We start from the raw sequence: 57,113 nt of genomic DNA, 5'->3' as shown, positions 1-57,113 counted from the left end.
GCGATCGATGTCGGTTCGATGCACGTTTCCGTTTGGGACGGGATCGTGTTCCTCGCCGTTGCAATGGGCATGATCGCCTTCGCGTGGTTCGGCAGCAAGGCAAGCCACGCATTGCTCGCGCGCGTAACTCGCGTCGACCAGACCCGGCGGCTACTGCTGGAAAAGATCCTGACGATTGCCGTCTGGGGCATTGCCGCACTGGTCGGCATGGACCTGCTGGGCATCAACCTGACGGCGTTTACCGTCTTCTCCGGCGCGTTCGGCCTCGCCATCGGTTTCGGTTTGCAGAAGACCTTCGGCAACCTGATCGCGGGGATCATCCTGCTGATGGACAAGTCTATCAAGCCGGGCGACGTGATCGCGATCGCCGACCAGGCGGGCGTTTCCACCTTCGGGCAAATCCGCAAGATCGGCATCCGCGCAGTCTCGATCACCACCCGCGACCAGAAGGAATACCTGATCCCGAACGAGAACCTGATGATCAATCAGGTCGAAAACTGGTCCTACTCGTCACGCAACGTGCGGATGCAGGTGCCCGTCGGGGTCAGCTACAAGGCGGATATCGTCAAGGCGGAAGAGCTGATGCTGGAGGCCGCCAAATCGTGCAGCCGCGTGCTGCAATCCCCCCCGCCGACCGTCTGGCTCGACGGGTATGGCGACAGCAGCGTCAATTTCATCATTCATGTATGGATCACCGATCCCGAGGCGGGCATCGGCAACGTGAAGAGCGAGGTGCTGAAGAAGCTTTGGCATCTGTTCAAGGAGCATGAGGTGGAGATCCCCTTCCCCCAGCGCGACCTCAACCTGCGCAGCGCCGAAGGGCTCGACCAGCTGATCGCCGCGCTGGAACAGAAGCGCAGCCAGACGAAGAAGGCTGCAAAGCCCGCCTCCGAGTAGGGGCTAGAGCATACCCGCTTCGCGATACCACTGCGCAGTGTCGCGCAGGCCCTCGCGGGTCAGGATCTCGGGCTGCCAGATCGCCTTGGGCACCGCCCGGTGGGGAGACACGGCCCAGTCCGGGTGCGCGAGATAACCCGCCCGGTCCCGCGTTAGCCGCGCGTTACGGCCCCGCACCTTCTCATCCACCATCGCCGCTGCCTTCAGGGCGAAGGCCGGTAGCGGGATCGTCCGCACCCTGGTGCCGACCGCCGAGCCGATACCGCGCGCAAGATCGCCGTGGGTCCAGCCACCATCTCGGGCATCGTCGGGTTCGAAGATCTCGTGGGTGATCCCTTCCCCGCCCTCGCGCAGCGCCAGCAGAAGGCGGGCGAGATCGCGCACGTGGATCAGCGAACTGCGCCCACCCATCGGCACAGGCAGAAAGCCGCTCTTTGCAGCGCGGAACATCTCTAGATAATCGGTGTCGCGCGGGCCGTAGACGCCCGGTGGGCGGACGATCGTCCAGTCCAGCCCGCTCGCCGCGACGATCGTTTCCGCGCGCCGCTTGGACGCGCCATAGGCGGACAGTTCGGGTTCGCGCGCCGCGAGCGAGGAGACGAACACAAGGCGCTTCGCCCCTGCACGCACCGCGGCTTCGACCACGTTGAGCGTGCCGGTGACGTTGACGATCTCGAAGTGGTCGGGGTTCACCGCGCGGGTCAGCCCGGCAATGTGGATGACGCATTCAGCGTCGGCGACCAAATGGGCGAGCGCGAAAGGTTCGTTCAGGCTGCCTTCGACCCAGCGGAAGCCGCGCTTGTCCTGCGGGACCTTGCGCGCGAGCACCCGGACGCGCTCTTTGCGTCCTTCGAGCAGGTCGAGCACCGCCTGCCCGACAAAACCCGTACCGCCGGTCAGTGCCAGCGTCATGCCCGGCAGGAGGAGCAGGCGATCAGATCGGCGACCACGAGCTTTCCCCCTCCCCACCATCATCCTCGATCACACCGCCACTGCTCTCGGTTTCGAGCGGGGTGACATCGGGCAGGTAGCCGAGCACCGCGTCGAGCAATTGCTCGACACCCGCACCGGTTGCCCCCGAAACGGTATAGACCGCGTCGGCCCCGGCCGCCTTCAGTTCCTCGGCAAAGGCCTGGCCCAGTTCGCCGTCGGCAAGATCGAGCTTGTTGAGCGCGATCAGCCGGGGCTTGTCCACCAGCCCCTCGCCATACGCCTCCAGCTCTTCCTCGACCGTCCGCAGTGCCACTGCGGGATCTTCGCCCGCGATGTCGATCAGGTGGATCAGCACCTTGCAGCGTTCGATATGGCCGAGGAAGCGGTCGCCGATCCCGGCGCCTTCCGCCGCGCCTTCGATCAGGCCGGGGATATCGGCCAGCACGAAGTCGCGGCCCTTGTGCCGGACCACGCCCAGCTTCGGCACCAGCGTGGTGAACGCATAGTCGCCCACCTTCGCCTGGGCATTGGAAACCTGATTGATGAAGGTCGACTTGCCCGCATTGGGAAGCCCGACAAGGCCGACATCGGCGAGCAGCTTCAGTCGCAGCCACACCCACATCTCTTCGCCCGGTTCGCCCGGCTGATGCTGGCGTGGCGCGCGATTGGTGCTGGTCTTGTAGCTCGCATTGCCGCGCCCGCCCATGCCGCCTTCAAGCAGCGTGATGCGCTGGCCGACCTCGGTGAAATCGGCGAGGATTTCTTCCTTGTCTTCGGACAGGACCTGCGTGCCGACCGGCACCTTCACCACCAGATCGTCGGCGCCCTTGCCCGTGCGGTCGCGGCCCATGCCGTGCCCCCCGCGCGAAGCCTTGAAGTGCTGTGCGTAGCGGAAGTCGATCAGCGTGTTGAGGCCGGCGACGGCTTCGAAGATGATATCGCCGCCACGCCCGCCATTGCCGCCGTCGGGGCCACCATATTCGATGTATTTTTCACGCCGGAAGCTGACGGCGCCAGGGCCGCCCGCACCGGATTTGAGGAATATCTTGGCTTGATCGAGAAAATGCATTGCGCGGCAGGTAAGCTCAAACGGAGGGGATTGCTAGACGCTCACCCGAGCATCGCCGCAAGTCGGGCTGGTATGCCCGCCACGAAAGAAGCCCGGCGGGCGTTCGCGGTAAGGGGAAAAGGAGAGACCTGGTGGAGCCGAGCGGGATCGAACCGCTGACCTCGTCATTGCGAACGACGCGCTCTCCCAACTGAGCTACGGCCCCGTTCAGGTCTCAAATCGCGCAGGCGGCAGTGCCGTATGCCTGCGCAGGAGCGGGCCCAAATAGCGAACCTTGCGCCAGACGCAAGGTCTTTCGGTGCCCGCCTGCCCTCAGCGCGAAGGATCGGGCGCAGCGGGGCCCTGCACCTCGTCGGGCGTGTCGGTTGCAGCGGTTTCGGGAATGACGATCTCGATTTCGCCACCCTCGGCCGCGTCCTGCGACTGAACGCCGGCACCAGGGGTCAGAAGCACGCTTTGCGCGCCGAGTTCGACCGTTCCCGAAGTCCCGTCGGTCATTCCGGCTGCGGGCGCATCGAGCAGGATCGCACCACCGCTGGCCTGCGGCAGGTCGTTGTCCGCCACCTGCGTCGCCGGGCCATAGCTGGGATAGAGGCCAGCCGGTTGGCCATAGAGCCGGTCCCACGTCGCGAGGTTGGTCTGGTAGCGCTCGAACGAGCGGAAGAAGTCTTCGAACACGCCTTCGAACCGGGCCATCGCGCGCGCGCTGAAGCTGTCGAGGTCGGCGGGTGCGACCGCGACCGATTCATTGCTCAGCGCCAGTGCGGCATCGCAGAAGGCCGTCTTTGCCGGCGGCAGGGTGAAGTAGTTGTAGACCTTGGTCATGTACGAATCGAGTTCCGTACGACCCGTCTTGCGATCGCCATATTGCGCGCGGAATTCGGCTTCGATCTTGTCGTTCGCCTTGTCCAGCTGCTTGTCGAAATTGGTCAGGAACAGCTTGTAATTGTCGAGAATGGCCGCGTGCCGGGGCTCCATGCAGTTCAGCGCCGCCACATTGAACGCGCTGCGGATGTTCCAGGTCGTCTGCGCCGGGGTGATGTAGGCGTTCACCGTCTGGCGAACGCCATCGGCCGCGATCATCGGCACGATCATCGACGCGCTCGCGCCCATGGGCGGGGTCGGACGTATCGGCATCGCAGGCGGCGGAGGGGGCGGCGGAGGCGGAGGTGGCGGCGGGGGCGGCACCGGGGCCGTGGCGCAGGCGGCGAGCAGGCTCAGCGCACCGGCGAGGATGGTAATGCGCAGCGGCGACTTGAAGTCGGCGGACATAATCGAAAGGCTCCCATCGCGGGTCGGCTCGCGCGCTCCAGAGGGGAAACGCAGCGGCGACCAATCGCTTGAGACCCGTCTAACGCATTAGACCTTAACTGAAAATGCCCGGAACGGTAATTTCCGTCCCGGGCATCTCATTTTGCAGGCCTGTTGCGTGCCAGCTACGTGGCGAGCCGCTTAGTTGCGGGTTGCTCCGACCAGGCGCAGCAGGAACAGGAACATGTTGATGAAGTCGAGGTAGAGGCTGAGCGCCCCGAGGATGATCGACTTGCGTTCCCAGTTGGTGCCACGCAGGTGCTGATAGTCGTTCTTGAGCCGCTGCGTATCGTAAGCCGTCAGGCCCGCGAAGATGAGCACGCCGAGGATGCTGATCGCAAGGTCCAGGCCCTGAATGGGGGCACCGGTGAAGAAGGCCCAGCCCACGTTAAGCAGCGAAGCCAGGATGAGGCCGATCACGCCCATGAAAAGGAAGCTGCCCCAACCGGAGATATCCTTCTTGGTCGTGTAGCCCCACAGGCTGAGGCCCGCGAATGCACCAGCAGTGGCGAAGAAGGCGATTGCGATCGACGGGCCGGTGTAGACGACGAAAATGTAGGAAATCGCCATCCCCATCAGAACCGCATAGCCCCAGAACATCGCCTGAAGCGTCCCGGCGCTAAACTTCTGTGCGCCGAAACTCATCGCAAAAACGATACCAAGAGAACCCAGCGCACCGATCATCAGCACCGCGCCGTTCACCATGCCATTCATGGCAAGGAGCAGCGCCACGATGCCGGTCAGCATCACCGCGGAACCCATGTAGTTGTAAATCGAGAGCATGTACTTGCGCAGACCCGCGTCGAAGGTCGTACGCGAGGCGACATCGCCCCCGGCGCGCGGCACAGAGCCGAAACTCTGCCGTGTGCGGTCGTCCCAATCAGCCATTTTCTAGCTACTCCGTTTGCCGGCAACCAACATGTGCCGGTTCAGGGATGAATATCGCGACAAATCGGCAGAAATTCAAGGGCCGTCGGTCGATTTTAGATTAACGCGCGTTCAGGTTCGGGCACGCATTTCCGCGGTTTTCTCACGCCTCGCCCGCAGCGTCGATCATCGCCGCCTCCAGCGCGTCCGCCGGGCTCTTGTTGCCCCACAGCACGAATTGGAAGGCCGGGTAGAACCGGTCGCATTCGTCCACCGCATTCTCTATCAGCGCCTGCGCCTGCGCGACGCTGAGCATACCGTCATCGGCCAGCAGCGCGCCGTGGCGATAGACCAGCACCCGTCCCTGGCTCCAGATATCGAAATGGCCGAGCCACACCTGCTCGTTCACCAGGCTCAGCAGCTCGTAGGCGGGCATCAGGCTTTCCTTGCTGACGCGGATGTCGGGCAGGCAGATCAGCTGCAGCACTCCGTCCTGCGGGCGCATCACCGCGCGTAGCTGGTATTTCACCCAGGCGCCCTGAACCTCGCCGCCCAGCTCGTCCTCCGCGTGCGTGTCGAGCGCCCAGCCGCGCGCATCGAACAGCGCGGCGAGCACGTCCATCGGCGCGCCGTAATCGCTGCCGATATTGTCGTTCAAAGCGGTTTCCATCTGCGATCCCTATACCCGTCCGTCTTTCCCGGGCCTTGTGGGGGAACGGTGGGGCGCGACGCAAACCCGCCGGAGCAGCGAGCGGTGCAAAAGCATTAACCCTGTTCACGCCTTGTGGGAAAAGCCTTTTTCCCACAACTTAGTAGGCGCTCCGGGCATCCCGGCAATCAGCGCAAGTCTTCGACTTCCTGGCCTTCGGGGCTGGTCCACACGAAGGATTCGATACCGTCCGCGGCGAGTGCGTTCAAGGCAGTGCGCGCAGCACTGACGCTGTCGAATGGCCCGGCAAGCAGCCGGTTGGTCTGGCCGAGCGGGGTGACGAAGGGCCCCTTCCCTTTCAGCACGTCGAACTTGCGATATTTCAGCCGCCAGTCGCCGCGCAGCAGATTCCGGTTCTGGCCGATGCCCAGCTGCAGCCATATGCGTTTGGGTGCAGGCGGCGGAGGCGGTGCTGCCTCTTCCTTCACTTCACGCTTGGGCTTGATCGTGCTGATATCGACGACGTTGCCGCCCACCGGCGCAACCTGGGTCGGAGTGCTGAAATCGGCAAACGCAGTGGCGAGATCGAGCGCGCCTGACGCAGGCACATTCTCGGCAACCTTCGTCGACGCAGGAGTTTGCGCCACCGCAGGCCCGGCACCAGCATCTGCCGCGGCGAGCGAAGCCCCTTGCGTGGTCCGGCTTTCTGGCTGGCCGAGGTTTGCCGACGCGATCAGCACCGGCTCGCGGGAGGCTGGCGGGCCCATCGTCCCACCATTACCTGAATCGACGGCGGCAACGCGCGGTTCGCTCTTGCCAGCAACAACGGCATCTGTGGGCGAAACTGCGGCAGGCGGCGGTGTAGCCTTGGCGACCTCGGGCATGTTTGCGGGTGTCTCCTGCACCGTCGCGGTCGTCTGGCCGCTCGTCGCCCGCGCATTCTCGACCGGCTGCTGCACGATCGGGGCGGCGGCAAGCTGTGCCCCTGCAGGCGCAAGCGGAGCATCGGCCGCGCCGGGTGTAACCACGGTGCCTGCCGCGCTGGCGATACGCGGATCGTCGCGCCCGATGCGCGAAGCGGACGGGTAAATACCGAGGTTCGCCGCAGCTGCCTGCTGCGATTTGGTAAGGCGCGGCATGAAGCGCAGGTACGGCTCCAGCTTGCCAGCCATATCTTGCGGCATCACGGTGCGGGCGAGCGCGATCGCATCATCCGCATCGCCCAGCACCGCCAGCCCGAAAGCGCGCGTGCGGATCGCAGCCACGTCCTGTTTGGCGATCAGCGGCCTCAGCGTCTCCTCGAACGGCTGGCGGCTGCCCTCTATCGCGTAGCTGAGCGCCAGACGCTGGCGAACGCTGTTTTCGTCCTTGAGAGAAAGCGCCCTGCGATAGGCATCCTGCGCGGTGGCATTCTGCCCCACCAGATCGTAGGCGAGGCCACGATCCGCCCAGAGCGAGCTATTGCTGATCCCGGACTTGTCGGCTTGTTCGAAAAACCGGATCGCGTCGACCGGGCGCCCACTGCGGACATAGGCTGCGCCCATCCCTTCCGCGATCCGTGGATTTTGCGGCGACAATTCCTGCGCGCGACCGAGAAAGCCGATCGCGGCATCGATGTCATCGAGGTCGAGCGAAGCGAGCCCGGCGGCAATCAGCGCGTCGACATCATGCCGGTCGGCCGCAAGCCGCATCAACGCATCGTTGAGATCGTCGGCAGCAGCCGGCGGGAGCGGCTGAACGACCGCACGAGAGACCGTATCGCCGGTCTGTGCGTGGGCGGGAAACGCAATGCCCGGAAATACGAAGGCGAACGCCGGAAGAGCGGCGCGCAAAGACTTGAAGCGACCCGTCATGATGCGGGTTCTAGTCTTGCGCCGCCGCCCTGAACAGCCCCTTGCACAGCAAGGCAGTGCAGTCCGTCCCGCTTACTGGTTGTTCTGTCGCCCAAGGAAACGCGGGATATTCAACGACGAACCGTCGTCATCATCCTCGTCTTCATCGTCGTCGGGTGCCCCGGAGCGGGACAGCTTCGCCATCCGTTCGAACAGCGTACCGCCCCCACCGCCTTGCGGAAGCGGCGGAGCCGGCTTCTTTTCGCCCGCATCGTCGCCGGAAACGAGACCGCGACGCCGGCCACGCGGGGCCGACCCCTCGTCATCGCCCATCGGCTCGGGCGATCTTGCCGCAGCGTCTGCATTCGCTTCCTCGCCAAGCAGGAGTTCGTCCGAGGAATCGTCCGGCTGCCCTTCCGCGACTTCACCGAGGTCGAGCGTGTCGTCATCGTCCCACTCGCTCGACGGTGCATTCTGGTCGCCTTGCGGGCGCGCGAAAGGCGCGTCGGGCGAAGGCGCGGCCGCACGCGGGCCACCCAGGTCGTCATCGCCGTCAGCATCGTTACGAAGCCCGGCGAGCGGATCGACGATATCGTCGACATCCTCGCCATCGTCCTCGTCGTCGTAGTATGTCGGCGGAGCCGGGGCGCGATCGGCAGCACCCGCATCGAAGGCACCTGCCCCGCCCTGCGGTTGCGCGGGTTCGGGTGCAGCAGCCTGCTGGTCGGACACCTCCTGACTGTCGTCCGAGAAATCAAGAACGGGGCGCTTGGGCGCCCGCGTCTCGACGGGGCGCGGTTCGGGAGCGGCAGCGCGCGGCATCGGCTGCCTGCCTTCGCCACCATCTTCGATGCCGGTCGCGACCACCGACACGCGGATCTTGCCTTCGAGGTTCGGGTTGAACGCCGACCCCCAGATGATGTTCGCGTTCTCGTCGACGAGTTCGCGAATATGGTTCGCGGCTTCGTCCACTTCGAGCAGCTTCATGTCCTCGCCGCCGATGATCGAGATGATCACGCCCTTGGCTCCGGCCATGGATACGCCTTCGAGCAGCGGGTTGGCGATCGCCTGTTCGGCAGCTTCGCGGGCGCGGCTTTCGCCCTCGGCCTCGCCGGTGCCCATCATCGCCTTGCCCATCTCTTCCATCACCGATTTCACGTCGGCGAAGTCGAGGTTGATGAGGCCCGGCATGGTCATCAGGTCGGTGATCGAGCGAACGCCCTGCTGCAGCACTTCGTCTGCCAGGCGGAAAGCTTCCTTGAAGGTCGTGTCGCGGTTGGCGATCAGGAACAGGTTCTGGTTCGGGATCACGATCAGCGTATCGACATGCCGCTGAAGCTCTTCGATCCCGGCCTCGGCGGCGCGCATCCGGCGCGTGCCTTCGAACAGGAACGGCTTGGTCACGACGCCCACGGTCAGCACGCCCTTGCGGCGCGCGGCTTCGGCGATCACCGGCGCTGCACCGGTACCCGTACCGCCGCCCATCCCCGCAGCGATGAAGCACATGTTCACCCCGTCGAGCGCATCCTCGATTGCTTCGACGGTTTCTTCTGCCGCAGCCTTGCCCAGTTCGGGCCGCGCACCGGCGCCCAGCCCACCGGTACTCTCCGGCCCGAGCTGTATGCGGTTTTCCGCAGGCGAGCTGCTGAGCGACTGCGCGTCGGTATTGGCGACGATGAAGTCGACACCCTCGATCTCGGCGTCGATCATGTTGGCGATGGCGTTGCCGCCCGCTCCACCCACGCCGATGACAGTGATCCGGGGGCGCAGATCGTCCGCGGGGTCGGGGCCGATGTTGATGCTCATTGCGTCTTCACTCCGTGAAACCGGCGAGTGATGGGCCGATTTCTCAATGCTTTCGTGTGGCAGATATCGCGGTCACATTTAATCGTTATCCCCGATCTTTTCCACATAACTCGCAGCTTAGTGCGCGTTCGGCATGTCTGTCAGAAATAGTCGCGCGCGGCACGCCACACGCGTTGTACGAGGCCAAGCCCGGTCAGGCGGGTCTGCGTCTGATACTTGGCCTTGACCGTGCGGATGTCGACCGGGTCCTTCGCAGCGTAGAGGCACAGGCCCACGAGCGTGGAAAAGCCCGGGGCAGCGTGCGCAGGCGGGAGCCCGCGCAGGGTCTGCGGCTTGCCGATCCGCACCGGGCGCCCAAGCGCGTTCTGAACGAACTCCGCACACCCGGCCAGTTCAGCACCGCCCCCGGTAAGCACGGCGGGGCCACCCTTGGCCCCTGCGAAATCCATCGCTTTCAGCGATTTGCCGATTTCGTGGGTCAGGCGGCCGAGTTGTTCGGTGATGACTGCGACCAGATCGGCCCGGTTGATCGACCCTGCGCGCGGATCGCCATCGGGATCGACCGGCACCTGCTCGCGGTGGTCAGACGGGCTGGCCAGTGCCGAGCCCGAAACGCACTTGAGGCGCTGCGCATGCTGCCGGCGAATGCCGAAGGTGCTTGCGATGGCATCGGTTATGTCGCCCGAGCCCAGCGGGATCGCCCGCATCGCCTGCACCATTCCGTTGCGCAACACCGCCACGTTGGTCACGTCGCCGCCGATCTCGATCAGCGCGGTGCCCAGCTCGCGTTCTTCCGGGGTCAGCGCGGCATGTGCCGACGCGATCGGCGCAGCGACCACGCCTTCCACGGTCAGATGCGCGCTCTGCACCGCGGTGATGATGTTGCGGATCGGCGCGCCGTCCGCGAGCAGGACGTGGATATCCACGCCCAGCTGCTCCGCATAGAGACCGACCGGGTTGGCAACCCCGTGCGGACCATCGACCGAGTAATGCGCAGGTTGCGCGTGCAGCACCATGCGCCCGTCGGGCTGCAGCGTATCGCGTGCGGTCACCAGCAGGTGATCGACGTCCTCTTCTTCGATCCGGCGGCCGTTGATCGGAATTTCAACGCGCGAGATGCTGCTGGCGAGGCCAGCGCCTGCGCAACCGACCCACACGCTCTGGATACCCGTTCCCGCGTCCTTCTCCGCACGCTCCACCGCCTCGCGGATCGCGTGGGTCGCCGCCTTGCTGTCGGTCACGTAGCCGCGCCTGAGCCCGGCGCTGGCCCGGTGCGAAGAGCCGAGGACGATCAGTTCGCCGCCTTCGGTCAACCCCATGATCATCGCCGAGACTCTGAAAGACCCCAGGTTTACCGCGCCGAAAACGCGCGCAATGCGTGCTGCCGCCATTACTCCGCACTCTCCTTCATGCTCGCGAAACGATCGGCCCTGCCGGGCTCGCGGAAGACGTAGCGATCGGGCACCCGCAGATCGATCACCGTCGCCTTGCCGCCAAGCAGGCGATAAAGCCCATCGAGCTTGGCAAAGTCGATGAAGGCCTCGGCCGCTTCGTCCTCGCCCTGTGGCAACGCGAGGATCTGGCCCGTCTTGAACACGATATTCCAGCGCCGTTCCCCAATCCGGTGCGCGCTGGCAATCTGCGGCTGCAATGCAGGCGCGGCGGCAAGGATATGGTCGAGCGAGTCGATCTGCTTCGCAGCGCCCGCGCCGGAAATGCGCAGCATCCCCTCTGCATCCTTCTCCGCAATCGGATCGAGTTCGACGCCGTTGCGGTCGATCAGCACCAGCCTGTCGGGCTTGACCAGCACCGCGTGCGGCGTGCGCTCCTGAATGTCGATCACCAGCTTGTCGGGCAGCTGCCGCGAGACGCGCGCCTCTGCAACCCACGGCATCCGTTTGAGCTCGGTACGGATCGCCGCCAGATCGAGCATCGGCATCGGCGTGCCGCGATGCTCCATGACTTCTTCATAAACCTTGAGGCGGTTCATCCGCTCGACGCCCGTCAGGTCGATATTGCGCATCTGGAACCCGGCAGAGCCTGCACTGGCCGCGATCTGCTGCTCCATCAGCGCAGGCACACCAGCGGCACGTGCGACAAACCACGCTGCGGCGAGCGCGCCTGCAAGGATCAGGACGAGGAAGGTGCCCTGCAACTGCTGCTGGCTGATCGGCAATGCCGAGAGCGCGGAATTGACCACGCCCTTGCCCTGCCGCGTCGCTGCCCGCGCCTTCGAGGCCCGCGAGCGCGAATTGGCGGCGCGGCGAACGCCGGTTGCCTTACGCTTGACCTTGCGCGCCATCGGTTCCTCCCCTGTCTTCGAGCGCGTCGGCGATAATCGTTTCGACCAGATCCTCGTAGCTCATCCCGCAATAGCGCGCCTGTTCGGGCACCAGGCTGAGCGGAGTCATGCCCGGCTGGGTGTTGGTCTCCAGCACGAACAGCCCGTCGAGCCCCTGCTGGTCGTCCCAGCGAAAATCGGTGCGGCTGGTGCCCTTGCAGCCCAGGATACGGTGCGCCTCCAGCGCGTAGCGCATGCAGGCTGCCGCCACATCCTCGGGAATTTCGGCCGGGCACACATGAAGCGTGCGCCCGTCGGTGTACTTGTTCTCGAAATCGTAGAAGCCGCTTTCGACGATCAGCTCGGTCACGCCCAGCGCCTTGCCACCGACCACCGCCGTGGTCAGCTCGCGCCCGCGAATATAGGGTTCTGCGAGCAATTCGGGGAATTCCTGCCACGGACCCTTCGCATCGCGCGCGATCGGGTTGCCGTAATTGCTCTCGTCGGTGACGATCGCCACCCCGACCGAAGAGCCTTCGTTGACCGGCTTGAGCACATAGGGCCGCGGCAACGGGTCGCCTTCGTACAGATCGTCGGTCTTGACGATCCGCCCCCCGGGCATGGGAATGCCGCGCGGCACGAGCGCCTGCTTGGTCAGCTGCTTGTCGATCGCGATGACCGAGGTCGCGAGCCCGCTGTGCGTGTAGGGCACGCCCATCAGGTCGAGCATGCCCTGCACCGTGCCGTCTTCGCCGGGCACACCATGGAGCGCGTTGAACACGATATCGGGCTTCGCCTCGGCAATCCGGGCGGCAACCTGCCGGTCCATATCGATCCGCGTGACGCGATGCCCGCGCGCCTCGAGCGCCTTGGCCACGCCCTCCCCGCTCATCAGCGAGACGGGCCGCTCGTTCGCCCAGCCGCCCATCAGCACGGCAACGTGGAGTTTCTTCGACAAGATCATTTGCGCCCCACCCGCTGGATTTCCCATTCGAGTTCGATCCCAGAATTATCGCGCACCTTCGCGCGGACATCTTCGCCCAGCTGCTCGATATCCTCGCTGGTCGCGGTGCCGGTGTTGATGAGGAAATTGGTGTGCTTCTCGCTGACCTGAGCGCCGCCGCGCATCATTCCGCGACATCCTGCCGCGTCGACCAGCTGCCATGCCTTTTCGCCTTCAGGGTTCTTGAAGGTCGACCCGCCGGTCTTGGTGCGCACGGGCTGGCTGTCTTCGCGCGCCTGCGCGATCCGCTCCATCTCCGCGCCGATCTGGGCCGGGTCGCCTGCTTCGCCCTTCAGCCGAGCACCAACGACCACCGCGCCCTCGGGCAATTCGGAGTGGCGGTAGGTGTAACCAAGCTCTGCGACCGGCAGCGTCTTGAGCGATCCATCGCGCAGCACGACATCGCAATCGACCAGCACATCGGCGGTTTCGCGCCCATAGGCTCCGCCGTTCATGCGGACGAAACCGCCGAGCGTGCCGGGGATACCGCGCAGGAATTCGAGACCCGCAATCGCGTTGTCGCGCGCGGTCGAGGCGATCAGCACGCCGTGCGCGCCTGCACCGCAGCGCAGCGTATGGTCCTGTTCCACCGCGATTTTCGCGAAGGGCTTACCCAGCCTGACGACCACGCCGGGCACGCCCCCGTCACGCACGATCAGGTTCGATCCGAGGCCAAGCGCCATTACGGGCACAGACGTATCTAGCTGACGCACAAACGCACACAGATCGTCCACATCGGCCGGTTCGAACAGCCAATCGGCCGTTCCGCCCGCCTTGAACCACACGAGCGGCGCGAGCGGCGCGTTCTGCGTCAGCTTGCCGCGCACTTTGGGGAGGGACAGAGCCTCGCTCATGCCGACACCTTGCTGCGTTCGGCCTGCAACTCGTCGGGCAGTTTCGCCGCCCACTTGGTAATGTCGCCCGCGCCGAGGCACAGCACGAGATCGCCCGCCTCCAGCTCGGGCGCGAGGATGCGCACCAGATGCTCGCGGTCCTCGATCGTCTGCGCGTGGCGGTGGCCGAGCGACTTGATCCCGTCGACCAGAGTGCCGCCGTCGACACCCTCGATCGGGTCTTCGCCCGCGGCATAGACCGGCGCGACATAGACCTGGTCGGCTTCGTTGAAGCACGCCTGAAATTCGCCCATCAGCTCGCCGAGGCGTGTGTAACGGTGCGGTTGCATCACCGCGATCACGCGCGCCGGGGTTTCGCGCGCATCGGCGCTTTCGCGTGCGGCAGAGAGCACCGCGCGGATTTCCACCGGGTGATGCGCGTAATCGTCGATCACGGTCGCGTTGCCGCCGTCGAGCGCCACGGTGCCGACCTTAGTGAAACGCCGCCGCACACCGCCGAAGCGGGCGAAACCTTCGCGGATCACGTCGTCCGAGCAGTTCATCTCGAGCGACACGGCAATCGCCGCAAGCGCGTTCTGCACATTATGCCGCCCGGGCATCGGCAGGAACACGTTCTCGATCCGGCGATCTTCCTGCCCGCGCTGACGCACCATCACGTCGAAGCGGTTGCCGCCCGCTTCCGGCTTCACGTTGACCGCGCAGATGTCGGCCTGAAGCGAGAAGCCGTAAGTGATGACGCGGCGATCGCGCACCTGCCCGATAACCGCCTGCACCTCGGGGTGATCGACGCACAGGATCGCAGCGCCGTAGAAGGGCACATTGTGAATGAACTCCACGAATGCGCGCTTCACCCCGTCGAAATCCCCATAGTGGTCGAGATGTTCGGGGTCGATATTGGTGACGACCGCGATGGTCCCGTCGAGGCGCAGGAAGCTGCCGTCGCTCTCGTCCGCCTCCACCACCATCCAGTCGCTATCGCCCAGCCGCGCGTTCGAGCCGAACTGTTCGATCACACCGCCGTTGATCACGGTCGGGTCGATCTCCCCACAATCGAGCAGTCCGGCGATCATGCTGGTGGTGGTCGTCTTGCCGTGCGTGCCCGCAATCGCGATGGTCGACTTGAGGCGCATGAGCTCGGCAAGCATTTCCGCGCGGCGCACCACGGGGATGCGATTTTCCAGCGCGGCTTCGACCTCTGGATTGGTGCGCTTCACCGCAGTGGAGGTGACCACCACTGCCACGCCTTCGACGTTCTCACGCGCGTGGCCGATGGAGACATCGATCCCGCGCTGGCGCAGCCGCTCTACCGCAGGGCTTTCCGCCATGTCGGAGCCTTGCACCTGATAGCCGAGGTTATGCATCACCTCGGCAATGCCGGACATGCCGATCCCGCCGATGCCGACGAAGTGGATAATGCCGATATCGGTAGCGACGCCCTTCAAGGATCGGTCCTCCCCGTTTTGTGCGTAGCACCAAATGGGGAGGTGGCAGTCGCGGAGCGACTGACGGAGGGGCCGAGCGGTTCCGTTCCCCTCCACCCCGACACCTGCGGTGTCGCGGTCCCCCTCCCCCCTTGGCCTTCGGCAAAGCGGGGAGGATTGAAGGCCGCGCCCTGCCCCACGGCCGCGCCCTGGGACGCGCCGCGCGCGTTGTTCTTGCCCACCCGGATCACGTCCATCAGTTCGGCCCCGCCGAAGCTTTCGACAAGGTCGGCCAGTTCCTTCACCGCATCGGGGCGGCCGCAATTCCATGCCTTGTGCGCTGCCGTGCTCAGCGTACCCGCCCGCTGGCTGAGCACCTGAATCTGGCGCGCCAGTTCCTTGGGCGTGAACGAGCTTTGGCGGATCATCCGCGCCCCGCCCGCTTCCACGATCTCGCGGGTATTGGCCGCCTGATGATCGTCGGTCGCGATGGGCAGCGGCACCAGGATTGCGGGGCGACCCACGGCAGTCAACTCGGCAATGGTCGAAGCGCCGGCACGCCCGATGAATAGGTGCGCGTCGGCAAGCCGCTCTGCCATATTCTCGAAATAGGTGGCCAGTTCGGCCGGGATGTCGTGGTTGCGATAACGTTCGCGCACCGCTCCGACATCCTCTGGGCGGCACTGCTGAACCACCTGCAACCGCTGGCGCAGTGCGGGCGGAAGCATCGCAAGGCCATCGGGCACCACCTGCGCGAGGATGCTGGCACCCTGACTGCCGCCGGTCACCAGCACCTTCAGCAGGCTGTCTTCGGTAAAGGTCGGGAACGGTTCTTCGCGCAGAGCCAGCACTTCGGGGCGCACCGGATTGCCGACCAGATGGACCTTGGAAGACCAACCCGACTTGAGTCGCTGGACCTTTGGATAGGAGGTCGCGATCGCATGGACGCGAGGGGCGAGCAGACGGTTGACCCGGCCCAGCACCGCGTTCTGTTCGTGAATGACACTCGGGATCTTGGCACTGCGCGCGGCGAGCAATGCGGGCAGCGTGGGATAGCCGCCGAAGCCGACCACTGCGCTCGGTTCGAAACTCTCGAACAGCTGCCTGGCCATCTGGCGGCCTTCCATCACCTTGGCAGCGCCTTTGATCCAGCGGATCGGATTCTTGCCGAACCGGCCAACGGGCATGATGTGCGCGGGCATGAAATCGGGCTTGCCGGGAATATTCGCCCCACGCTCGTCTGTGATCAGCGCAACGTGATGGCCACGCCGGTCCAGTTCCTGCGCCAGCGCGAAGGCGGGCAGCATGTGCCCGCCCGTACCGCCCGCGGCGAGCACGTAATGTCGATTGGCCCCGCTCATTTGTCCCTTTCCTTGTCGAAGAGCATGTTGCGAAGGCCCGCAGTCTCCCGCGTCAGGAACGGGTTGCGGCGCGTGAGCGCGAGCAGCAGGCCAAGGCTCATGCATACCGCGATCGTCGACGAGCCGCCATAGCTGACCAGCGGCAAGGTCATGCCTTTCGACGGAAACAGCGAGAGGTTGACGAGAATGTTGATGAACGCCTGCGCACCCAGCTGCGCGGTGAGCCCGGCGGCAGCGAGCAGCGCGAAATAGTTTTCCTCGCTGGCCAAGCGTACCAGCACGCGGAGCACGATGGCGAAGAACAGCAGCACGATGGCACCGCAGGCGAGCAAGCCGAATTCCTCGCCGACGACGGAAAAGATGTAGTCGGTCTGCGCTTCGGGCAGGCGGAACTTCTTCACCCCGACCCAGAATCCCACGCCATCCCAGCCCCCTGCCAGCAGCGTACGCTGGGCAAGGTCGACCTGGTCGAAATCGGTGCCGCCGAACAGCCAGGAATCGATCCGGTGGCGAGCATTGTCGTAAAACGCGTAGGCCAAGGTGAGGCCCATGAGGCCGACGGCGAACAGCCCGGCAATGTGGCGGAACGATACGCCGCCCAGCAGGACCAGCACGAACCAGACGCCGCTGAACAGGATCGCATCACCCAGGTTGGGCTGCGCCATCAGCAGGACTACGACCACACCCAGCGCACCCGTGACGAGAGCGAAGGACGGGATTTCGGGGTCCTTCAGCCGCCAGCTCATGATCCAGGCCAGCGTAATCGCGAAGCCGGGCTTGAGGAATTCGGACGGCTGGAAGGAGAAGCCGAGGTTCAGCCAGCGCCGTGCGCCGTTTACCTCGCTGCCGATGAAGGGCACCAGCAGCATCGCCGCTACCATTGCTGCGGAAAGCAGGATTGCAAAGCGGCGTGCGCTGTCGCGACTGAGCATCGACAGGCCGATCATCGCGGGCACACCCACCGCCAGCCAGCGCAAGTGAAGGAACAGGAAGCGCAGCGGATTGAGCGTTACTTCGTCGCTCGAGAGACGCGCCGCACCGGCAGGGCTTGCCGCAGAGATCGCCGCGCAGCCGACCGCGATCAGGATCACGATTAGCCCAAGGAGGACATGGTCCAGCTCGCGCCACCAGATTTTCAGCCTGGCGCGGATCGTCTCACGCCGGTTGGTGCGACCGGGCAGTTCCGAAGCGATGGCTGTTGCAGGCGCGATATTCATGCGGTCAGATCCCGGTCGAGCGAATTGACGAGGATGCGGAAAGTCTCACCGCGATCCTCGAAATCGCGGAACTGGTCGAAGCTGGCGCAAGCGGGGCTGAGCAGCACGGTCTCGCCTGCGCGCGCAACCTGAGATGCCAGCTCCACCGCCTTGTCGAGCGTGCCGCACCGGCTCACCGCGCAGTGCGGTGTCAGCGCCTCGGCAAAATCCTCGCCCGCCTCGCCGATGGTGTAGGCTGCGGTGACGTGGCCCATATGCTGCTCGCATTCGCCCAGGCCCGGTTCCTTGGCTTGCCCGCCGACGATCCAGTGGATCTTGTCGAACGCTGCCAGTGCAGGCGCGGCGGCGGCGGTGTTGGTCGCTTTGCTGTCGTTGACGTAGAGCACCCCGCCCCGCTCTCCGACGCGCTCCATCCGGTGCGGCAGGCCGGGGAAGGTGCGGAGGGCCTTTGCTACTGCCTCTTCTGGCAGGTCGAGCTGAAACGCCACTTCGATGGCGGCAAACGCGTTTTGCCCGTTATGAGGCCCCTGCAATGCAGGCCAATTCCGCTGTGATCCCAGCGGTCTAGCATCACGTTCCTGATCATTCCTATTCCAAGGTCCCCATACGTCAGTCGGGTCATCAGGATGGCCATGAATATTCTCTTGAACGGCTGCATGCTCTTCCGACTGCATCGCGAATAGGCGCGATTTGCTCGCCGCATAGGCGGCGAAGTCGCCATCATAGCGGTCCAGATGGTCGGGCGTGATGTTGAGCAGCACCGCGACGTCGCAATCGAGGCTGTAGGTTAGGTCGATCTGGTAGCTCGACAGCTCCAGCACGTAGACGCCACCTTCGGGCAGCGGCTGCTGCTCGAGGATCGGCAGACCGATATTGCCGCCCATCGTGGTCGGCACGCCCGCGGTCTTCAGGATATGGTGCGTCAGCGCGGTAGTGGTGCTCTTGCCGTTGGTCCCGGTGATCCCGACGACTTTGTGCGGTGGGAGACCGCCGCGCGCCTGCGCGAACAGCTCGATATCTCCGATCACAGGCACGCCATACTTGTCGGCATGCGGCTTGATGGGATGGCGGTTCAGCGGAACGCCCGGCGACACAACGACGCCATCGAAGCCGGTCAGGTCCGTTTCGACCGGATCGGCCAGCGTCACACGACCGGCAAAGGCCACGCGCGTTTCCTCGCGCTCGTCCCACGCGGTCACATCGGCACCCGCAGCCAACAAGGCGTTCACCGTCGCCCGGCCCGACCTCGCAAGGCCGAGGACCGCATATTTGCGGCCCTTCCAGGCGGGCGAGGTAATCACCGCAGCTTCAAGGTGCTGAGCCCGATCAGCGCGAGCACGATGGCGATGATCCAGAAACGGATCACGACCTTGGTTTCGCTCCAGCCGAGCTGTTCGAAATGGTGGTGGACGGGCGCCATGCGGAAGATGCGCTTGCCCGTGCGCTTGAACCAGAACACCTGGATGATGACAGAAAGCGCCTCGAACACGAACAGTCCGCCGACGATGGCGAGCACGATTTCGTGGTGGCTGGCAACGGCAATCGCGCCCAGCGCTCCACCCAGCGCCAGCGATCCGGTGTCGCCCATGAAGACATTGGCAGGCGGCGCGTTGAACCACAGGAAGGCAAGCCCTGCGCCCATGATGCACGCGCAGAAGATCGCCAATTCACCCGCGCCTTCGACATAGGGAATGCCGAGATATTCGGAAAAGTCGGCGCGCCCGGCGAGGTAGGCGATGATCGCAAAGGTGCCCGCCGCGATGACGACCGGCATGATCGCCAGCCCGTCGAGCCCGTCGGTCAGGTTCACCGCATTGCCCGCCCCAACGATCACGATCGCGGCGAAGACGTAATACAGCGGGCCGAGCGGGATGGCTCGGTCGGACACGAAGGGCACGTAAAGCCAGGTGTTGATCTGGCTGACGATGATGTAGGCGGCGATGCCTGCGACGATGAACTCCAGCGCAAGCCGCACCTTGCCCGAAACGCCCGCGTGGCTGTTCTTCGTGACCTTGTCGTAATCGTCCATGAACCCGATCGCGCCGAACCCGATGGTCACGGCGAGGCACGCCCAGACGAAGGGATTGGTAAGGTCCATCCATAAAAGCAGGCTGAGCACCATCGCGATCAGAATCATCAGCCCGCCCATGGTCGGCGTGCCCCGCTTGGCGAGGTGTGTCTGCGGCCCGTCTTCGCGGATCGGCTGGCCCTTCCCCTGGCGCACGCGGAGGACGTCGATCAGCTTCGGCCCAATCAGCAGGCCGATGAACAATGCGGTGAGGATGGCAGCGCCCGCACGAAAGGTCTGGTAGCGGAAGAGATTGAAAATCCCTTCGAATTCAAGCCACTTCGCGATTAGATAGAACATTCTCGGCCGTCCCCGATCCCTTGCTTAGCCTCGGCTGACGAAGTGATCGACCAGGCGGCCCAGACCCACGGCGTTCGATCCTTTAACAAGGATCGCATCCCCGGCGTTGAGACCGAATTCTTCAAGCGCGGCAATCGCTTCGGCAGGCCCAGCGCAATGGGCGAAGGCCAGCGGATTGCCAAGGGCATTGGCGGGAGCCGTCCCCAATTTGCGCACCAGCGGCTCCATTGCTTCCCCGACGAGAACTGCGAAGTCGACCCGCGCGTCTTCGATCGGATCGCTAAGCTGTTCGTGGAACTGCCGGCTGAATTCGCCCAGCTCGCCCATCGCGCCGAGCACCGCGATCCGGCGGCTTGCGGGCGTCTGGCCAAGCTGGGTCAGCGTCGCACGCATGGACGCAGGGTTGGCGTTGTAGCTTTCGTCGATCAGCGTCGCACGCCCACCCGTTGCGGTGATCGTGTGGCGTGCACCGCGCCCCTTGAGGCCGCCCATCTCGCCCAGTGCGATTCCGGCAGCGCCCAGATCGCCGCCCACGGCGTAGACGGTCGCCATTACCGCGAGCGAATTGTCGATCCAGTGCTCGCCCGGTTCGGCGACCGAGTAGCACAGGCGCGTATCGTCGATCTGCGCGGTGACCAGCGATGCGCCGCCATTCGCCGCCGGAATCGCATCGAGCAGGCGCACGCGCGCATCCTTCGAGCGACCGAAGGAGTAAATCTGCGCACCAGCAGCCTCGGCATGGGCGCGCAGCCGCTCATATTGCGGGCTGTCCGCGGGAATGATCGCCGCCCCGCCCTTGCTCAGGCCGCCGAAGATCTGCGCCTTCTCGTCCGCAATCGCTTCGATGCTGCCGAGGTTCTCGATATGCGCGGGCGCGATGGTGGTGATGACCGCGACATCGGGGCGAACGTGATCCACCAGCGGAGCGATCTCGCCCGCGTGGTTCATCCCCATCTCGAACACGCCGTAGCGCGCACGAGCATTCATCCGCGCGAGGCTGAGCGGGACGCCGACATGATTGTTGTAGCTGCGGATGGAACGGTGCGCCTGCCCCCGGCTGGAGCGGTCCAGCGCGGTGAAGATCGCTTCCTTGACCCCGGTCTTGCCGACCGACCCCGTAACCGCAATGCGCTTTGCAGGAGAACGCATGCGTGCGGCAGCAGCGAGCGCGTGGAGCGCCGCCGTTGTATCTTCCACCAGCACATGCGGCCAGTCGACCGGCCGGTCGACCAGCGCACCGGCGGCACCGGCAGCGATCGCCTTGTCCACGAAGCGATGGCCGTCCATCGCCTCGCCCTTCAACGCGACGAACAGATCGCCGACCCGCACGTCGCGGCTGTCCATCTCGACACCCGAGCACTGGAAATCACCCGAGGCGACACCGCCGGTGGCCTCGGCGATCTCGGCTGCGGTCCACAGCGCGATCTGCAGCCTGTCGCGCGGCGAAGCCGGCCAGACCCGCATGCGCGGATGGGCAAGTGCCGCCGCGCTCATGCTGCGGACTCCGCCGCTGCGCATTCGCGCGCCACGGTCACGTCATCGAAGGGGTGTACTCGCATAGTCTCTCCCGAGCCGATGATCTGGCCCTGTTCGTGTCCCTTGCCCGCGACGAGCACGATATCGCCGCTGCCTGCCTGTTCGATCGCGGTGGCGATCCCGGTCCGCCGGTCGCCGATCTCCAGCGCATCGCCGGTCATTCCCGAAAGGATGGCGCTGCGGATCTCAGCCGCGTCTTCGCCGCGCGGATTATCGTCGGTGACGACCGCCAGATCGGCGCATTCGCTGGCAACCTTGCCCATCTCGGCACGCTTGCCCTTGTCGCGATCCCCGCCTGCGCCGAACACCACGATCAGTCGACCGTCTTTGCTCGTATCGACATGCGGTCGCAGCGCGGCCATTGCCGCTTCGAGCGCGTCGGGCGTGTGTGCGTAATCGACATAGACCGGCGCGCCGCTCTGCGTGATAACCGCGCGTTCGAGGCGTCCGCGCACCGGCTGCAACCGTCCAACCGCGTCCCATAGCCGGCTCTCGTCGGCACCGGTCGCCAGTGCGAGCCCCGCAGCGGTCAATGCGTTGGCCGCCTGGTAGGCACCGATCAACGGCAGGCGGATCGTCCGCCGCTCTCCGTTGCGGGCAATCTCGAGGCCCTGGCCAAGCTGGGTCGGCTCCTGAGCGATCAGCGTGATGTTTTCGCCCTTCGGACCGACCGTAAAGACCTCCAGCCCGCGCTTCTGCGCGCGCTGGCGTGCCTTGGCGGACCATTCGCTGCCATCGGCCCAGATCACCGCCACGCCATTATCGTCGACCACTTCGTCGAACAGGCGCATCTTGGCCTCGAAATAGGCCTCCATCGTCTCGTGATAATCGAGGTGATCGCGGCTGAAATTGGTGAAGGCTGCTGCGCGCACGGGCACGCCTTCGTTGCGATACTGGCTAAGGCCGTGGCTCGATGCCTCGAACGCCAGGTGCGTCACGCCTTCGCGCGCGAGCCCCGCAAGGTTCGAATGGAAAGTGACGATGTCGGGGGTCGTCAATCCGGTCGAAATGCTTTCGTCGTGCGTCGTGACGCCCAGGGTGCCGATGCTCGCCGCGCGCTCGCCCAGCATCCGCCACAACTGGCGGGTCATTTCGGCGGTCGACGTCTTCCCGTTGGTCCCCGTCACCGCGACGATGGTTTCGGGCACCGGCGTGAAGTACCGCGCCGATATCTGCGCAAAGGCGCGGCGGGGAACCGCGTCTGCAATGTGCAGCGCGCCTTCCACCCGGGCCTCGGGCCGCGCCACAACCGCCACTGCGCCCGCAGCCACGGCAGCGTCGATGAAATCCTCACCATTGACCACAGTACCTTCGAACGCGCCGAAGATCGTGCCGGGAGCCACCTTGCGATGATCGATCGCAAAGCCTGTGACCATGGCCTCGTCCGGCCCACGTTCGGTACGGCCCGACTTTTCGAGAAGAGAATTCAGCTTCACTCGATATCGCTCCGGATGAGGGGCCGCAGGTCCGAGATGTCGACATCGCGGCTCAGATCGGGGCGGACATCCAGCATCGGCCCGATGCGCGGGATCAGCTTGCCCACGATCGGTGCGGCATTCCAGGCGGCTGTCCGCTGGTAGGAGCTGGCGGTCGTGCCCTGCGGCTCATCGAGCATCGCGATGACGACGTAGCGCGGATCGTCCATCGGAAAGGCCGCGGCAAAGGTCGAGACGAGGCTCTTCTTGCGATAGCCATGGGCCGAGGGTTTTTCCGCCGAACCGGTCTTGCCACCTACGCGGTAGCCGGGTGCATCGGCGCTCCGCCCGGTGCCGTAGACCGCGACCATCCGCAGCAGCTGGCGCATCCGCGCGCTGGTATCTTCCTTGAAGACCCGCCGCCCCTTCACTTCCGTGCCGGGCTCGACCTTGAGGAGGGTTGCGGGCCGCCAGATGCCGCCATTGACCAGGGCCGCATAGGCCGAGGCAAGGTGCAGCGGAGTGACCGCGATGCCGTGCCCGTAGCTGACCGTCATGGTGGTGATGCGCGACCAGTGCTCACCCGGCCACAGCGGCTGTCCGCGCGCGGGCAGCTCGATATAGGGACGCTCGTCCAGGCCGAGCGAGCGCATCGTGTCGCGCAGCTTGTCTCCACCGAGCTTGTCGGCAACGCGCGCAGTCACGGTATTGGAGGAATGAATCAGCGCTTCGGGCACGTTGAGCGTGTCTCCGAGGCTATGGCTGTCCGCAAGCGTGCGCCCGGCAACTTTCACCGGCTTTGCATCGTAGCGCACGCCAAGGTCGCGAACGACGCCTGCGTCGATAGCGGATGCGATCGTGATCGGCTTGAAGGTCGAGCCAAGCTCGTACACCTGGTAGGTCACGCTGTTGAACGAATTGGACGGCTGCTTGAGGCGTCGCTGCTCCTTGGTACCGATCAGGTCGGTCGGTTTGACATCGTTGGGATCGAATGCGGGAAGCGAAGCAAGCGCAACCACTTCGCCGGTATCGACATCCAGCACCACGCCCGCCGCGCCGCGCGCGTTGACCGACAGCATGCCCTTGCGCAGCTCATCCTCGAGCGCGCCCTGCACGCGAAGGTCGAGCGAAATGGCGCTCGGCTGGCCGCGCAGGCGCTCATCTGTCAGCCGGTCGTCGAGGACCGCTTCCATTCCGAGATAGCCCTTGCCGTCCTTGACGTAGCCAAGCACGTGCGCCGCCATCGACCCTTGCGGATAGAAGCGTTCCTTCTCCGCAGGCAGTTCGAGCGCAGGCTCGCCGATTTCGAACACCTGGTTGGCTTCTTCGGGCAGCAGGCGACGGCGCAGGTATTGCGCTTTCCCGCTGGCGAGACGCTCGGCGACATCCGCGCGGTCGAGTTCGGGGAAAATCGCGGCAAGCTTGGCCGCCACTTCAGCGGGGGTGTGGACCAGCGGGCTGCCGCCGTCCTTCATCGCCGCTGGATTAAACCAGAGCGCGAAGGCATCGTAGTTGCGCGCAAGCGGAAGGCCGTTGCGATCGGTGATCTCGCCACGCGGCGGCAGCAGGCGCTGCTCCATCGACATCGGCGTATCGGGCGCGCCGAGCACCCCGAAAGAGGCGATCCGCAGCAGCGCGACCACTGCGATCAATCCGAACGCAGGCATCAGCAGCAGTGCACGCATCCGCGCGACCAACAGCGATTCCAGTCGCTTGTTGGCGACCCGCAGGGGGCCCGCCGCAACCATGCTGTCGATCGGAATGCTCGCCATTAGTCGAAGCTCGCCAGCGCGATCCGCGCCTCTCCCTGAGCCGGTGCCGCGACCTTATCGGGCTCACCATCGCCGGCCTTGTCATGCTCTGCCAGCGGCGAAACGAGCGCCGGATAATCGCTCGCTTCCATTTCGCGCGCGAAGCGGATCGGCGGAGGCGAATCCGCCGCGCGGGGAGCGCTGAAGCTTGCCAGCTGACGTTCGGTTTCGAGGAACTGGTCCGCACGCGGCGAGGCGTAGCCGAACTCGATCGCGTTCCAGTCGGCCAGCTGCTGCTGGTTGGCGCGCGTTTCGAATTCGGTTTCCATCGCCAGCTTCTCGCGTTCGAGAACGACGATCTCGCGCTCGGCGCGGACGACCTCGCTCTTCACCGCGTTGACCCGGAAGGTCAGCAGCATGAAACCGGCGAACACGACACCGATGCAGATGGCCCAGCCGATCTGCCTTAGGCGACTGCCCCTAACCATCGATCCATTCCTCTCTTGCCGGCTGTTGCGTCCGGGTGGCTGCGCGCAGGATTGCGGAGCGCGCGCGGGGGTTGCGCAGCAGCTCCGCCTCGCCCGCGCGCACGGCGCGGGACGGTTTGTCGAACGTGGTCGGCGGCACCTCCTTAAGGGGAAGATGGCGGGAGCCGCCGCCGACCTGACCGGAAGCGCTCCGGAGGAAGCGCTTCACGATACGATCTTCAAGAGAATGGAACGACACGACGACCAGCCGCCCGCCGGGCGCGAGCAGCTGCTCGGCGGCGACGAGCGCGCGGCGCAGCTGATCCAGTTCTCCATTCACGTGGATGCGGATCGCCTGGAAGGTGCGCGTCGCAGGGTCTTTCTTGTCGTGCGGCTTGTGCCCAGTCGCCTTGCGAACGAGCCGGGCAAGCTGGCCTGTGGTTTCGAGCGGACGCGCAGCGACGATCGCACGCGCGATGCGGCGTGACTGCCTTTCCTCGCCATACTGGTAGATCACATCGGCGATTTCGCCTTCGTCGGCGCTGTTGAGGAAATCCGCCGCGCTCGGCAGGTCGGGATCCATCCGCATGTCGAGCGGTCCGTCAGCCGCGAAGGAAAACCCCCGCTCCGCCTGGTCGAGCTGCATCGAGGACACCCCGATGTCGAGCACTACGCCTTGCACCTGCGCGACGCCCTGCTCTCCCAGCGCGTCCGCCATTTCGGCAAACGGGCGGCGGTGGAAGATCAGGCGCGGCGGGCTTTCGGCCAGTTCGGACCAGCCCTGCGCGGCCTCGATCGCGGTCGGATCGCGATCGAATGCGTGCACGGTCGCGCCCGCACTCAGCAGCGCGCGGGTGTAGCCACCAGCGCCGAAGGTGCCGTCGACGATCAGTTCGCCGGGCGCAGGATTGAGCGCCGCGATCACTTCTTCGAGCAGGACGGGGACGTGTGGGGCTTGGTCGGAAGCGGTCACTTCTTCTTCCCCTTGGCCAGCGCCTCTTTCTCCAGGGCGCGACAGGCTGCCTTGGGCATCGCCATCTCGGGGCCCATTTCGTAAAGCTTCGCGGGGTTCCAGACGGTGAAGAACTTGCCTGCACCCTGGAAGAACAACGCATCTTCGATCTTGCCCAGATCCTTCACGAAATCGGGCATGATGAAGCGGCCGCTATCGTCGAAAGGCATGGTTTCGAAGCTGTGGAGCTGCATCGCGCGGGTATCGCGGTCGAAATCGCGCCCGAACTTGTAGGCCGCCTCCTCTTCGCGATCGAGGATGGTCTCGAAATCCTCGACCCGGTTCATGCCGAAGCCGACAAGGCAATCCCACTTGTCATGCTTGGTCAGGCACAGCTTGCGATCGACGGTGGAGAGCTTCACCGCGTTGCGGAATGCGGGAGGCAGCGTGAACCGACCCTTTTCGCTGCGAAGCGAAAAGGCCTGCCCGCTAAATCCCTGAAACACTTCCGACACGCGCCGCTCTTCCCCTGTGAGCGCTTCACCCCATGGACAGAGCTCTCTCGTGCCGAGGCGCGCATGCGCCCCGGTTCGCATGGCATCCCACGCGCGAGTCGATTCCTGTCCGTTACGAGACTTGTCTTATCTCGGGACGATTGGGGATTAAAGGGGAAAGTTAGGAATCTCTGTGGAGATCGTCGCTGAATTGTCGATTTGCGGCAGTTTTACGTGCCTGACAAGCTTAAATTAACTGGTTAACGGACGGCAAAGGACGCACAGCCCGACCAGCCGCGTGCCAATAAGTATCTGATTTTTATAGGAGGAAATCCTAGCGCGGAGACTCGTCCCCAAGGATTCCTATCAGCGACCAGAAAATGTCCGCAGCCTGGTCCGAGCCCACAGGGTCTTCAAAGACCGTCGCATCGGCAACGAGCACGGCATGCCCCTCCCCAATCGCACACACGGCCATCAGGCCCCCACTCCGAAGCTCGCAGTCCGCAGAATTGTCAGGATTTTCGCCCGCCGGCGGCCGCTTCGCGAAGGTCCCGCCCAGTGATACGGGCATGTCGTGCCCGCCAAGGCTGACAGAGCGTTCCGCGCCGTCCCCAAATTTTCCCGATTGGAGTTCGAGCCCCCAGCGTGCCTCTATCGGTCCCGTCACCGAGATGGCCTGGGGATTGCGCGGGTCGCCCATAGCGAAGGGTGGCTCACCGACCAGCATGGGGTCTGCGATCAGCAGGACCCGCCCACCCTCGCGCACCCAAGTGTCGAGCGCGACGAATTCGGCCGGAGTCAGTGCACGCGGCTGGATCAGCAGCAGCGTATCGATCTGCGAAAGGCTGTTCGCATCGATCACATCGATAGGTACAAGGCTGTTGCGCGCTTCCACCGCGGCACGCAGCCAGTGTGGCTTCGTCTCGCCCTGCGCCAATGCGTCCGCAACGCTGGCCTGCGGCGCACGATAGATCGGCAGGGACGATGACAGGCCGAAGCGCTCGCCGGTCGGTCGATCGGAAGCGATCTGCGCACCCGCCGACGAAGCACCCTCGCCCGACATCACGAAGCCTGTCGCCCCGATTGCCAGCAGCCCGCCGAGCCCGGCGGCGAGCAGCGCCTTATTCAACGGGGGCACCCTCGCCCTTTTCGGGAAGCACGGGACCTTCGGGGACTGGCTCTTCGTCCGCCTGCGCGGGAAGGTCGGGGACGACGCCAGCGTCGCTGAGCGGATCGCTGGTGGTAGGCGTCGCGCTCGGCTCGATGGTCGCCGCCGCCTGGGGCACGGTCGTTTCCTCGTTCTGCAGCGCGCGCGTGAAAATGACGTTCGCGATCCCCACCGCAATCACCACCACCAGAATGCCGCCTATTCCGGTACGCAGGCGCTGTGTCACCTCCGCGCTCAACGCCCGGTTGCGCGAATCCGTCTCCGTTCGGTCGGTATGGGGGATCAGGGGCATGCGCATAAGGGTAAGGCGTGGATCGTGGTCGTCAATCTGTCAGCCACTCGAACACCGGCAGGCCCTTCGCCCGCAACCACGCCGCGTCGTAAATGGTCGAGAGGTAGCGAAAGCCGGTGTCGCACAGGATAGTCGCCACACGCGCGTCTTCACGCCCATCGGCCACGAGCTGTTTGCCCAGCGCGACGGCACCCGCGACATTGATGCCCGACGACAGGCCCAGGCACAGCCCCTCCTCCTGCAAGAGCCGCGCGACCCAGTGCAGGCCTTCTTCGTCAGAGATGCGGAACTGCGTGTCGATCGGCGAGCCTTCGAGGTTGGCGGTGATCCGCCCCTGCCCGATACCTTCCGCGACCGAGGACCCTTCGGACTCCAGCTCGCCATGCGCGTAGTAATTATAAAGCGCTGCACCATGCGGGTCCGTCAGCGCGATGCGGATTTTCTCGTCGAATGCCTTTAGGCCCAGGCCCACCCCGGCGATCGTGCCGCCCGTACCCGCCGCGCAGGTGAAGCCGTCGATCCGACCTTCGAGCTGCTCCCACAGTTCGGGCGCAGTGCTTTCGATATGCGCCTTGCGGTTGGCGGTGTTGTCGAACTGGTTGGCCCAGATCGCGCCTTCGGTCTCTTCGGCCAGGCGGCGCGAGGTGTGGACGAAGTGGCAGGGATTGGCGAACTTGGTCGGGGGCACGGTCACCAGCTCCGCACCCAAGGCACGCAGCGTGTCCATCTTCTCGCGCGACTGGTTGTCGGGCATGACGATGACGGTCTTGTAGCCGAGTGCGTTGGCGACCAGCGCGATCCCGATCCCGGTATTGCCCGCCGTTCCTTCGACCACGGTACCGCCCGGCTTCAGCAGACCCTTCGCTTCGGCATCGCGGATGATCCACAGCGCCGCGCGATCCTTCACCGATCCGCCGGGATTGGTGAATTCGCACTTGCCATAGATGTCGCACCCCGCCTCCTCACTCGGCCCGGAGAGCCGGACGAGAGGGGTGTTGCCAATGAGATCGAGCGTACGTGGAAGCGGTGCAGGAGAAGCCATGGGAGTGGCTTAGACCCTCCCCGCCACGCGCAGCAACCGCGATAAACTATCGCGCAGGCAAGCTGCCCTTGCGGATCAGTCTTCGGGCGCGATCTGCACCTTCAGCCCGTCGAGATCGGAAGTGAACTCGATCTGGCACGAAAGGCGCGAAGTTTCGTTGCGGTGGTCGCTGCTTTCAAGCAGGTCGTCCTCATCCTCGCTCAGCGCGGGCAGCTTGTCGGCGAAAGCCGGGTCGACATGCACGTGGCAGGTCGCGCACGAGCAACAGCCGCCGCACAGCGCCAGCAATTCGTCGAAGCCGTTGTCGCGGATCGCCTCCATCACGGTCAGGCCATCGCCGACCTCGATCATGCGTTCGGTTCCGCTGCGGTCGACCACGGTAAGCTTGGGCATTGAATGTCCTTTTCCATCCGCGGGGGATCGTGCGCCACGCCCCGCCGTTGACGGGGCTGCTAAAAGGTGCGTTTCGGCAATGCAAGAGACGGTGGGCAAGAGAGGGTGCGGCGATGGGATTGAGCGCAGAACAGATAAAGCAGGGACTGGACGCGGTCGCCGCGCAGGAGCCGGGCATTGCCCGCGCCCTCGACATCGCAGGCTACCCCGAGCCGCGCATCCGCCCTACCGGATATAAGACATTGCTGCGCACCATCGTCGGCCAGCAGGTCAGCGTTGCCGCCGCCGCCAGCGTCTGGAACAAGCTGGAAGGCGAACTAGGCGAGGATTTCAGCCCCACCTGCCTGCTCGAACGCGATTTCGATACTCTGCGCGCCTGCGGCCTCTCCCGCCAGAAGCAGGGCTATGCCCGCTCGCTATGCGAACTGGTGAGCGCGGGCGAGCTGGACCTGGAAAACCTGCCTGAGGATGACGAGGAGGCCATCGCGCAACTCACCCGGATCAAGGGCATCGGCCGCTGGTCCGCCGAGATCTACCTGCTGTTCGCCGAAGGCCGCCCCGACATCTGGCCCGCCGGCGACCTCGCGGTGATGGCCGGCATCGGCAAAATCCTCGGGATGGAAGAACGCCCCGACGAAAAGGCCACCCGCGCCCTCGCCGAACCCTGGCGCCCCCACCGCGGTGCGACCGCAATTTTCACCTGGCACTGCTACAACAACCCGGCGCTGTGATCGGCTATCGTTCAACACGCTAGTCAACGTCCCTGGACATTATATACTTGACAAAGCAGGCCCGATTGCTAGGATTTCTGCATGACAGACGCAAATCTCTTTGAGCCCCGCTTTCAGAACGTCGAAGCAGCGCGCGAACACCTTGAAGCCATCCATTGGCCCAACGGTCCCGTTTGCCCGCACTGCAAGAGCAAGAACGCGACCCGGCTCGAAGACGGTAAGCACCGCCCCGGTCTCGTCCAATGCAATGACTGCCGTAAGCAGTTCACCGTCACAGTGGGCACCGTCTTTGAACGCTCCAAGGTTCCTTTGAACAAGTGGCTGCTCGCCACGCACCTTATGTGTGCCAGCAAGAAGGGCATCAGCGCCCACCAACTGCACCGCATGCTTGGCGTTACCTACAAAACTGCGTGGTTCATGGCCCATCGTATCCGCGAAGCCATGAAGCCTACCGATGATGGCCCCATGGGCGGCCCCGGTGGCACCGTCGAAGTGGACGAGACCTATTTTGGCCGCGACAAGACCAAGCCGCAGTCGCGTATGCCCATGCGCCACATGAACCGTATCGTTTCGCTTGTGGACCGTGTGACGGGCCGCTCCACCAGCATTGTCTTTACCGAGACCTTCAACGCCGAGAACGTCTCCCGCCTGCTCTACACCCGCGTAGATCGCGCAACCCGCCTCATCACGGACGAAGCGCACTCCTACAAAGGCCCCGGCAAGCAGTTTGCCAAGCACGAGAGCGTCAACCACATGCGTGGCGAGTACGTGCGCGGCGATGTGACCACGAACACCGTCGAAGGCTTCTTCGGTATCTTCAAGCGCGGCATGCGCGGTGTCTATCAGCACTGCGGTCAGCAGCACTTGAACCGCTACGTTGCCGAGTTCGATTTCCGCTACACCAACCGCACCGCTTGCGGCGTGAACGACGTTGAGCGTACCGACATTGCCCTCAAGGGCATCGCCGGTAAGCGCCTCACCTATCGGCGGACTGACGCAGTCGCCGCTTAGTCCGCCGTTGGACTTGCCGCGCGTGATCGGGACCAAGCCGAAGCGCTGGACGGACAGCTAACAGCTTTTCCCCGACTCCATTGGGCCGGAGGCTTACGCGTTCCCAACATGTTCCGTAAGCTTGGGGCGGATCGAGTCGTGGGGACCCGATCCGCCTAGAAATCGCTGTATGGGAGCGACCTCAATATGCATCTTCGGTGTGCCGCTTTCGGCCCCGTTGGTCAATCCCTGACAGCACAACCAAGGGACTAACCAATGGCAAAATACGCTATCACCTTCCGTATCGATTATGCTGAACGAGCAGGCTCGACCTACGGCGAACGCTACTCATCATTCATGGAGCAGGTACGCAAAACCGGTGTATGGGAAGAAACCACTTCGTTTGCGCTGACAACCTCGGCGGAAACGACTGAACAGCTTTGCGACCGCCTATATTTCCAGTCAAAGTTTACCGCCGCCTATGACACCGTGGTTGTCGTAAACATCGATACTGGATTCGCAGTTTCGCGGGGGGTTATCAAATCTCCGGCAACCCTGCGCGCAAAGGTAAATGGACTACTTCAAAAGTAGGATTGATGCACTTGGACCGGGACTCGCAGGAGACGAGCAACCCACATTATGATGGTAAGCTTAATCTCTCGCATCCCGGTCCTCACGCCCTTTCCGCTTAGCCTTCCCTAGATCGGTGGTAGGCTCGTGCTTCTTATGAGGGGTGTTGAGCATACGCTTCAGCACCTCGTCCTCTTTGTTTTGATCGGTGTCTGTCATGGAAAAGGAACTACGCTTTCTTGAAGATCGTAAGGCGCACTGGCTGGAAATCGGGAAGCTGTGCGCCTCGTGGGCACTTCTGGATCATTCTCTAGATGATGCCATCGCCGACACCCTCGACATAACCACTCAGCAAGCCCGGTGCATTGGTACACAAATTGAGCCGGTCGCGTCCAGAATCAAGCTTCTACGCCTTCTGCTCCCGACGACACGATTCGACGGAAATTGGGTAAAAGCCGCGACGGCGCTGCTAAACAAGATCGACGCCGTTGCTCCCCAGCGGAACCGCATTGTTCACGATGCTTGGCACTTTGACGGCACCACGCCGAAACGGATCGATAAACGAGCCAAGTTGAAAAAAGCCGAAGCATTCGCCTCAGACGAACTATTCGTAGATGTCCAAAGCGATTGCCCGTTAGGAGACATCAAGCTTGTGACCCTGGAAGTTGGCGTTTGCTGCATCGGCTTGGAAATGCTGTCTTTCGATATACAGACATTCCGAGCAGAGGGGCCGCCTCTTCCAGAATCCTCAACCCTAGTTCATCTACCGCGAGTGGAGAGTCATGCACATCGACTATTCCACGAGCAAGAGAGCGCGCAAGAGCCTCGCCCATCTGAGGCGTAATCTCAATCTGCACCGGCCTGTCACGCGAATCAGGTTGTTCCATCTCTGTTCTGCTTCGTGAAGTATATAATGTCCACGTCCCTTTACTCGGTGACAAGTTTAATTTACTAACGGAGTCGTTCACTTATCGGGAGAGGTTTCATGTTCCATCGCCACAAGTTCGCCCTTGCCATCGGTTGCGCTGCTGCCGCGCTCACGCTAGCCGCCGTGCCTTCCTTTGCTTCCACGGATGACAGCATGACCGCGACCACCACTGCCGAAAACGCTCCCCTGATCCCGCGCGATGCGCTGTTCGGCAATCCGACGCGCGCTGGCGGGCAGATCAGCCCCGACGGCAAGTGGATCAGCTGGCTCGCGCCGTCGAACGGCGTGCTCAACGTGTGGCTGGCCCCGGCGGACGACCTCGACAATGCCAAGGTGATGACCAAGGCGACCGAGCGCCCGATCCGCCAGTATTTCTGGGCGCCCGACAGCCAGAGCCTGCTCTATATTCAGGACAAGGGCGGGGACGAGAATTTCCTGCTCTACGGCATCAATGTCGAAACCGGGGTGGAAACCACGCTGACCGATTTCGAGAACACCCGCGTCATGGTCGTCGGCGGATCAGACCGGATCAAGGACAAGATCCTGATCGGCCTCAACAACCGCAATCCGCAGTATCACGATGTCTACATGCTCGACCTCAACACCGGCGAGCTGACCGAGCTGATCGAGAATAACAGCTATGCCGGGTTCGTCGCGGACGACAATCTCGACGTGCGGCTGGCGCTGCGGCCCAATGCCGAAGGCGGGATGGATTTCTTCAAGGTGGTCGACAACGAAGTCGAGGAAGATCCTTTCGGCAGCACCGGCCTAGAAGATTCACTGACCACCAATCCGGCGGGCTTCACCACCGACGGCAAGACGCTCTACTGGCTCGACAGCCGCGGCCGCAACACCGCCGCGCTGACCGCGATGGACGTCGAAACCGGCGAAACGCGTGTGATCGCGGAGAACGACAAGGCCGATATCGGCGGTTCGATCCGTGACCAGGAAACCGGCGAAGTCGAGGCCTATTCGGTCTATTACCTGAAGAACGAATGGGTCGCGCTCGACCCCGAAGTGAAGGCTTCGCTCGATTTCCTGAAAGCGAACCTTACCGGCGAATTCGGGATCGGATCGCGGACCGAGGACGACACCAAGTGGATCGTCGGCAACGATCCAGTGGTCGGCCCGGCCAAGAGCTTCCTGTACGATCGCGAAGCGAATACGCTGACCGAGCTGTACGTCACCCGCCCCGAGCTGGAGGGCGCGCCGCTCCAGCCGATGCATACGCTGGAACTGAAGAGCCGCGACGGGCTCACCCTGCCAAGCTACCTCACCCTGCCGCCGGGCAGCGACAGCAATGGCGACGGCTATCCCGACAAGCCGGTGCCGATGGTGCTGCTGGTCCACGGCGGCCCGTGGGCGCGCGACGGGTATGGCTTCAACGGCTACCACCAGTGGCTCGCCAATCGCGGCTATGCGGTGATGAGCGTCAATTATCGCGGGTCGACCGGGTTCGGGAAAGACTTCATCAACGCGTCCAACCTGCAGTGGTCCAAGACCATGCACGACGACCTGATCGATGCGACCAAGTGGGCGATCGACAAAGGCATCGCCATTCCTGACAAGGTGGCGATCATGGGCGGGTCCTACGGCGGCTACGCCACGCTGGTGGGCCTGACCTACACGCCCGATACCTTCGCCTGCGGAGTCGACATCGTCGGCCCGTCGAACCTCGAAACGCTGCTCTCCACCATTCCGCCCTACTGGGCCCCGGTGGTCGCGCAGTTCCACGAGCGGATGGGCAACCCCAACACGCCCGAAGGCAAGCAGCTGCTGATCGACGCTTCGCCACTGTACAAGGCTGACGAGATCATCCGCCCGCTGCTGATCGGCCAGGGCGCCAACGATCCGCGCGTCAACCAGGCGGAAAGCGACCAGATCGTCGAGGCGATGAAGGCCAAGAACATCCCGGTCACCTACGTGCTGTTCCCCGACGAGGGTCACGGCTTCGCGCGACCCGAAAACAACATCGCCTTCAACGCAGTGACCGAGAACTTTCTCGCCACCTGCCTTGGCGGACGGGCCGAACCGATCGAGGACACTCTGCAAGCCTCGACGGCCGAAATCGTCGAGGGCGCGGACTTCGTCGAAGGGCTTTCCCAGGCGATCGACTGAACCATCGCCCTGACAGGTGACACGGAGCCGCGCCCGCATTACGCAGGTGCGGCTTCTTTTTGGGACGAGACCTGACATATGAAAAAGGCGATCTTCATCACCGGCGGCGGGTCCGGGATCGGCCGCGCGATTGCAGAGCGTTTCGCGAAAGGCGGCTGGTTCGTCGGCATCGGCGATATCGACGAAAAGGGAATGATCGAAACCCAGCACCTTGTCGGCCTCGGCTTCAGTTTCGGCCACCAGTTCGACGTGCGCGACCGCGATGCGTGGGACGAAGCGCTCAACGCCTTCTCCACCGCAGCGGGCGGGCGGATCGATGTGGTCGCCAATAATGCGGGCATTCCGCTGGGCGGCACGATCGACCAGAACAGCGTCGCCGAAATCGAACGCTGCCTCGACATCAACCTGAAAGGCGTGCTGTTCGGCGCGCAGGCTGCGCTGCCACACTTGCAGAAGACCGCGCCGGGCTCGTGCCTGCTCAACACCGCCAGCGCCGCCGGGATTTACGGCACCTCGGGCGCGAGCGTCTATTCCGCGACCAAGTTCGGCGTGCGCGCGCTGACCGAAAGCCTCGACGCCGAGTGGGCCCAATACGGGATCAATGTGCGATCGATCATGCCCAGCTTCATCGACACCCCGCTGATCCAGCACAATCCCAACGACCGCAGCAATGCCTCGATCAAGGAACAGGTCATGGCTGCCGGGCTGGAAATCACGCCGGTAAGCGAGGTGGGCGAAGCCGCATGGCAGGCGGTGCATGGCGACAAGCTGCACACGACCGTGGGCAAGACGGCCAAGCGCGTTGCCTTCGCATCGCGCTGGATGCCCGGCAAAATGCGCAAGGAAGCGCGTAAACGCGCGGCCCTTGGTGTAAATTAAAGCGCGTTGATCGCCTTGGCCATTTCCACGTCGCGCATCGACAGGCCGTCGGCATCGTGCGTGGTCAGGGCGATCTCTACTGTGTTGTACACGTTCGACCATTCGGGATGGTGGTCGTGCGTCTCTGCCAGCAGGGCGACCCGGTTCATGAAGCCCCACGCCTCGCTGAAATCGGCGAATTTGAAAGTTCGCTCTATCGCATCGCGGTCGCTCGCCATCGCCCAGCCATCGAGCGCGGCGAGCCAGTTCTTGCGTTCGCTATCGCTCAGTTTTTCGACCGCCATCGCACATCTCTCCAGTTCGGGTGATATTGCCGTTCGCCGGGCTCTCGCCTAACCCGCTGCCCCATGCAAGCCCGCCTTTCCGCCACGGACCTCGCCTGCCGCAAGGGCGACCGGCTGCTGTTCCGCCAACTCGACCTCGATCTCGGGCCCGGAGACATGCTCCACGTGCGTGGTCCGAACGGCGTGGGCAAGACCAGCCTTATGCGCATTCTCGCCGGGCTGGCGCGGCCCTTCGCGGGCACTATCGAGCGGAGCGACGAGGTTGGAATGATCGACGGCAGGCACGCGCTCGACCCCGATCGCAAGCTTGGGGATGCGCTGCGCTTCTGGGCGCGGCTCGATGGCGGCGTCGATATCTCCGAGCCGATGCGGCGGCTCGGGATCGACACCCTGACCGATATTCCGGTGGGCTACCTGTCGACCGGCCAGAAACAGCGCGGCGTGATCGCGCGGCTGCTGCTCCGCCCTCGCCCGATCTGGCTGCTGGACGAGGCGTTCGCAGGGCTGGACACCGCATCGCAAGACCTGCTTGCCGATCTGGTTTCCGAACATTGCAAGGCAGGCGGCCTGTGCGCTTTCGTGTCGCACCAGCCGGTCGATCTGCCCGCGCGGGTGCTCGATCTGGCGGAGTACGCCTGATGAAAACCTTCGCGATCCTCCTCAGGCGCGATCTTGCGATCCTATTGCCCGGCGGCGCGCGAGGTTCGGCCTTTCTGCCGTTGATATTTTTCCTGCTGGTCGCGGTTCTATACCCCTTCGCGGTCGGGCCGGAGCCGAGCCTGCTCGCACGCACCGGCGGCGGGGTTTTGTGGGTCGCGGCACTGCTCGCCAGCATCCTCCCGCTCGACCGGCTGGTGGCCTCCGACCGGGAAGCTGGCGTGTTCGATCAACTGGCCTTGCGCGGGATCAGCGAAGAGATTGCGATGACTGCGCGGCTGGTTGCGCACTGGCTCAGCTTCGGCCCACTGATCCTTATCGCCACCCTCCCCGCCGCCGCGCTGCTCTCGCTGAATGGACAGACGTTCTGGCGGCTACTCGCGAGCCTTCTCGCCGGCACGCCGGGCCTCGCCGCGATCGGCCTGATTACCTCGGCACTGCTCGCGAGCTTGCGCGGAGGAACCGCACTGGCGGGACTATTGCTGGCACCCATAGCGGTGCCGCTGGTCATCTTCGGTGCGGGTCACCTCGCGCGCGACGACATCTCCGGCGCGCTGTTCGCCGGCGCGTTCAGCCTCGTGCTATGCGCCATCGCGCCTTTCGCCGCTGCGGCCGCGATCAGGGCGGCGCGGGATTAGGAATACGGCGGCTTGTCGCGCCCCGTCGGGCTGAGGGTGAAGATCTCCACCCCATCCTCTGTAATGGCGAGCGAGTGTTCGAACTGCGCGGAGAGCGACTTGTCGCGGCTCACTGCGGTCCAGCCGTCGCCGAGCACCTTCGCCCAGGGTTTGCCCGCGTTGAGCATCGGTTCGATGGTGAAGAACATGCCGGGCTTCAGCAGAGGGCCAGTGCCCGCCTGCGCCGCGTGGACCACTTCGGGCGCGTCGTGGAACAGGCGCCCCACCCCGTGTCCGCAGAATTCGCGGACCACGCCGTAGCGGTGCTGCTTCGCATGCGCTTCGATCGCGGCGCCGATATCGCCCAGCCGTGCGCCCGGCTGCGATGCGGCCTCGATCCCCAGCATCAGCGCTTCGTGCGTCGCCTCGACCAGCTTCTTCGCTTTGAGCGGCGGGTCGCCCGCGAAGTACATGCGGCTGGTATCGCCATGCCAGCCGTCGAGCAGCGGGGTGACATCGATGTTGACGATGTCGCCATCCTTCAGCGTCTTCTCGCTCGGGATGCCGTGGCAGATCACGTGGTTGATCGAGATGCAGCAGCTGTGCGTATAACCGCGATAGCCGAGAGTCGCGGGCACCGCACCCGCATCCAGCATCATCCCGCGCACCGCATCGTCGATACTCGCCGTGGTGACGCCGGGCTTCACCAGCTCGGGCATGGCGTCGAGGATTTCCGCGGCCAGCCGCCCAGCCTTGCGCATGCCTTCGAACCCGTCGGGCCCGTGGAGCTTGATCGTGCCGTCGCGATAGACTTCGGTTTCGCTGTCGATGGTCTGATATTCGTTCATGCTGCGCTAGATACGCATGACGGGCGCAAAAAGCGAGATCAGGAGATGAAATCGTCCCGATAGCGTGGCTTGACCACCGCGCGGATCGCGTCGTCCACGCTCAGCTCCACCTCGTAGTCGCCCTCCACATACGGACCGGCGACGTAGGGGGCGGCGTAGAGCATCACCCGGTCGAATTTCGTACCGTTCGAAAGCAGCACCAGTTCAAGCTCATCGATATCGGGGCAGCGGTTGAAGGTATCGTCGCCTTCGTCCAGCTCGCCGCCGCGCCGCGCCATGCGCTGGGCATCGAGCGCGTCGCAAAAACGATTCCCCATCGCCTGCGCGAAAGCATCCTTCGATTCAAACAGCATCATCGGTTCGAGCAGTCGCTGCGAACCGGTATTCCACAGCACGCTGCTGATCCCGTAATTGCCGTGGGCACCACCGAAATAGGTCGATCCATTCTCGATCAGGCTCAGCCAGTCGTCGGTCTTCCCGGCCAGCTTCCACTCGATGGTGACCATGTACCGATTATACGGGAAACCCTCGGACCGCGCCTCGTCGCTCGCCTGCTGGGCAGCTTTCTGGAGGTCGGCTTCTTCGCGATTGGCCTGCTCGTCCAGCCGTTCTTTCAGCGCTGGCACCGAGCCGAGCGCTTCCGGATAGGAGAACGAGAACGCGTAAAGGTCGTTCTTCTCGGTGATGTCGCGGGCCAGCTCGGTCGCGGTTGCGGGCTTCTCCTCACCCGCGCTCTGGGTGGTCTTGTCGCCATCGACTCCGGTCTTCTTTTCAAGCTCCTCGGGCGAAGTGCACGCCGCATTGGCGAGGCACAACGCGATTACAGCAGTGGCAAAACGTGCCGTCATGAAAGATCAATTCCCTTGTCGCGACGCGAATCCGGTTGAGCCTTCGCTCCATCATCGCCATGCACGATATAATGAGTGACACTGCATTGATACAGGCCGAACGAGGCCAGAACGCGACTGAAATCCACCTCGTCAACGAAGCGGGCTTCGCCGACTGGTCCAGGAAATTGAGCGATGTCCAGCGCGCATTGCTCGAAGCGCAGCGATTCACCGGCAAGGGCTACGAAACCGCGATCGTCCCGGCAAAGCCCGGCGACGGTGCCGCCTGGTTCGCGGTCGGCGGGGTCGCCGACCCGGACGACCTATCCAGCTGGTGCCTCGCGCGACTTGCCGAGGTACTCCCCGCGGGCACCTACCGTTTGGCCCAAGGCGACCCCGGCCCCGCACTGCACGGATGGCAGACCGCGCAATACCGGAATCTCGCATACCGCAGCGAAGCCGAAGCGCCAGGTGCGCGCATCCTGCTGACCGGCAATGTCAACGCGATCGAGCCCGCCATTGCGGAAGCCGACGCGGTCAATCTCGTCCGGCGACTGGTCGATGCGCCGCCCGAACATCTCGGCCCGGCTGCGCTGGAATCGGAGATCGAGGCCATCGCCAAGGCGCACGATGCCAAGCTTGAGGTGACGCGCGGCGACCAGCTCGAACAGAATTACCCGATGGTCCACGCGGTCGGCCGCGCGGCGGCACGCCATCACGCACCCCGGATCATGCACCTCACCTGGGGCAAGGCCGATGCGCCGGTGCTCGCGCTGGTCGGCAAGGGTGTCACCTTCGACTCGGGTGGGCTCGACATCAAGTCGGCGACCGGCATGGCGCTGATGAAAAAGGACATGGGCGGTGCAGCGCACGCGATCGCCCTCGCCCGGCTGGTGATGCAGCACAATCTGCCGGTGCGACTGCATCTGCTGGTGCCCGCAGTCGAGAACGCGATTTCAGGCAATGCGCTGAGGCCGGGCGACATCGTCACCAGCCGTAAGGGGCTGACGGTGGAAATCACCAACACCGACGCCGAAGGCCGGCTGATCCTCGCCGATGCGCTCGACCGGGCGAGCGAAGAGAACCCCGAACTGATGATCGACTTCGCCACGCTGACCGGCGCAGCGCGCGTCGCGTTGGGTCCGGAATACCCCGCGCTGATGACGCGGCGGAGCGAAACCGCCGACGCGCTGATCGCGGCTGGCAGGGCACATGACGACGAGCCCTGGCGGCTGCCCCTGCCCGACAGCTACGTCGAGTGGCTCGATTCCCCGCTAGCCGATTGCATCAACGCCCCCAAGAACGGCTTTGCCGGGGCAAGCGTTGCGGGCCTTTTCCTCGACAAGTTCGTCGGAGACGGCATCGATTGGGCGCACTTCGATACCTATGCGTGGCGTCCCACACCCAAGCCGGGCCGCCCGAAGGGAGGCGAAGCTTACGGATTGCGGGCGAGCTGGCACATGCTGAAGGCCCGTTTCGGGGCATAAATGATCCCCAATCCGGGCCATTCCAGCCAGCGAGGTTGTCTGTCGCGCGAGCGCGGGCTAAGCGCCGCGATCTTGAGCATGACAACCGACGCGCCCCAGTGACCGATCAAACCACCTATTCCGTGCCCGACGGCATTCTGGGACTCACCGGCCCGGTAGCCTGGCCCGACAAAGGCACGCTGCCGCTTCGTCGTGACCTGGCGCATATCGCGCTCGCATCGCGTTTCCTCGTGGCACATTACGCCGTACCGTCGATCCTCCATATCGGTGACGCGCCTTCGCCCCTCCTGCGTTCGACCAGTGGGGACGAGGACGTGCTGCTGATCCTTGAGCCGGGAGCGACCTTCGAAGCGCTCGACATTACCAACACCTGGGTGTGGGGCTGCGTGGGACCGGATGGCCCATCGGGCTACGTCAAGCGGTCCGCATTCGCGCAATGACGACGCCGGTCTTCGTCGACGGGGCCGCAGGCACCACCGGGCTGGAAATTGTCGCGCGGCTCGAAGCGCATCCCAAATTTGAGCCGCTCGTCCTCGATGAGGCACATCGCAAGGACCTAAAGGCGAGGCGCGAAGCGCTGAACGACACGCCCTTCGCAGTGCTATGTCTACCCGACGATGCTGCTCGCGAGGCGGTCGCGCTGGTCGATCCGGCGAGCAACACCCGCATCGTCGATGCGTCGAGTGCGCACCGGGTAGCAGACGGGTGGACCTACGGCTTCCCCGAGATCGTCGGACGCGATCGGATCGCGCAGGCGGCGCGCGTTAGCAATCCGGGTTGCTACCCGACCGGTTTCCTCGGGCTGGTCGCTCCGCTCGTGCGCGCGGGCCTGTTGCCCGCCGACTGGCCCTACACCATCAACGCAGTCAGCGGCTATTCGGGCGGCGGCAAGGCCCTGATCGAGCGGTTCGAGAAAGAGCCCGACATCGCCTTCCGCGCCTATGGGCTGACGCTCGACCACAAGCACCTGCCGGAGATGCAAGTCCATGCCGGGCTGGAACACTCCGTGCTGTTTGCACCCTCGGTTGTGCCTGCTTTCCGCGGGATGCTGGTCGAGGTGCCGCTGCACCTCGGCGCAATGCCCACCGAGCCGCATGCCGATGCGCTGAGGGAAGCGTTGGCCGAATTTTACGAGAGTTCGCCAGTGGTAAACCTGGATCGTAATACCGCCGTGAGCGAGCTTCTGCTCCAGCGGGACGCCAAGCCCGACGATACCATGACACTGCGGGTGTTCGGCAACGAAGGCGGCTGGAATGCGCGGTTGATCGCGGTGCTCGACAACCTCGGCAAAGGGGCCAGTGGGGCGGCGATCCAGAACCTCAATCTGATGGCCGGATTTGCGGAAACTGCGTCTCTGCGGCTTTGATCGGCACAAGCGCTCTCATTTGCGGTCTTTCACGCAATGAACGTGCCCCCTTTTCCGCACTGCAACATTGCCCTACGCTGCACATGACAGTTTGCCGACTCGGCAAGGCCAACGACCTCGGAGGACACCAGGCGCGGTGAAAAAGATCGAAGCGATCATCAAACCCTTCAAGCTCGACGACGTGAAGGAAGCGCTGCACGAGGTCGGCGTATCGGGAATCACCGTTACCGAAGCCAAGGGCTTCGGACGCCAGAAGGGGCATACCGAGCTTTATCGTGGCGCCGAATACGTCGTCGATTTTCTGCCTAAAGTGAAGCTGGAGGTGGTCGTTCCCGACGCGCTGGCCGAACGCGTGGTCGAAGCGATCGCGGGCACTGCCCAGACGGGCCGCATCGGCGACGGCAAGATTTTCGTTTCCACTATCGATACCGCGTTGCGCGTCCGCACGGGCGAGCGCGACGACGACGCCCTGTAAGAACTTTTCGCACGCATCCAACGCGGCATCCGCTGCCAGTTACCATCCGAAAGGAGCACTATGTCTACTGCCAAGGACGTACTCAAGCAGATCAAGGAACAGGACATCGAGTGGGTCGACCTGCGGTTCACCGATCCCAAGGGCAAATGGCAGCACCTGACCATGGTCGCCGGCGTTCTTGGCGAGGATGAGCTGGAAGATGGCCTGATGTTCGACGGTTCGTCGATCGCCGGGTGGAAGGTCATCAACGAAAGCGACATGATCCTGCGCCCGGATTTGTCGCAGACCTATATCGACCCGTTCAGCGCGACCCCGATGATGATCATCTTCTGCGATATCGTGGAGCCGAACACCGGCGACTGGTACGCACGCGACCCGCGCACCACCGCCAAGCGCGCCGAAAACTACCTCAAGTCGACCGGTATCGGCGACACCATCTATGTCGGCCCCGAAGCCGAATTCTTCATGTTCGACGACGTCCGCTTCGAAGACGGCTATGCGGGGTCGGGTTTTGCGATCGACGACATCGAACTGCCGACCAACTCGGGCCGCGAATACGACGCGGGCAACATGGCGCATCGTCCGCGCGCCAAGGGTGGATACTTCCCGGTCGCCCCGGTCGACAGCGCAGTCGACATCCGTGCCGAAATGGTCTCGACCATGATCGAGATGGGTCTCAACTGCGACAAGCACCACCACGAGGTCGCCTCGGCGCAGCACGAACTTGGCCTGACCTTCTCGACTTTGGTCCACACCGCGGACCAGATGCAGATCTACAAGTACGTCGTGCATCAGGTCGCGCATCTTTATGGCAAGACGGCAACCTTCATGCCCAAGCCGATCAAGGATGATAACGGGTCGGGCATGCACACCCACATGTCGATCTGGGATGGCGGCAAGCCGACCTTCGCGGGCAACGGCTATGCTGGGCTCTCGGACAATTGCCTTTATTACATCGGCGGCGTCATCAAGCACGCCAAGGCACTGAACGCGTTCACGAACCCGACCACCAACAGCTACAAGCGTCTGGTGCCCGGCTTCGAAGCGCCGGTGTTGCTGGCCTATTCGGCCCGCAACCGCTCCGCCTCGTGCCGCATTCCCTATGGTGCGGGCGACAAGGCGAAGCGCGTCGAGTTCCGCTTCCCCGATGCGATGGCCAATCCGTATCTCGCCTATTCGGCGCTGCTGATGGCCGGGCTCGACGGGATCCAGAACAAGATTCACCCGGGCGAGGCAATGGACAAGAACCTGTACGATCTGCCTCCGGCGGAACTGGCCGAAGTTCCGACCGTGTGCGGTTCGCTGCGCGAAGCGCTCGAAGCGCTGGAAGCGGACCACGAATTCCTGCTGAAGGGCGACGTGTTCACCAAGGATCAGATCGAAGCCTATGCCGAGCTGAAGTGGGAAGAGGTGATGCGCACCGAAACCACGCCGTGCCCGGTCGAATACGACATGTACTACAGCGCGTAAGTGCCCGTCGTCATAGCGAAAACAATCGGGTCGCCGGAGCAATCCGGCGGCCCTTTGCTTGCCCTCAGTTCGGTCCGCGAAGCATCATCCCTCGCCTTGCGGTCTGCCAAAATGCGGCCACCAGCAGGGTGGCGGCGAACATGGTGATCCAGTCGAGCGGTGCAGGCCCGGCGGTCATCCCCAGATGGGCAAAGATCGCCCAGCCCCCGCCGATCAGCAGCATAAGATAGAATGCGGTGGCGGTCGCGTCCTTGGAAAGCGCGCGTTGCAACTCGTCGGTATGACGGTTCATCAATATGCTGAGAACGACGGCCGTCGCCACCATCGCAATTGCCCCGACCGCCGCGACCGGAGCGGATACCGGAGCGGCCTCCCCGCCAAGCGCCAGCAACAGCATTGCGCCGCCGAGCAGGATGAGTGCAACCGAGCTGTAACCCAGCATCCGGCGTTGCTCCCGCAGCTCGTCGGCGTCCTCGACATTAAGGAATTTCGCGCCCATCGCCGGGTTCAGCGAGCCTAGCAGCACTGCAATTCCGGTGACCGCATACAGCAAGCCAACCAGGCCCCCGATTTCGCGCGATTGGCCCAGCGCGCTTCCTGCGGCCAGATCGGTGAGGCTGAGGAATGAAAAGGCTGCGACAAATCCTGCCAGTGCCCCGGCGGACACCGGCAGCAACAGGCGACGCCACATCGGCTTCTTGATGGTATCGTTGGTCATTGCTGCGGCTCCCAATCGTCGATGAACAGGTCCGGCACCGCCACAGCAAACAGCTTTGCCATGCGCAGCGCCAATGGGAGGGACGGATCGTACTTGTCGGTTTCGACCGCGTTGATCGTCTGGCGTGACACGCCGAGGCGCCGGGCCAATTCGCCCTGGCTCCAGCCTGCGTCTTCACGATAGTGCTTTACGCGGTTCTTCAACTATATCGTCCTCCCGCCAGAGCCTGCACCGCCCTGACAAGAGGTCTTTACAGTCAAGAGCTCTTGTCAGTCAAGAGCTCTTGTCAGGCGTGCCGGGCGTTACGCTGTGCCGTTGAAGAACTTGTATACGGGGCGGAAACCCAGCGGCCCCCGCTGCACGCGCGCTTCGGCAGCCTTGAATGCCTTGGGGTAGACCGTCTTGAACAAGTGATCGAAGGTCGCGTCCCAGCTATATTCGCGCTCCACCAGCGCGCGGCCGTTGCGCCCCATTTGCCGAACCTTGTCGGGCCAGATATCGACCACCGCCTGCGCCATCGCCTGGGTATCGCCCACCGGCACCAGTACCCCGTTTTCGGGTGACACCCGGCTCGGCATAGCGCCTGCGTCGACCCCGATGACAGGTAATGCACACGCCTGCGCCTCGATTACCGACATGCCGAAGGTTTCGCTGGGCATGGCCGATACATAGATGTCGGAGGATGCTAGGGCTCGCGCCAGTCCACCGCGATCGCTCATGAAGCCGGGAAACGCTATGTTGAGGCCTGCGGATGCTTCTTTCAGCTCCTCGGTCAGCTGTCCGTCGCCGAACATCACGAGGGCTGCATCCAGCTCTCGCGGAATCTTGCGAAACATCTCGATCAGCTGATCCGCGCCCTTTTCGTAATCGATCCGACCCGCATAGATCAGCAGCGGCCCTTTGGTGTGGCCCAGCCCCATTTCTTCGCGAAAGCCGGGATCGGCCTTGTCCGGGTGGAATATATCGGTGTGCACGCCCAGCGACATGGTGTCGGGATCGGTCACCTTCATGCGGGTCAGATTGCCTGCAGACGTTTCGCCCAGCGAATAGACGCGGTCGAACTCACGATAGGTGATCTCGCCGTAACAACAGCTCTGCCAGCGCCAGAAGCGGGCCAGCTGATGACCGAACAATTTTTCCGCCACGCGAAAGACCTGCGCGTCCGGGAAATCGGTGTGATAGCCCGCGACCAGCGCAGTCGCCGGATGGCGACGCCGGTAATGGATAGCCGTCCACGGCAAGATCCACGGGCATAGCGATTCGATCAGGTCGGGCTGAAAGCGCTCCAGAACCTCGCGAATCGGCTTGGTATCGGTGATGAACCTGTAATTCGGGCTGTTCTCGACCCCGCCTGCAGCGATCTCGCACCAGATGCTGCGCCCGTCCTCGACCACCTTTGTTTCCGGGCCGGGGACGATTTGCAACAGCCGGTGGTTTGTCGATTCGAGAACGTAACGGCGCTTTTCCTTAAGGTATGTACTGACACCGCCGCCGCCACGCGGCGAATAGCTTTGGGTCAGGTCGCACACCAGCAGCTGGTCGTTTGTCGAAGCCATAAGTCCGTCAAAAAGCCGTCGATTGAAGAGTTAGCGCGCCAGATGGTGCCTGGCCGTCGATACGTCCACCTCTATGCCCGATGCCCATCCGCGCGCTCCCCTCTGCCGGTCGGGCAATGGCGCCTTACCCGCCGATATCGCGACTGCAAGCCTAGTAATCGCGGCTCGCCTCGATCGAGACACCATTGCGACCGATGGATGACACCGTCGCCAGCAGCGATAGCCAGCTGGTAATGCGGAATTCCGCATCGGTCGCGCTGTAGCCCTGCCCGTCGGTAATCACCTCGACATAGAACCTGCGGCCGATATTCTTGCCCAGCGCGATCGACGTCCCGCGACCCAGGACCGGATCGGCAGAAACGATCCGCAGACGATCGAGACCGATCGCGCTCCTCAGCTGATTGATCGGATCGAGGCCGCCGCCGCCGCGCAGCGAAGCGACCGCCGCGCCCAGTTGCAGCGCATCGGTTGCCGACAGGCTCGTAATCGAGCCCCCGAACAGCAGCCGCGAGAGGATTTCCTCTTCGGGTAGCGCGGGGGTGGAGCTGAAATTGATCTCCGGCTGCATTGCGTTTCCGGTGATCCCGACGGTCACATTCACGCCGTCCGCATCGGTTTCCGCCTGAATGTCGAGCCTGGGGTCGATCGCTTCCGTCTGGTCGAATTCGATCCTGCCACGGGTCACTTCGAACCGCGCGCCGGCAAAGGTGTAATCGCCACGGATCAGGTTGGCTTCGCCGCCGATCCGCATGTCGTCGGTGGTGCCGCGCACGCGCACGTTGGCACTCCATTCGCTGTCGAGACCCATTCCGTCGACATCCACCCGGCTGGGTGCTCGGGCATCGATCAGGAAGCGCCACGGTGCGCCGGGCGCTGCGGACTGGTATCTGTCGCGCGGCAGGTTGACTTCCCGCGTGGGGATCGTCGGGATCTTGGTGGTTTCGGCGCCAATGCCAAGCTTCCAGCTCGCCCGGTTGACCGCGAGACGGCCGGCGATTGTCCCACCCGATCCGTTGGAAACGATCCGCAGAGGCCCGGTTACGATGGCCGTGAGGCCGCGGGCATCGACGAGTTGGGCGTTACGCGCGCCTGCGCGAATATCGATCTCCGGACCACGACCCGCGCCGAGGTTCTTGAGGTCGACAACGCCGCTGCCATTGACCGCACCACCATTGGGGGCAGTGCCCTTGAAGCTGTTGATCCTGAGCCGCGAGCCAGCGAAGTCGCCGCGCACGCTCGCATCCCGAATATCGGTGCCCGAAATCGCGCTCTGCACGCGCAGACTGTCGCTCGACAGCGAACCGCGCACCCTCGGCCGTTCGAGGGTCCCGCGCACGTCGGCGGCGATCGCCACCGGGCCGGAGAAGTCGAGCAGGTCGATCGCCGCAAGCCGCCAGAGCGATTGGGCCGGCCCGCGATAGCGCAACTGTGCAAACAGGTCGCCACGCTGCAGCCGCTCGATCAGGCTACCGTCTCGCGGAAGGTCGGAAATCAGCGCCTGCACGCGCCCGCCCTGGGTGTTGTTATCATCCAGGATCGCGCGCGCTTGCAGCTTGTCGGCATCGAGGCGGGCGACCAGCGAAAGATCGATCGGTCGCGAAGCCAGGATCAGCCCGGACCGGGTGAAGCCTGCGACCTTCACCCGCGCTTCGCCCGTCGGCATCCCGCCCGAAGGCGCGGCGTAGCTTACCGACCCCGAAATCGAGCCACCCAGCCCTGCATCGCCGAGCACAATGTCGCCGACCGACAGCGGGATATCCTCGGCTCGCAGGTCGAGGCGGGTCGCACCGCCCCCAAGCTGTCCTTCTGCAAGAATGAAGCCGTCGCCGTAGGTAATCTGGGAGCGTTCGAGCGCCCATCCGCCACCATCGACCTTGGTCAGGATCGCACGGCGGGGCATGGTAAGCTCGCGACCGGCAAGATTGCCACGCGCAGCGAGCGCGAGGCGGTCCGGCGCCACGTCTGCGGCGAGTTGCAGCGCAAACCCGCGCCCGCGACGTCCCGCGATGGCGGCGTTCACGGTTCCCCGGCCGTTCGTCAGCTGGGCATCGCCCTGCATCCGCCCGATGAAGAGACTTCCATAGCGGATCCCTTGGGCGTCGGCTTCGCCCTGAATGGTCGTATTGCCATCGGCAATCAGGCCGCTCGCCTTGATGTCCGCGGTTGCGATCTGCAACGCAGTCGCGCCGCCGAAGTTCGCGTTCCTCGCTGCGATATCGACGTCGAACGCCTGTCCGCCACTGCGGGGCGCAAGGCTGATCGTTCCGTCGAGGCCGCCACCTGCCAGCGTGAGATCGCCCGTAGCAGCACCATTACCCAGCGTGATGTCGCCCGAGACCTGCGTCTCCGACACAGTGAGCGACTCGATAGCAAGCCTCGTGGGCCCGCCGGCAGGAGAATAGAGACCCATCTTGCCGACGAACCTGCCGAGCATCGAATCGCCCTCTGTCTCGATGCCGAAACCGTCGTCGATCGGGCTCAGCGCCACGCGAACATCGCGCAGACCCGCAGCAGGCAGTGGGTCAGCAAATACAAGCACCGCCTCGGTGCCCTTGTCCGTCAGCGATGCTTCGACCGTGAACGGCCCATAATCCGCTTGCCGCCCGCGCCCGGCGACCCGGGTGGTACCCGGCGCCACCTGGCCGTCGATCACAAGGTTCAGCTTGCGCGAATTGAGCCGAACCTGACGGAAGTCGATCGGCGCGTTCTGCGCGAGCGACACTCCGCCCGAAAAGTCGAGCAACGGGCCAGCGAGATTGGCGATGGTATCGTTCGTGACGCGCGGAACCTGCCCGCGCACATCGGCGGTGAGGCGCCACCTGCCATCGTAGACGAAATCGATCCTGCCCCCTGCGTTGACCCGCCCGACCTGCTCGAACATCAGCCCGTTAACCGCCGCCGGTCCGCGCACTTCCCAGCGATTCGCGGCGAGGTTGCCGCGCAGGGACAATTGCGCGCTCGCATCGGGGAAATTGATACGCAGCATGTCGGACAAGAGTTCGCGACCGGTATAGACCAGCCGACCGGTCGCCGTGCCGTTCACAAGTCGCGGATCGGCGAGTTCGTTGCCGGTGACGATCCGCCCGATCCGGGCGTCGACGGGCACGACCCAGCGACTGCCGTCATAGGTTGCGGTGCCCTGCTGGGCGATCCCGGTGATCGTGGCGGAGCCCGCGGCGAAACGATCCGCAGTCAACTGAAACGGAATCGAAAGATCGCGGAAAGAGCCGTCGATCGTGCCGCTAGCCTTGGCACCTTCGAGGCGCATACTGTCGCCAAAAAGCTGCGGGTCGCGCAGATCCGCGGCGAAGCGGACTGCATCAGCACGGTTCTCCGCCAGATTCGCGGCCCCTTCGACAACCAGACCGAGGCCCTGCCCCAGCACTTCCAGCTTTCCGTCCAGGATTCGGTCGGCAAAGGTCCCACGCGCTTCGATCCGGGTTTGCGGGCCGAGGGCGCGCTGGGGAATGCCGCTGAGGAAGGGTGTGGTGTCTGCCCGGCCCGAAACGCCATAGGCACCGTCGCGCGCGGTCAGATCGAATTGGCCGATCCGCTCTCCATCGCGATCGACGAGAAGCTTGCCCGCCCACTTGCTCCAGGTGCCGTCCCCGGCAAGCCGTGCGGCGTATGCGCCGTCCAGCCCCGCCAGGCTGGTAATGACGCCATTGGCAGGAGCATCGACCCGCACATCGGCGTCGAACACATCTCCATCCGGTTCCGCTGTCAGGTCGACCACCAGGCGATCGCCCGCGTCGAAGCGGCCATCGGCCTTCACGATCGCGCGGCGATTATGAATGTCTGCGCTTCCCGCGAGATTGAGCCGCCTGCGTTGATCGCCTGCGATGCCCTCCGCCAGAGTGAAATTCTCAAGCTCGAGATGCCCGATGTCGATGTCGAACCCGGGAAGCATCGGCGAGTTGGGATCGCCCGGCTTGAGTTCGGGCAAGCGCTTCAGCTCGCCGCGTTTGACGACCAGCGAACGAATATCGAGCCTGTTGTTCGCCCATGCGAGCGGGCGCCAGTCGATCTCCGCACGCGGCACGGTCAGGAACACGCCCTTGGGATCGGAAAGGGTCAGATCGTGGAGAACCGCATCGCCATAAATGTTGCCCTCGATGCGCCCGACCTTGATCCGCAGGCCGTTCTGCGGTTCCAGATTGGCGATCTGGTCGGTGATCCAGCGCTTGCCGACAGGCGTGTTGAGTCCCGCGACCAGGCCCACCGCCAGCAACGCGAGCACAGCCAGAATGCCAAAGGCCCAGCGCGCAATCCGGCCGCCGACGCTCTTCTTGCGCGTATCCTTGGCGTGCTTTTCCGGTTCGACCGGCGCTGCGGCTGCGGCTTCATCGGCCATCAGAATGCCTGGCCCAGCGAAACGTAGACCGCGATGGGACTATCGCCCGGTCGCGGATTGAGCGGGGTTGCGACATCGAGCCGCAGCGGTCCGAAGCCGGTCATGTAACGCACGCCCACACCGGCACCGATGCGGATATCCTTGAAGTCGGGATATTCTGCCGTACCGACCGAGCCGGCGTCGACGAAGGGCACCACCTGCAACGCACCATTGAACCAGGGGGTTGGCACCCGCGCTTCCGCGGACAATTCAAGCAGCGAGCGACCGCCGATCGGATCATTGTCGGAATTGCGCGGGCCGATCGCCCGGTAGCCATAACCGCGGACCGATCCGCCGCCACCTGCGAAGAAACGGCGCGAAGGCGCGATATTGTCGAGGGCCGCGCCGGTAATCGAGCCGAGCCTTGCCCTGCCCGCAAGAACCGGTCCGTCTTCGCCGATTTGCCGATAGTAGGAGAAGTCCGCCTGATTGCGCAGGTAGAACGTTTCCATGCCCTTCGTGTTTGAGATTTCCGGCGAGACCCGCATCGAGACGCGGAACCCTTCCGTCGGATTGAGCAGATCGTCGCTGGTGTCGATCTGGGCATAGCCGGGGATCGCGGCGACAAAATAGGTCTGCCGCTCCGGCGGGTTGGGATTGCCCGCACTGCTGTTGTCGATATCGAACGCCAGCCGTTCGTCCGATGCGATCAGTTCGAGCCCGATGCTCCAGCTGAAGGGCTTCTGGAAAAGCAGCGTCGAAAGCTGCTCGTAGGTAGCGGTGAAGCCAGCCGTGTCCGCATTGAAGGCGTTGTTGTCGAGCGTGGTGACAAACGCATCGAGGGTCAGCACACGGTCGCGTGCGCCGAAATTGCTCTTGCGGAAGGTCACGCCTGCCAGCTGTTCCTGCGTACCGACGACGCCGCGCACGCGCAATGCGCCTTCTGGCGGGAAAAGGTTCCGGTGTTCCCAGCTTGCCTCGAGGCGGTAACCTTCCTCGGTACCGTACCCGATCGCGCCTGCGATCGTCCGCAGTTTCGCCTCGGTCAGCCCGACTTCCATATTGACCACGCCGCGCTCGCCATTGGTGGGCGCTTCCGCCTCGACGGGCGTGATGGTGACCGAGGAAACCAGCCCGGTAGCAATGATCGCACGCCTGAGATCGAGTTCGAGATCGCGCTGGTAGAGGTCGCCCGGTTCGAAACGTGCGATGGTCTGAAGGTGTTTGCCCGACAGGAAGCCGGGCTTGGTCGAAATCACCTGACCGAAATTATACTGCCCGTTGGGCCGCACCGCCATTGTCAGATCGCCTTCGATCCGCGCATGGTCGATCAGCAGTTCCGGTCCGTCCATCTCGGCGAACGGGAAGCCGTTATTGCCCAGCGCGGTGTCGAGATCGGCGCGTTCGGACAGGATTTCGTAGCTGTCGACGAAATCGCCGGGATAAAGATCGAATGCCTTCCTCAGCGTCTGCGAATCGGGGGCCTGATTCAGTTCGCCCAGATCGATCTCGCCGAACCGGTAGCGCTCGCCGGGGAGGACGTTGAACCGCACCTGCGGCCGTTCGTCCGAACCTTCGATCAGGTTCGGGCCGACCTCGCGAATGATCTCGCCATCGTAATAGCCATATGCCCGTAGCAGACGGTTGAGGATTTCCTCGTCCTCGCGCGCTCGTGCGCCCAGCTGGCCGACATTGGTTTCGGTATCGCCGTATGCCTCGATCGAAGACAGCATCTGGAACTGGTCGACGAATTCGTCCTGCTGGGGGAACGCACCTTCCTCGGATGGAAACGCCAGTTCCAGCTGATCGGTCAGCTTTACCACGCGCGGATCGATCAGCAGCGGGCCCGCCTCCAGCGGGTTGTCCTCGGCGAACTCGGTAGAACCATCATCCGGGATCTGTTCGGCATCTGGAAGTTCGAGCGGGTCGGGCCATTCGATGGTCAGGCCGGGAACCTCTGCCAGCGGGCTTTCAGGCGCCAGATCGATATCTTCGCCAGCGAAGGGATCGGGGCCATCGATGGGAGAGGGTTCTTCAGGCGGCACGCCATCGGCAGCCCAGGTTTCCGGATCGTCGATCGCCTCGTCGGGAATCAGAGCTTCGAGTTCGGAATTGGCGTCGCGGTCTTGCGCGTGCGCGATGCCCGCCTGGCTCGCAAGAATGACAGCGAGTGCCGAAAGGCAGGCTGCACTAGCGGCTGACGGCGAGCGCCTTGTCGCCCCGGCCGGTGCTACCCGCAGAGGCATCGCCGCCAACGGCTTCGCGAATGAGACGATCCTGTTCCTCACTTCCCAGGCGGCGCCAACCGCGCGGACCGAGCCGTTCGAGAGGCCGGTAGCGGATCTTGTATTGCATCCGCGCTGATCCCTCGACCCAATATCCGAGGTAGACGTAAGGGATGCCCTCTTCTGCGGCTCGGCGGATGTGATCGAGAATGATGAAGTTACCAAGACCCGACCGTTCCTCATTCTCGGAATCGTAGAAGCTGTAGATCATCGACAGCCCATCGCCCTGGCGGTCGGTCAGGCATGCTCCAACCAAACGCCCAACAGAGCCATCGCTGGTTGGTTCCCGATATTCAAGGACATAACTCGAAACAGGTGTGTGTTCGACCATGTCCGCATAGTCGACTTCGTCCATTTTCGTCATCCCACCTTCGGGATGCCGGTTGCCCAGATATTCGCGCAGCAGCTCGAACTGCTCGGAGGTTGCCCAAGGCCGACACTCGGTCACGACGAGGTCGCTGTTGCGCTTGAGGATACGTTTTTGCGCCTTCGACGGGGCGAATTCGCCCGCCACCACGCGCACCGACACGCAGGCCTGGCAGTCGACACAGCTTGGCCGGTAGGCGACGGTCTGGCTGCGACGAAACCCGATGCGGCCAAGCGCTTCGTTCAACTGGTCGGCGTGGGGCCCCTTGAGCTCGGTAAAGACCTTACGCTCCGTACGACCCGCTAGGTAAGGGCACGGCGCAGGGCTCGTTACGAAAAAGCGCGGAAAGCGAACGGGGGCAGTCACGGCTAGGCCTGGCGCTCCTGTCGAAGGCTAGAAAAACTCAAGGTCGGCGGCTGGTGGACCGTATGCCTCACGGAACACCCTCTTAGAAGGCCCTTAACCATGAAGCAGGGTTAACGAGACCTTATTTTGCACATCTGTGGCGAAACGGGTCAAGCAAGCTCGACCAAGTGAACGTCGTAGCCGTTGCCGCGCATGTCCTCGATCAGCGCATCGACCTGGCTCTTGTTGCGGGCCTCGCACTCGATCTCGGTGATCAGGCCCTTCGCCGGCAGTTTGGTGAACACGCGCTGGTGGTACACCTCGATGATATTGATGTTGTGCCGTTCGAACAGGCTGACGACCTTGTGCAGCGCCCCGGGCTGATCCTTCAGCGCAATCCGCAGGCGCGCAAGGCGCCCCTCGCGTGCAAGGTTACGCAGCAGCACGGTGGCCAGCAGGCGGGAATCGATATTGCCGCCGCACAGGGGCAAGCCGATGCGCTTGCCCGCAAACTGTTCCTTGTTGGCCAGCACCGCGGCAAGACCCGCCGCCCCCGCACCTTCGACAACCGTCTTTTCTATCTGCAGCAGTAGCGCGACCGCGCCCTCGAGATCGGGCTCGCCCACCAGCAGGATATCGTCGACCCGTTCCCTGATAATCTCGCGCGTGAACGTGCCCGGCTCCTTGACTGCGATCCCCTCCGCCAGCGTGTCGCCGCCGGCCGGCATCGGTTGGCCCGACAGCGCATGGTGCATCGAGGGGAACAGCGCCGCCTCGACACCCACGACGTCGATATCGGGATTGATCGCCTTGGCGACGGTCGCCATTCCGCTGATAAGCCCGCCCCCGCCGATCGGCACGACGATGCAATCGAGATCGGGCTGATCTTCAAGCATCTCGAGCGCGACAGTGCCCGCCCCCGCAGCCACATCCGGATCGTCGAAGGGGTGGACGAAAGTAAGCCCGCGTTCCTGCTCAAGCTGGCGAGCATAGGCGTAGGCCTCATCGAAGGTCTGCCCTTCGAGAACGACATTGCCGCCAACGCTTTCGGTCTGCATCACCTTCACCGCAGGCGTGGTCTTGGGCATGACGATCGTGACGGGAACGCCCAGCCGCGTGCCGTGGTAAGAAAGGCCCTGGCTGTGGTTGCCAGCCGAGGCCGCGATAACACCGCGCTGGCGCCGTTCCTCATCCATCAGCAGCAGCGCATTGAGAGCACCGCGCTCCTTGTAGGCGGCGGTAAACTGAAGGTTCTCGAACTTAAGCCAGATATCGGCCCCGGCAATTTCCGACAGCGTCTTCGACCTGAGCATCGGGGTACGCACGATCGCATCGCCGATGCGCGCATGCGCGGCCCGCACGTGATCGATGGTCAACTGGTCGAGCGGGTTATGTGCCTGGCGTGTCATGCGGGACGCCTATCGTCGCAATTCCGCCTCGGCAACAAGATGTGACGCCTTGCAGGGGACCGACGCGAAATCGCCTCGCAAGGCGAGCCATTGGCAGCACCGCGCGTTGGCAGTAACCGTGCAGCCGAACCCGCCTGTAAAGAAAAGTCGATCTCCCTGATGAAACTCCGTTCCGTTTCCGCGCTTGCCCTCCTTTGCGCCGCGTCCTTCCCCACCGCCGCACAAGCCGATGTCCTGATCGACAACGTCGACGGAGTACGCATCGACGAGGATGGCGACATCGACCATTTCACCGGGCTGTGGGTCGATGATGACGGAACCATCATCGAGGTGCTCGACAAGCGAGACAAGCGGCCCGAGCGTCCGACATACCTTTCCGACATGAAAGGCCAGATCATCGTTCCCGGCATGATCGACGCGCACCTGCACGTAATGGGCATCGGATTCGGCGCCCTCACGCTCGATCTTTCGGAAACCGAATCGCTGGAGGAAGCGCTCGCGCTGATCGAACGGTTCGCTCGCGAGAACCCCGGGCGTCCGTGGATTCTCGGGCGTGGCTGGAATCAGGAAAAGTGGGGCCTTGGACGGTTTCCGACCGCTGAGGAATTGGACAGCGCGGTGAGCGACCGGCCCGTCTTCCTGGAACGCGTCGATGGCCATGCGGCCTGGGCCAATACGCTGGCGCTGAAAGCAGCTGGCGTTACCGCGAAAACTGCCGACCCGGCGGGCGGCCGGATCGAGCGCCTACCAAATCGGGCTCCTGCAGGAGTATTCATCGACGGGGCCACCGAACTTGTCCAGAAGGTCGTCCCCGAGCCGCGTGCCGCGGATCGCGATGTAGCCTTGCAGGCCGCGCAGAAGATCCTGCTTTCCCAGGGTATCACCGCCGCCGCGGACATGGGCACCACCCTTCTCGACTGGCAGACGTATCGCCGTGCGGGCGATACCGATCAGTTGCGGATCCGGATCATGGCCTATGCCGCTGGCACGGAAGCCATGGAAGTAATCGGCGGGACCGGCCCAACTCCCTGGCTATATAATGACAAGCTTCGGCTGAACGGGGTGAAGCTATATCTCGACGGCGCGCTGGGATCGCGCGGCGCATGGCTGAAAGAGCCCTACTCGGATGATCCCGGCAATACCGGGCTGCCCCTGCTGACCGACACGCAACTGCGCAACCTCATGAGCAGGGGAGCGCTCGAAAACTATCAGGTCGCCGTCCATGCGATCGGAGATGCGGCCAATGCCGAGGTTCTTTCCGCGATCGAGGAGCTGTCGGAGAGCTATCATGGCGACCGGCGCTGGCGCATCGAGCATGCGCAGATCGTTTCGCCGCAAGATATCGAGCGTTTCGGTGAATACGGCATCATCGCCTCGGTGCAGCCGGTCCACCAGACGTCCGACCGGATCATGGCGGAGGCCCGGCTCGGGCCGGATCGTCTGGTCGGAGCCTACGCCTGGGAGCGCCTGAAGGACGCAGGCGCAAGGCTGGCCCTCGGATCGGATGCTCCGGTCGAATCGGCCAACCCCTTCGTTGGCATGGCCGTCGCAATGACACGGATCGACGGCGACGGCTTGCCGCCCGGAGGTTGGTTCCCGCAAGAACGTCTCTCTCGCAAGGATGCGTGGCGTGGCTTCACGAGCGATGCCGCCTATGCCGGCTTTGCCGAAGGGCGGTTTGGCCGACTTGTGAAAGGAGAGAAGGCGGACTTCGTGGTGATCGACCGCGACATCGCCCGCATCCGCCCCGAAGAAATTCGCGATACGCAGGTTCTCGAAACATGGGTCGGAGGAAAAAGGATGTACCGCCGCGGCGAGTGAGGGATCGATGTCGGCATCACGTGTGAGAGAACGACGGATAACCTTTTCTTTACACGGCCTTGCTAGCCGGACCCAGGTCGCCTCGGTAAGCTGCCGACACGCCAAACCGTCCGTGATGGGATGAAACGAGCCTGCTTTGCGATACCGGGAGGATTGCATATTGCACATGGGGAGGAGCTTGCTTAGCATGTGCAGCAATTCTCAGGACGCTCTGGCGCTAAGCACCGGAGATACAAGCGTTGCCGCGAGGCAACATTTTTTGGAACGATAACGCCCGTCGACCTTTGGTCTTGTAATGGGACGACTTTTCGATCAGTAGTCGGCCCGAACAGTTTTACCTCGCAAATCGCGCTAGGAGATATTGAATATGAAAACCCGCAACGTTCTCGTCGGTGCAGCAGCTCTTTCGCTGGCAGCCGCTCCTGCAATCGCGCAGGTTCAGATGGACCGTGCGGCGGCTCCGGTGGCTGGCGAAAGCGAAGCAACCGGGACCGGCATCGTGCTCGGTGTCCTGGCCCTCGCCGCGATCATCGCGGGGATCATCATCGCCGCTGATGGCAGCGACGACGTGCCGACCAGCGCGTAAGCGCTTCAGCCGATAAGGTTACACGAAGGGCTCCCTGATGGGGGCCCTTTTCGTTTTGTGCGGGGGA

At 63.9% G+C, this 57,113-nt stretch carries 52 protein-coding genes and 1 tRNA gene (1 of these 53 running past the window's edge); 16 read left to right on the top strand and 37 right to left on the bottom strand.

The annotated features are described in order from the left end of the window. On the top strand, positions 1–897 hold the 3' portion of the coding sequence (locus tag AAG591_RS01365; RefSeq protein WP_342529106.1) for a mechanosensitive ion channel family protein. Its footprint begins 279 nt before the window's first position; 897 of the gene's 1,176 nt are visible here — the last part of the coding sequence; its start codon lies beyond the left edge, outside the window; the stop codon is at positions 895–897. 3 nt (positions 898–900) lie between these two features. On the opposite strand, the gene AAG591_RS01360 is transcribed toward AAG591_RS01365, so the two are convergent. From AAG591_RS01360 to AAG591_RS01230, 27 genes are all read right to left on the bottom strand, one after another. Beyond that, positions 901–1,809 (bottom strand): NAD-dependent epimerase/dehydratase family protein, encoded by a 909-nt coding sequence (locus tag AAG591_RS01360; RefSeq protein WP_342529105.1) that lies wholly within the window; start codon positions 1,807–1,809, stop codon positions 901–903. 22 nt (positions 1,810–1,831) lie between these two features. Beyond that, entirely contained in the window at positions 1,832–2,899 is a 1,068-nt protein-coding gene (gene obgE, locus AAG591_RS01355) for a GTPase ObgE (RefSeq protein ID WP_342529104.1), read from the bottom strand. A gap of 129 nt (positions 2,900–3,028) precedes the next feature. Then, positions 3,029–3,104, bottom strand: a tRNA-Ala gene (locus tag AAG591_RS01350). Between the two features lie 107 nt (positions 3,105–3,211). Next, entirely contained in the window at positions 3,212–4,171 is a 960-nt protein-coding gene (locus AAG591_RS01345; protein ID WP_342529103.1) for a hypothetical protein, read from the bottom strand. A gap of 180 nt (positions 4,172–4,351) precedes the next feature. Continuing rightward, the gene (locus AAG591_RS01340) at positions 4,352–5,098 is read right to left on the bottom strand and encodes a Bax inhibitor-1/YccA family protein (RefSeq protein WP_342529102.1); all 747 of its coding nucleotides are present in this window, start codon (positions 5,096–5,098) and stop codon (positions 4,352–4,354) included. 142 nt (positions 5,099–5,240) lie between these two features. Next, positions 5,241–5,747, bottom strand: a complete 507-nt coding sequence (locus tag AAG591_RS01335; RefSeq protein WP_342529101.1) for a type III secretion system chaperone family protein — start codon at positions 5,745–5,747, stop codon at positions 5,241–5,243. A 167-nt stretch (positions 5,748–5,914) separates the two neighbouring features. Then, complete coding sequence (locus AAG591_RS01330) at positions 5,915–7,579, bottom strand: tetratricopeptide repeat protein (RefSeq protein WP_342529100.1); 1,665 nt, start codon at positions 7,577–7,579, stop codon at positions 5,915–5,917. Positions 7,580–7,651: 72 nt separating this feature from the next. Next, positions 7,652–9,364, bottom strand: coding sequence for a cell division protein FtsZ (gene ftsZ, locus AAG591_RS01325; RefSeq protein ID WP_342529099.1), 1,713 nt, complete (start codon positions 9,362–9,364; stop codon positions 7,652–7,654). Positions 9,365–9,504: 140 nt separating this feature from the next. Then, on the bottom strand, positions 9,505–10,755 hold the full coding sequence (gene ftsA / locus AAG591_RS01320; RefSeq protein WP_342529098.1) for a cell division protein FtsA: 1,251 nt from the start codon (positions 10,753–10,755) through the stop codon (positions 9,505–9,507). Beyond that, a complete protein-coding gene (locus tag AAG591_RS01315) occupies positions 10,755–11,666 on the bottom strand; it encodes a cell division protein FtsQ/DivIB (protein WP_342529097.1) in 912 nt (303 codons plus the stop codon). The genes ftsA and AAG591_RS01315 overlap by 1 nt, the downstream gene beginning before the upstream one ends. Then, positions 11,644–12,609 carry a D-alanine--D-alanine ligase gene (locus AAG591_RS01310; protein ID WP_342529096.1) on the bottom strand — a complete coding sequence of 322 codons (966 nt, stop codon included), beginning with the start codon at positions 12,607–12,609 and terminating at the stop codon, positions 11,644–11,646. The genes AAG591_RS01315 and AAG591_RS01310 overlap by 23 nt, the downstream gene beginning before the upstream one ends. Then, a complete protein-coding gene (gene murB / locus AAG591_RS01305) occupies positions 12,606–13,502 on the bottom strand; it encodes a UDP-N-acetylmuramate dehydrogenase (RefSeq protein WP_342529095.1) in 897 nt (298 codons plus the stop codon). Before murB ends, AAG591_RS01310 begins: the two co-directional genes overlap by 4 nt. Further along, entirely contained in the window at positions 13,499–14,944 is a 1,446-nt protein-coding gene (gene murC, locus AAG591_RS01300; RefSeq protein WP_342529094.1) for a UDP-N-acetylmuramate--L-alanine ligase, read from the bottom strand. The genes murB and murC overlap by 4 nt, the downstream gene beginning before the upstream one ends. Continuing rightward, positions 14,941–16,284 (bottom strand): undecaprenyldiphospho-muramoylpentapeptide beta-N-acetylglucosaminyltransferase, encoded by a 1,344-nt coding sequence (gene murG, locus AAG591_RS01295; protein WP_342529093.1) that lies wholly within the window; start codon positions 16,282–16,284, stop codon positions 14,941–14,943. The genes murC and murG overlap by 4 nt, the downstream gene beginning before the upstream one ends. Continuing rightward, positions 16,281–17,501, bottom strand: a complete 1,221-nt coding sequence (locus tag AAG591_RS01290) for an FtsW/RodA/SpoVE family cell cycle protein (RefSeq protein ID WP_342529092.1) — start codon at positions 17,499–17,501, stop codon at positions 16,281–16,283. The genes murG and AAG591_RS01290 overlap by 4 nt, the downstream gene beginning before the upstream one ends. Beyond that, positions 17,498–18,802: a UDP-N-acetylmuramoyl-L-alanine--D-glutamate ligase gene (gene murD / locus AAG591_RS01285; RefSeq protein WP_342529091.1), complete on the bottom strand. Its 1,305-nt coding sequence runs from the start codon at positions 18,800–18,802 to the stop codon at positions 17,498–17,500. Before murD ends, AAG591_RS01290 begins: the two co-directional genes overlap by 4 nt. After that, entirely contained in the window at positions 18,799–19,869 is a 1,071-nt protein-coding gene (mraY, locus tag AAG591_RS01280) for a phospho-N-acetylmuramoyl-pentapeptide-transferase (protein WP_342529090.1), read from the bottom strand. The genes murD and mraY overlap by 4 nt, the downstream gene beginning before the upstream one ends. Positions 19,870–19,893: 24 nt before the next feature. Next, on the bottom strand, positions 19,894–21,363 hold the full coding sequence (locus tag AAG591_RS01275) for a UDP-N-acetylmuramoyl-tripeptide--D-alanyl-D-alanine ligase (protein WP_342529089.1): 1,470 nt from the start codon (positions 21,361–21,363) through the stop codon (positions 19,894–19,896). Beyond that, a complete protein-coding gene (locus AAG591_RS01270; RefSeq protein WP_425341622.1) occupies positions 21,360–22,841 on the bottom strand; it encodes a UDP-N-acetylmuramoyl-L-alanyl-D-glutamate--2,6-diaminopimelate ligase in 1,482 nt (493 codons plus the stop codon). The genes AAG591_RS01275 and AAG591_RS01270 overlap by 4 nt, the downstream gene beginning before the upstream one ends. Next, on the bottom strand, positions 22,838–24,592 hold the full coding sequence (locus AAG591_RS01265) for a peptidoglycan D,D-transpeptidase FtsI family protein (RefSeq protein WP_342529088.1): 1,755 nt from the start codon (positions 24,590–24,592) through the stop codon (positions 22,838–22,840). Before AAG591_RS01265 ends, AAG591_RS01270 begins: the two co-directional genes overlap by 4 nt. Then, positions 24,592–25,059 carry a hypothetical protein gene (locus tag AAG591_RS01260; protein ID WP_342529087.1) on the bottom strand — a complete coding sequence of 156 codons (468 nt, stop codon included), beginning with the start codon at positions 25,057–25,059 and terminating at the stop codon, positions 24,592–24,594. Before AAG591_RS01260 ends, AAG591_RS01265 begins: the two co-directional genes overlap by 1 nt. Next, positions 25,052–26,011, bottom strand: coding sequence for a 16S rRNA (cytosine(1402)-N(4))-methyltransferase RsmH (gene rsmH, locus AAG591_RS01255; protein WP_342529086.1), 960 nt, complete (start codon positions 26,009–26,011; stop codon positions 25,052–25,054). Before rsmH ends, AAG591_RS01260 begins: the two co-directional genes overlap by 8 nt. After that, the gene (locus AAG591_RS01250; RefSeq protein ID WP_342529085.1) at positions 26,008–26,505 is read right to left on the bottom strand and encodes a division/cell wall cluster transcriptional repressor MraZ; all 498 of its coding nucleotides are present in this window, start codon (positions 26,503–26,505) and stop codon (positions 26,008–26,010) included. Before AAG591_RS01250 ends, rsmH begins: the two co-directional genes overlap by 4 nt. 313 nt (positions 26,506–26,818) lie before the next feature. Then, positions 26,819–27,613, bottom strand: coding sequence for a motility-associated ABC transporter substrate-binding family protein (locus AAG591_RS01245; RefSeq protein ID WP_342529084.1), 795 nt, complete (start codon positions 27,611–27,613; stop codon positions 26,819–26,821). Next, positions 27,606–27,944 carry a hypothetical protein gene (locus AAG591_RS01240; RefSeq protein ID WP_342529083.1) on the bottom strand — a complete coding sequence of 113 codons (339 nt, stop codon included), beginning with the start codon at positions 27,942–27,944 and terminating at the stop codon, positions 27,606–27,608. The genes AAG591_RS01245 and AAG591_RS01240 overlap by 8 nt, the downstream gene beginning before the upstream one ends. 31 nt (positions 27,945–27,975) lie before the next feature. Beyond that, positions 27,976–28,986 (bottom strand): cysteine synthase A, encoded by a 1,011-nt coding sequence (locus tag AAG591_RS01235; RefSeq protein ID WP_342529082.1) that lies wholly within the window; start codon positions 28,984–28,986, stop codon positions 27,976–27,978. 75 nt (positions 28,987–29,061) lie between these two features. Beyond that, positions 29,062–29,379 carry a 2Fe-2S iron-sulfur cluster-binding protein gene (locus tag AAG591_RS01230; RefSeq protein WP_342529081.1) on the bottom strand — a complete coding sequence of 106 codons (318 nt, stop codon included), beginning with the start codon at positions 29,377–29,379 and terminating at the stop codon, positions 29,062–29,064. Positions 29,380–29,492: 113 nt separating this feature from the next. On the opposite strand from AAG591_RS01230, the gene AAG591_RS01225 reads away from it, so the two are divergent. The 6 genes from AAG591_RS01225 to AAG591_RS01200 all read left to right on the top strand — a co-directional run bounded on the left by AAG591_RS01225 (position 29,493) and on the right by AAG591_RS01200 (position 35,595). Then, a complete protein-coding gene (locus AAG591_RS01225; RefSeq protein ID WP_342529080.1) occupies positions 29,493–30,110 on the top strand; it encodes a DNA-3-methyladenine glycosylase family protein in 618 nt (205 codons plus the stop codon). A gap of 81 nt (positions 30,111–30,191) precedes the next feature. Further along, the gene (locus AAG591_RS01220) at positions 30,192–31,121 is read left to right on the top strand and encodes an IS1595 family transposase (RefSeq protein ID WP_342529079.1); all 930 of its coding nucleotides are present in this window, start codon (positions 30,192–30,194) and stop codon (positions 31,119–31,121) included. A gap of 255 nt (positions 31,122–31,376) precedes the next feature. Beyond that, positions 31,377–31,691: a hypothetical protein gene (locus AAG591_RS01215; protein WP_342529078.1), complete on the top strand. Its 315-nt coding sequence runs from the start codon at positions 31,377–31,379 to the stop codon at positions 31,689–31,691. A 196-nt stretch (positions 31,692–31,887) separates the two neighbouring features. Beyond that, on the top strand, positions 31,888–32,514 hold the full coding sequence (locus AAG591_RS01210; protein WP_342529077.1) for a hypothetical protein: 627 nt from the start codon (positions 31,888–31,890) through the stop codon (positions 32,512–32,514). A gap of 141 nt (positions 32,515–32,655) precedes the next feature. Continuing rightward, positions 32,656–34,716 carry a S9 family peptidase gene (locus AAG591_RS01205; RefSeq protein WP_342529076.1) on the top strand — a complete coding sequence of 687 codons (2,061 nt, stop codon included), beginning with the start codon at positions 32,656–32,658 and terminating at the stop codon, positions 34,714–34,716. A 78-nt stretch (positions 34,717–34,794) separates the two neighbouring features. Then, on the top strand, positions 34,795–35,595 hold the full coding sequence (locus AAG591_RS01200) for an SDR family oxidoreductase (protein WP_342529075.1): 801 nt from the start codon (positions 34,795–34,797) through the stop codon (positions 35,593–35,595). On the opposite strand, the gene AAG591_RS01195 is transcribed toward AAG591_RS01200, so the two are convergent. Continuing rightward, entirely contained in the window at positions 35,592–35,879 is a 288-nt protein-coding gene (locus tag AAG591_RS01195; protein ID WP_342529074.1) for a 4a-hydroxytetrahydrobiopterin dehydratase, read from the bottom strand. The genes AAG591_RS01200 and AAG591_RS01195 overlap by 4 nt on opposite strands. A gap of 63 nt (positions 35,880–35,942) precedes the next feature. On the opposite strand from AAG591_RS01195, the gene ccmA reads away from it, so the two are divergent. Then, on the top strand, positions 35,943–36,518 hold the full coding sequence (gene ccmA / locus AAG591_RS01190; RefSeq protein WP_342529073.1) for a heme ABC exporter ATP-binding protein CcmA: 576 nt from the start codon (positions 35,943–35,945) through the stop codon (positions 36,516–36,518). Then, positions 36,518–37,174 (top strand): heme exporter protein CcmB, encoded by a 657-nt coding sequence (locus AAG591_RS01185; RefSeq protein ID WP_342529072.1) that lies wholly within the window; start codon positions 36,518–36,520, stop codon positions 37,172–37,174. The genes ccmA and AAG591_RS01185 overlap by 1 nt, the downstream gene beginning before the upstream one ends. Here AAG591_RS01185 and map read toward each other — a convergent pair. Next, on the bottom strand, positions 37,171–38,001 hold the full coding sequence (gene map / locus AAG591_RS01180) for a type I methionyl aminopeptidase (RefSeq protein ID WP_342529071.1): 831 nt from the start codon (positions 37,999–38,001) through the stop codon (positions 37,171–37,173). The genes AAG591_RS01185 and map overlap by 4 nt on opposite strands. 38 nt (positions 38,002–38,039) lie before the next feature. Then, positions 38,040–38,849 carry a DUF4163 domain-containing protein gene (locus AAG591_RS01175; RefSeq protein WP_342529070.1) on the bottom strand — a complete coding sequence of 270 codons (810 nt, stop codon included), beginning with the start codon at positions 38,847–38,849 and terminating at the stop codon, positions 38,040–38,042. 71 nt (positions 38,850–38,920) lie between these two features. Between AAG591_RS01175 and AAG591_RS01170 the strand changes: the two genes are divergently transcribed. The 5 genes from AAG591_RS01170 (at position 38,921) to glnA (ending at position 43,626) form a co-directional block, all read left to right on the top strand. Next, positions 38,921–40,315 (top strand): leucyl aminopeptidase family protein, encoded by a 1,395-nt coding sequence (locus AAG591_RS01170; RefSeq protein WP_342529069.1) that lies wholly within the window; start codon positions 38,921–38,923, stop codon positions 40,313–40,315. A gap of 98 nt (positions 40,316–40,413) precedes the next feature. Next, positions 40,414–40,755, top strand: a complete 342-nt coding sequence (locus AAG591_RS01165) for a hypothetical protein (RefSeq protein WP_342529068.1) — start codon at positions 40,414–40,416, stop codon at positions 40,753–40,755. After that, positions 40,752–41,681, top strand: coding sequence for an N-acetyl-gamma-glutamyl-phosphate reductase (argC, locus tag AAG591_RS01160; RefSeq protein WP_342529067.1), 930 nt, complete (start codon positions 40,752–40,754; stop codon positions 41,679–41,681). The genes AAG591_RS01165 and argC overlap by 4 nt, the downstream gene beginning before the upstream one ends. Before the next feature lie 136 nt (positions 41,682–41,817). After that, positions 41,818–42,156, top strand: a complete 339-nt coding sequence (locus AAG591_RS01155; protein WP_342529066.1) for a P-II family nitrogen regulator — start codon at positions 41,818–41,820, stop codon at positions 42,154–42,156. 60 nt (positions 42,157–42,216) lie between these two features. Then, positions 42,217–43,626, top strand: coding sequence for a type I glutamate--ammonia ligase (gene glnA, locus AAG591_RS01150; protein WP_342529065.1), 1,410 nt, complete (start codon positions 42,217–42,219; stop codon positions 43,624–43,626). Positions 43,627–43,690: 64 nt separating this feature from the next. On the opposite strand, the gene AAG591_RS01145 is transcribed toward glnA, so the two are convergent. From AAG591_RS01145 to AAG591_RS01115, 7 genes are all read right to left on the bottom strand, one after another. Next, the gene (locus AAG591_RS01145; protein ID WP_342529064.1) at positions 43,691–44,344 is read right to left on the bottom strand and encodes a hypothetical protein; all 654 of its coding nucleotides are present in this window, start codon (positions 44,342–44,344) and stop codon (positions 43,691–43,693) included. Beyond that, entirely contained in the window at positions 44,341–44,547 is a 207-nt protein-coding gene (locus tag AAG591_RS01140; protein WP_342529063.1) for a helix-turn-helix transcriptional regulator, read from the bottom strand. The genes AAG591_RS01145 and AAG591_RS01140 overlap by 4 nt, the downstream gene beginning before the upstream one ends. 99 nt (positions 44,548–44,646) lie before the next feature. Continuing rightward, complete coding sequence (locus AAG591_RS01135) at positions 44,647–45,900, bottom strand: glycosyltransferase (protein ID WP_342529062.1); 1,254 nt, start codon at positions 45,898–45,900, stop codon at positions 44,647–44,649. Between the two features lie 151 nt (positions 45,901–46,051). Continuing rightward, positions 46,052–50,254 (bottom strand): translocation/assembly module TamB domain-containing protein, encoded by a 4,203-nt coding sequence (locus AAG591_RS01130; protein ID WP_342529061.1) that lies wholly within the window; start codon positions 50,252–50,254, stop codon positions 46,052–46,054. Continuing rightward, positions 50,254–52,479: an autotransporter assembly complex protein TamA gene (locus AAG591_RS01125; RefSeq protein ID WP_342529060.1), complete on the bottom strand. Its 2,226-nt coding sequence runs from the start codon at positions 52,477–52,479 to the stop codon at positions 50,254–50,256. The genes AAG591_RS01130 and AAG591_RS01125 overlap by 1 nt, the downstream gene beginning before the upstream one ends. Continuing rightward, on the bottom strand, positions 52,424–53,251 hold the full coding sequence (locus tag AAG591_RS01120) for an arginyltransferase (RefSeq protein ID WP_342529059.1): 828 nt from the start codon (positions 53,249–53,251) through the stop codon (positions 52,424–52,426). The genes AAG591_RS01125 and AAG591_RS01120 overlap by 56 nt, the downstream gene beginning before the upstream one ends. 149 nt (positions 53,252–53,400) lie before the next feature. Next, complete coding sequence (locus AAG591_RS01115; protein WP_342529058.1) at positions 53,401–54,639, bottom strand: threonine ammonia-lyase; 1,239 nt, start codon at positions 54,637–54,639, stop codon at positions 53,401–53,403. Between the two features lie 159 nt (positions 54,640–54,798). On the opposite strand from AAG591_RS01115, the gene AAG591_RS01110 reads away from it, so the two are divergent. Further along, positions 54,799–56,460, top strand: coding sequence for an amidohydrolase (locus tag AAG591_RS01110; protein ID WP_342529057.1), 1,662 nt, complete (start codon positions 54,799–54,801; stop codon positions 56,458–56,460). 367 nt (positions 56,461–56,827) lie between these two features. Further along, positions 56,828–57,046: a hypothetical protein gene (locus AAG591_RS01105; RefSeq protein ID WP_342529056.1), complete on the top strand. Its 219-nt coding sequence runs from the start codon at positions 56,828–56,830 to the stop codon at positions 57,044–57,046. The last annotated feature ends 67 nt before the right edge of the window (positions 57,047–57,113 follow it).

Origin of the sequence: Citromicrobium bathyomarinum, from assembly GCF_038594485.1 — a bacterium.
Lineage (GTDB): Bacteria > Pseudomonadota > Alphaproteobacteria > Sphingomonadales > Sphingomonadaceae > Alteriqipengyuania > Alteriqipengyuania bathyomarina_A.
Note: the sequence above shows the minus strand (reverse complement) of the source record. Positions and strands in the feature narration are given on the sequence as shown.

Bases quoted from the DNA above. Each gene is read 5' to 3' on its own strand.
- AAG591_RS01360 (WP_342529105.1), bottom strand. From the start codon at position 1,809: ATGACGCTGGCACTGACCGGCGGTACGGGTTTTGTCGGGCAGGCGGTG.
- obgE (WP_342529104.1), bottom strand. From the start codon at position 2,899: ATGCATTTTCTCGATCAAGCCAAGATATTCCTCAAATCCGGTGCGGGC.
- AAG591_RS01345 (WP_342529103.1), bottom strand. From the start codon at position 4,171: ATGTCCGCCGACTTCAAGTCGCCGCTGCGCATTACCATCCTCGCCGGT.
- AAG591_RS01340 (WP_342529102.1), bottom strand. From the start codon at position 5,098: ATGGCTGATTGGGACGACCGCACACGGCAGAGTTTCGGCTCTGTGCCG.
- AAG591_RS01335 (WP_342529101.1), bottom strand. From the start codon at position 5,747: ATGGAAACCGCTTTGAACGACAATATCGGCAGCGATTACGGCGCGCCG.
- AAG591_RS01330 (WP_342529100.1), bottom strand. From the start codon at position 7,579: ATGACGGGTCGCTTCAAGTCTTTGCGCGCCGCTCTTCCGGCGTTCGCC.
- ftsZ (WP_342529099.1), bottom strand. From the start codon at position 9,364: ATGAGCATCAACATCGGCCCCGACCCCGCGGACGATCTGCGCCCCCGG.
- ftsA (WP_342529098.1), bottom strand. From the start codon at position 10,755: ATGGCGGCAGCACGCATTGCGCGCGTTTTCGGCGCGGTAAACCTGGGG.
- AAG591_RS01315 (WP_342529097.1), bottom strand. From the start codon at position 11,666: ATGGCGCGCAAGGTCAAGCGTAAGGCAACCGGCGTTCGCCGCGCCGCC.
- AAG591_RS01310 (WP_342529096.1), bottom strand. From the start codon at position 12,609: ATGATCTTGTCGAAGAAACTCCACGTTGCCGTGCTGATGGGCGGCTGG.
- murB (WP_342529095.1), bottom strand. From the start codon at position 13,502: ATGAGCGAGGCTCTGTCCCTCCCCAAAGTGCGCGGCAAGCTGACGCAG.
- murG (WP_342529093.1), bottom strand. From the start codon at position 16,284: ATGAGCGGGGCCAATCGACATTACGTGCTCGCCGCGGGCGGTACGGGC.
- AAG591_RS01290 (WP_342529092.1), bottom strand. From the start codon at position 17,501: ATGAATATCGCGCCTGCAACAGCCATCGCTTCGGAACTGCCCGGTCGC.
- mraY (WP_342529090.1), bottom strand. From the start codon at position 19,869: ATGTTCTATCTAATCGCGAAGTGGCTTGAATTCGAAGGGATTTTCAAT.
- AAG591_RS01275 (WP_342529089.1), bottom strand. From the start codon at position 21,363: ATGAGCGCGGCGGCACTTGCCCATCCGCGCATGCGGGTCTGGCCGGCT.
- AAG591_RS01265 (WP_342529088.1), bottom strand. From the start codon at position 24,592: ATGGCGAGCATTCCGATCGACAGCATGGTTGCGGCGGGCCCCCTGCGG.
- AAG591_RS01260 (WP_342529087.1), bottom strand. From the start codon at position 25,059: ATGGTTAGGGGCAGTCGCCTAAGGCAGATCGGCTGGGCCATCTGCATC.
- AAG591_RS01240 (WP_342529083.1), bottom strand. From the start codon at position 27,944: ATGCCCCTGATCCCCCATACCGACCGAACGGAGACGGATTCGCGCAAC.
- AAG591_RS01235 (WP_342529082.1), bottom strand. From the start codon at position 28,986: ATGGCTTCTCCTGCACCGCTTCCACGTACGCTCGATCTCATTGGCAAC.
- AAG591_RS01230 (WP_342529081.1), bottom strand. From the start codon at position 29,379: ATGCCCAAGCTTACCGTGGTCGACCGCAGCGGAACCGAACGCATGATC.
- AAG591_RS01225 (WP_342529080.1), top strand. From the start codon at position 29,493: ATGGGATTGAGCGCAGAACAGATAAAGCAGGGACTGGACGCGGTCGCC.
- AAG591_RS01220 (WP_342529079.1), top strand. From the start codon at position 30,192: ATGACAGACGCAAATCTCTTTGAGCCCCGCTTTCAGAACGTCGAAGCA.
- AAG591_RS01215 (WP_342529078.1), top strand. From the start codon at position 31,377: ATGGCAAAATACGCTATCACCTTCCGTATCGATTATGCTGAACGAGCA.
- AAG591_RS01210 (WP_342529077.1), top strand. From the start codon at position 31,888: ATGGAAAAGGAACTACGCTTTCTTGAAGATCGTAAGGCGCACTGGCTG.
- AAG591_RS01205 (WP_342529076.1), top strand. From the start codon at position 32,656: ATGTTCCATCGCCACAAGTTCGCCCTTGCCATCGGTTGCGCTGCTGCC.
- AAG591_RS01200 (WP_342529075.1), top strand. From the start codon at position 34,795: ATGAAAAAGGCGATCTTCATCACCGGCGGCGGGTCCGGGATCGGCCGC.
- AAG591_RS01195 (WP_342529074.1), bottom strand. From the start codon at position 35,879: ATGGCGGTCGAAAAACTGAGCGATAGCGAACGCAAGAACTGGCTCGCC.
- ccmA (WP_342529073.1), top strand. From the start codon at position 35,943: ATGCAAGCCCGCCTTTCCGCCACGGACCTCGCCTGCCGCAAGGGCGAC.
- AAG591_RS01185 (WP_342529072.1), top strand. From the start codon at position 36,518: ATGAAAACCTTCGCGATCCTCCTCAGGCGCGATCTTGCGATCCTATTG.
- map (WP_342529071.1), bottom strand. From the start codon at position 38,001: ATGAACGAATATCAGACCATCGACAGCGAAACCGAAGTCTATCGCGAC.
- AAG591_RS01175 (WP_342529070.1), bottom strand. From the start codon at position 38,849: ATGACGGCACGTTTTGCCACTGCTGTAATCGCGTTGTGCCTCGCCAAT.
- AAG591_RS01170 (WP_342529069.1), top strand. From the start codon at position 38,921: ATGAGTGACACTGCATTGATACAGGCCGAACGAGGCCAGAACGCGACT.
- argC (WP_342529067.1), top strand. From the start codon at position 40,752: ATGACGACGCCGGTCTTCGTCGACGGGGCCGCAGGCACCACCGGGCTG.
- glnA (WP_342529065.1), top strand. From the start codon at position 42,217: ATGTCTACTGCCAAGGACGTACTCAAGCAGATCAAGGAACAGGACATC.
- AAG591_RS01145 (WP_342529064.1), bottom strand. From the start codon at position 44,344: ATGACCAACGATACCATCAAGAAGCCGATGTGGCGTCGCCTGTTGCTG.
- AAG591_RS01135 (WP_342529062.1), bottom strand. From the start codon at position 45,900: ATGGCTTCGACAAACGACCAGCTGCTGGTGTGCGACCTGACCCAAAGC.
- AAG591_RS01130 (WP_342529061.1), bottom strand. From the start codon at position 50,254: ATGGCCGATGAAGCCGCAGCCGCAGCGCCGGTCGAACCGGAAAAGCAC.
- AAG591_RS01125 (WP_342529060.1), bottom strand. From the start codon at position 52,479: ATGCCTCTGCGGGTAGCACCGGCCGGGGCGACAAGGCGCTCGCCGTCA.
- AAG591_RS01115 (WP_342529058.1), bottom strand. From the start codon at position 54,639: ATGACACGCCAGGCACATAACCCGCTCGACCAGTTGACCATCGATCAC.
- AAG591_RS01110 (WP_342529057.1), top strand. From the start codon at position 54,799: ATGAAACTCCGTTCCGTTTCCGCGCTTGCCCTCCTTTGCGCCGCGTCC.
- AAG591_RS01105 (WP_342529056.1), top strand. From the start codon at position 56,828: ATGAAAACCCGCAACGTTCTCGTCGGTGCAGCAGCTCTTTCGCTGGCA.